Annotated in this window: 59 protein-coding genes (2 of these 59 only partly in view); 25 read left to right on the plus strand and 34 right to left on the minus strand. The window is 64.5% G+C overall.

Annotation, left to right across the window (positions count from 1 at the left end; genetic code table 11):
• Window positions 1-167: the end of an ATP-binding cassette domain-containing protein gene (locus tag ACSQ3O_RS23450; protein ID WP_436140656.1), read on the plus strand. It extends 1,744 nt beyond the left edge of the window; only the last 167 of its 1,911 coding nucleotides appear in the window; its start codon lies beyond the left edge, outside the window; the stop codon is at window positions 165-167.
• 131 nt (window positions 168-298) lie between these two features.
• On the opposite strand, the gene ACSQ3O_RS23455 is transcribed toward ACSQ3O_RS23450, so the two are convergent.
• The 7 genes from ACSQ3O_RS23455 to ACSQ3O_RS23485 form a co-directional block, all read right to left on the minus strand.
• A complete protein-coding gene (locus tag ACSQ3O_RS23455) occupies window positions 299-1,393 on the minus strand; it encodes a protein-glutamate methylesterase/protein-glutamine glutaminase (RefSeq protein WP_436140657.1) in 1,095 nt (364 codons plus the stop codon).
• 15 nt (window positions 1,394-1,408) lie between these two features.
• The gene (gene cheD / locus ACSQ3O_RS23460) at window positions 1,409-2,119 is read right to left on the minus strand and encodes a chemoreceptor glutamine deamidase CheD (RefSeq protein WP_137747685.1); all 711 of its coding nucleotides are present in this window, start codon (window positions 2,117-2,119) and stop codon (window positions 1,409-1,411) included.
• Between the two features lie 63 nt (window positions 2,120-2,182).
• On the minus strand, window positions 2,183-3,088 hold the full coding sequence (locus ACSQ3O_RS23465; RefSeq protein ID WP_436140658.1) for a CheR family methyltransferase: 906 nt from the start codon (window positions 3,086-3,088) through the stop codon (window positions 2,183-2,185).
• Window positions 3,089-3,194: 106 nt separating this feature from the next.
• Entirely contained in the window at window positions 3,195-3,683 is a 489-nt protein-coding gene (locus ACSQ3O_RS23470; protein ID WP_137747683.1) for a chemotaxis protein CheW, read from the minus strand.
• Window positions 3,684-3,738: 55 nt separating this feature from the next.
• Window positions 3,739-5,880: a chemotaxis protein CheA gene (locus ACSQ3O_RS23475; RefSeq protein WP_298453052.1), complete on the minus strand. Its 2,142-nt coding sequence runs from the start codon at window positions 5,878-5,880 to the stop codon at window positions 3,739-3,741.
• Window positions 5,881-5,920: 40 nt separating this feature from the next.
• Complete coding sequence (locus ACSQ3O_RS23480) at window positions 5,921-6,283, minus strand: response regulator (protein WP_015015796.1); 363 nt, start codon at window positions 6,281-6,283, stop codon at window positions 5,921-5,923.
• Window positions 6,284-6,332: 49 nt separating this feature from the next.
• A complete protein-coding gene (locus ACSQ3O_RS23485) occupies window positions 6,333-6,779 on the minus strand; it encodes a hypothetical protein (RefSeq protein ID WP_063461672.1) in 447 nt (148 codons plus the stop codon).
• 185 nt (window positions 6,780-6,964) lie between these two features.
• Here ACSQ3O_RS23485 and ACSQ3O_RS23490 point away from each other — a divergent pair, with 185 nt between their 5' ends.
• Window positions 6,965-8,074: an ATP-binding protein gene (locus ACSQ3O_RS23490; protein WP_436140659.1), complete on the plus strand. Its 1,110-nt coding sequence runs from the start codon at window positions 6,965-6,967 to the stop codon at window positions 8,072-8,074.
• The gene (locus ACSQ3O_RS23495) at window positions 8,071-8,700 is read left to right on the plus strand and encodes a response regulator (protein WP_137747680.1); all 630 of its coding nucleotides are present in this window, start codon (window positions 8,071-8,073) and stop codon (window positions 8,698-8,700) included. Before ACSQ3O_RS23490 ends, ACSQ3O_RS23495 begins: the two co-directional genes overlap by 4 nt.
• Before the next feature lie 35 nt (window positions 8,701-8,735).
• Here the strand turns inward: ACSQ3O_RS23495 and fliR are convergent, their stop codons facing one another.
• The 13 genes from fliR to fliF form a co-directional block, all read right to left on the minus strand.
• Window positions 8,736-9,506: a flagellar biosynthetic protein FliR gene (gene fliR, locus ACSQ3O_RS23500; protein ID WP_137747679.1), complete on the minus strand. Its 771-nt coding sequence runs from the start codon at window positions 9,504-9,506 to the stop codon at window positions 8,736-8,738.
• A gap of 77 nt (window positions 9,507-9,583) precedes the next feature.
• Complete coding sequence (gene fliQ, locus ACSQ3O_RS23505) at window positions 9,584-9,853, minus strand: flagellar biosynthesis protein FliQ (protein WP_137747678.1); 270 nt, start codon at window positions 9,851-9,853, stop codon at window positions 9,584-9,586.
• 14 nt (window positions 9,854-9,867) lie between these two features.
• Window positions 9,868-10,665, minus strand: coding sequence for a flagellar type III secretion system pore protein FliP (fliP, locus tag ACSQ3O_RS23510; protein WP_436140660.1), 798 nt, complete (start codon window positions 10,663-10,665; stop codon window positions 9,868-9,870).
• Window positions 10,658-11,035, minus strand: coding sequence for a FliO/MopB family protein (locus tag ACSQ3O_RS23515; RefSeq protein ID WP_436140661.1), 378 nt, complete (start codon window positions 11,033-11,035; stop codon window positions 10,658-10,660). Before ACSQ3O_RS23515 ends, fliP begins: the two co-directional genes overlap by 8 nt.
• 7 nt (window positions 11,036-11,042) lie before the next feature.
• Window positions 11,043-11,486, minus strand: a complete 444-nt coding sequence (gene fliN, locus ACSQ3O_RS23520) for a flagellar motor switch protein FliN (RefSeq protein WP_137747676.1) — start codon at window positions 11,484-11,486, stop codon at window positions 11,043-11,045.
• Window positions 11,476-12,480, minus strand: a complete 1,005-nt coding sequence (gene fliM, locus ACSQ3O_RS23525; RefSeq protein WP_137747675.1) for a flagellar motor switch protein FliM — start codon at window positions 12,478-12,480, stop codon at window positions 11,476-11,478. The genes fliN and fliM overlap by 11 nt, the downstream gene beginning before the upstream one ends.
• A gap of 18 nt (window positions 12,481-12,498) precedes the next feature.
• Window positions 12,499-13,077 carry a flagellar basal body-associated FliL family protein gene (locus tag ACSQ3O_RS23530; protein ID WP_436140662.1) on the minus strand — a complete coding sequence of 193 codons (579 nt, stop codon included), beginning with the start codon at window positions 13,075-13,077 and terminating at the stop codon, window positions 12,499-12,501.
• 208 nt (window positions 13,078-13,285) lie between these two features.
• Window positions 13,286-14,659 carry a flagellar hook-length control protein FliK gene (locus ACSQ3O_RS23535; RefSeq protein WP_436140663.1) on the minus strand — a complete coding sequence of 458 codons (1,374 nt, stop codon included), beginning with the start codon at window positions 14,657-14,659 and terminating at the stop codon, window positions 13,286-13,288.
• Window positions 14,660-14,661: 2 nt separating this feature from the next.
• Window positions 14,662-15,126: a flagellar export protein FliJ gene (gene fliJ / locus ACSQ3O_RS23540; RefSeq protein WP_298453080.1), complete on the minus strand. Its 465-nt coding sequence runs from the start codon at window positions 15,124-15,126 to the stop codon at window positions 14,662-14,664.
• A gap of 19 nt (window positions 15,127-15,145) precedes the next feature.
• Window positions 15,146-16,540: a flagellar protein export ATPase FliI gene (gene fliI, locus ACSQ3O_RS23545; protein ID WP_436140664.1), complete on the minus strand. Its 1,395-nt coding sequence runs from the start codon at window positions 16,538-16,540 to the stop codon at window positions 15,146-15,148.
• Window positions 16,530-17,264 carry a FliH/SctL family protein gene (locus ACSQ3O_RS23550; RefSeq protein ID WP_436140665.1) on the minus strand — a complete coding sequence of 245 codons (735 nt, stop codon included), beginning with the start codon at window positions 17,262-17,264 and terminating at the stop codon, window positions 16,530-16,532. The genes fliI and ACSQ3O_RS23550 overlap by 11 nt, the downstream gene beginning before the upstream one ends.
• Entirely contained in the window at window positions 17,248-18,243 is a 996-nt protein-coding gene (gene fliG, locus ACSQ3O_RS23555; protein WP_094290251.1) for a flagellar motor switch protein FliG, read from the minus strand. Before fliG ends, ACSQ3O_RS23550 begins: the two co-directional genes overlap by 17 nt.
• A gap of 24 nt (window positions 18,244-18,267) precedes the next feature.
• Window positions 18,268-19,962: a flagellar basal-body MS-ring/collar protein FliF gene (gene fliF, locus ACSQ3O_RS23560; protein ID WP_137747671.1), complete on the minus strand. Its 1,695-nt coding sequence runs from the start codon at window positions 19,960-19,962 to the stop codon at window positions 18,268-18,270.
• Window positions 19,963-20,137: 175 nt separating this feature from the next.
• Here fliF and fliE point away from each other — a divergent pair, with 175 nt between their 5' ends.
• On the plus strand, window positions 20,138-20,449 hold the full coding sequence (gene fliE / locus ACSQ3O_RS23565; protein ID WP_137747670.1) for a flagellar hook-basal body complex protein FliE: 312 nt from the start codon (window positions 20,138-20,140) through the stop codon (window positions 20,447-20,449).
• 281 nt (window positions 20,450-20,730) lie between these two features.
• Here fliE and ACSQ3O_RS23570 read toward each other — a convergent pair whose 3' ends face one another.
• From ACSQ3O_RS23570 to ACSQ3O_RS23585, 4 genes are all read right to left on the minus strand, one after another.
• Window positions 20,731-21,030, minus strand: coding sequence for a flagellar protein FliT (locus ACSQ3O_RS23570; RefSeq protein ID WP_137747669.1), 300 nt, complete (start codon window positions 21,028-21,030; stop codon window positions 20,731-20,733).
• A gap of 3 nt (window positions 21,031-21,033) precedes the next feature.
• Window positions 21,034-21,492 (minus strand): flagellar export chaperone FliS, encoded by a 459-nt coding sequence (gene fliS, locus ACSQ3O_RS23575; RefSeq protein ID WP_137747668.1) that lies wholly within the window; start codon window positions 21,490-21,492, stop codon window positions 21,034-21,036.
• Between the two features lie 65 nt (window positions 21,493-21,557).
• Complete coding sequence (fliD, locus tag ACSQ3O_RS23580) at window positions 21,558-22,991, minus strand: flagellar filament capping protein FliD (RefSeq protein WP_137747667.1); 1,434 nt, start codon at window positions 22,989-22,991, stop codon at window positions 21,558-21,560.
• A gap of 201 nt (window positions 22,992-23,192) precedes the next feature.
• Entirely contained in the window at window positions 23,193-24,689 is a 1,497-nt protein-coding gene (locus ACSQ3O_RS23585; protein WP_137747666.1) for a flagellin, read from the minus strand.
• A 320-nt stretch (window positions 24,690-25,009) separates the two neighbouring features.
• Between ACSQ3O_RS23585 and ACSQ3O_RS23590 the strand changes: the two genes are divergently transcribed.
• The gene (locus ACSQ3O_RS23590) at window positions 25,010-26,506 is read left to right on the plus strand and encodes a flagellin (RefSeq protein WP_436140666.1); all 1,497 of its coding nucleotides are present in this window, start codon (window positions 25,010-25,012) and stop codon (window positions 26,504-26,506) included.
• A gap of 123 nt (window positions 26,507-26,629) precedes the next feature.
• A complete protein-coding gene (locus ACSQ3O_RS23595; protein WP_137747664.1) occupies window positions 26,630-28,828 on the plus strand; it encodes an O-linked N-acetylglucosamine transferase family protein in 2,199 nt (732 codons plus the stop codon).
• A 24-nt stretch (window positions 28,829-28,852) separates the two neighbouring features.
• On the opposite strand, the gene ACSQ3O_RS23600 is transcribed toward ACSQ3O_RS23595, so the two are convergent.
• The 7 genes from ACSQ3O_RS23600 to rfbF are packed head-to-tail and all read right to left on the minus strand — an operon-like array spanning window position 28,853 to window position 35,016.
• Entirely contained in the window at window positions 28,853-29,500 is a 648-nt protein-coding gene (locus ACSQ3O_RS23600; protein WP_137747663.1) for a hypothetical protein, read from the minus strand.
• A gap of 37 nt (window positions 29,501-29,537) precedes the next feature.
• Entirely contained in the window at window positions 29,538-30,188 is a 651-nt protein-coding gene (locus ACSQ3O_RS23605; protein ID WP_137747662.1) for a GNAT family N-acetyltransferase, read from the minus strand.
• Window positions 30,189-30,198: 10 nt separating this feature from the next.
• Window positions 30,199-31,323 (minus strand): DegT/DnrJ/EryC1/StrS family aminotransferase, encoded by a 1,125-nt coding sequence (locus ACSQ3O_RS23610; RefSeq protein WP_137747661.1) that lies wholly within the window; start codon window positions 31,321-31,323, stop codon window positions 30,199-30,201.
• 54 nt (window positions 31,324-31,377) lie between these two features.
• A complete protein-coding gene (locus ACSQ3O_RS23615; protein WP_436140667.1) occupies window positions 31,378-32,619 on the minus strand; it encodes a class I SAM-dependent methyltransferase in 1,242 nt (413 codons plus the stop codon).
• Window positions 32,616-33,176, minus strand: coding sequence for a dTDP-4-dehydrorhamnose 3,5-epimerase family protein (locus tag ACSQ3O_RS23620; protein ID WP_436140668.1), 561 nt, complete (start codon window positions 33,174-33,176; stop codon window positions 32,616-32,618). Before ACSQ3O_RS23620 ends, ACSQ3O_RS23615 begins: the two co-directional genes overlap by 4 nt.
• The gene (gene rfbG, locus ACSQ3O_RS23625; protein WP_436141168.1) at window positions 33,173-34,240 is read right to left on the minus strand and encodes a CDP-glucose 4,6-dehydratase; all 1,068 of its coding nucleotides are present in this window, start codon (window positions 34,238-34,240) and stop codon (window positions 33,173-33,175) included. The genes ACSQ3O_RS23620 and rfbG overlap by 4 nt, the downstream gene beginning before the upstream one ends.
• Window positions 34,241-34,245: 5 nt before the next feature.
• Complete coding sequence (rfbF, locus tag ACSQ3O_RS23630) at window positions 34,246-35,016, minus strand: glucose-1-phosphate cytidylyltransferase (RefSeq protein WP_137747658.1); 771 nt, start codon at window positions 35,014-35,016, stop codon at window positions 34,246-34,248.
• A gap of 399 nt (window positions 35,017-35,415) precedes the next feature.
• On the opposite strand from rfbF, the gene motA reads away from it, so the two are divergent.
• The 9 genes from motA to ACSQ3O_RS23675 all read left to right on the plus strand — a co-directional run bounded on the left by motA (window position 35,416) and on the right by ACSQ3O_RS23675 (window position 44,889).
• The gene (gene motA, locus ACSQ3O_RS23635; protein ID WP_137747657.1) at window positions 35,416-36,276 is read left to right on the plus strand and encodes a flagellar motor stator protein MotA; all 861 of its coding nucleotides are present in this window, start codon (window positions 35,416-35,418) and stop codon (window positions 36,274-36,276) included.
• 75 nt (window positions 36,277-36,351) lie between these two features.
• A complete protein-coding gene (motB, locus tag ACSQ3O_RS23640; protein ID WP_137747656.1) occupies window positions 36,352-37,284 on the plus strand; it encodes a flagellar motor protein MotB in 933 nt (310 codons plus the stop codon).
• Window positions 37,285-37,356: 72 nt separating this feature from the next.
• On the plus strand, window positions 37,357-37,743 hold the full coding sequence (gene cheY / locus ACSQ3O_RS23645; RefSeq protein ID WP_137747655.1) for a chemotaxis response regulator CheY: 387 nt from the start codon (window positions 37,357-37,359) through the stop codon (window positions 37,741-37,743).
• A gap of 4 nt (window positions 37,744-37,747) precedes the next feature.
• A complete protein-coding gene (locus ACSQ3O_RS23650; protein ID WP_137747654.1) occupies window positions 37,748-38,368 on the plus strand; it encodes a protein phosphatase CheZ in 621 nt (206 codons plus the stop codon).
• Window positions 38,369-38,599: 231 nt separating this feature from the next.
• A complete protein-coding gene (locus ACSQ3O_RS23655) occupies window positions 38,600-39,754 on the plus strand; it encodes an EscU/YscU/HrcU family type III secretion system export apparatus switch protein (protein WP_298453134.1) in 1,155 nt (384 codons plus the stop codon).
• Window positions 39,751-41,829 (plus strand): flagellar biosynthesis protein FlhA, encoded by a 2,079-nt coding sequence (gene flhA, locus ACSQ3O_RS23660; protein WP_137747652.1) that lies wholly within the window; start codon window positions 39,751-39,753, stop codon window positions 41,827-41,829. The genes ACSQ3O_RS23655 and flhA overlap by 4 nt, the downstream gene beginning before the upstream one ends.
• Complete coding sequence (flhF, locus tag ACSQ3O_RS23665; RefSeq protein WP_436140669.1) at window positions 41,826-43,355, plus strand: flagellar biosynthesis protein FlhF; 1,530 nt, start codon at window positions 41,826-41,828, stop codon at window positions 43,353-43,355. Before flhA ends, flhF begins: the two co-directional genes overlap by 4 nt.
• Complete coding sequence (locus ACSQ3O_RS23670; protein ID WP_298453143.1) at window positions 43,348-44,145, plus strand: hypothetical protein; 798 nt, start codon at window positions 43,348-43,350, stop codon at window positions 44,143-44,145. Before flhF ends, ACSQ3O_RS23670 begins: the two co-directional genes overlap by 8 nt.
• Window positions 44,146-44,172: 27 nt before the next feature.
• A complete protein-coding gene (locus ACSQ3O_RS23675; protein WP_298453146.1) occupies window positions 44,173-44,889 on the plus strand; it encodes an RNA polymerase sigma factor FliA in 717 nt (238 codons plus the stop codon).
• A gap of 73 nt (window positions 44,890-44,962) precedes the next feature.
• Here ACSQ3O_RS23675 and ACSQ3O_RS23680 read toward each other — a convergent pair whose 3' ends face one another.
• From ACSQ3O_RS23680 to flgA, 3 genes are all read right to left on the minus strand, one after another.
• Window positions 44,963-45,361, minus strand: coding sequence for a hypothetical protein (locus tag ACSQ3O_RS23680; RefSeq protein WP_436140670.1), 399 nt, complete (start codon window positions 45,359-45,361; stop codon window positions 44,963-44,965).
• A gap of 18 nt (window positions 45,362-45,379) precedes the next feature.
• A complete protein-coding gene (gene flgM / locus ACSQ3O_RS23685; protein ID WP_436140671.1) occupies window positions 45,380-45,703 on the minus strand; it encodes a flagellar biosynthesis anti-sigma factor FlgM in 324 nt (107 codons plus the stop codon).
• A 93-nt stretch (window positions 45,704-45,796) separates the two neighbouring features.
• Window positions 45,797-46,594, minus strand: a complete 798-nt coding sequence (gene flgA, locus ACSQ3O_RS23690; RefSeq protein ID WP_436140672.1) for a flagellar basal body P-ring formation chaperone FlgA — start codon at window positions 46,592-46,594, stop codon at window positions 45,797-45,799.
• Between the two features lie 222 nt (window positions 46,595-46,816).
• Here flgA and ACSQ3O_RS23695 point away from each other — a divergent pair, with 222 nt between their 5' ends.
• The 10 genes from ACSQ3O_RS23695 to flgK form a co-directional block, all read left to right on the plus strand.
• A complete protein-coding gene (locus tag ACSQ3O_RS23695) occupies window positions 46,817-47,296 on the plus strand; it encodes a flagellar basal body rod protein FlgB (RefSeq protein WP_436140673.1) in 480 nt (159 codons plus the stop codon).
• Window positions 47,297-47,329: 33 nt separating this feature from the next.
• Window positions 47,330-47,734, plus strand: a complete 405-nt coding sequence (flgC, locus tag ACSQ3O_RS23700) for a flagellar basal body rod protein FlgC (RefSeq protein WP_137747645.1) — start codon at window positions 47,330-47,332, stop codon at window positions 47,732-47,734.
• 18 nt (window positions 47,735-47,752) lie between these two features.
• A complete protein-coding gene (locus ACSQ3O_RS23705) occupies window positions 47,753-48,403 on the plus strand; it encodes a flagellar hook assembly protein FlgD (RefSeq protein ID WP_137747644.1) in 651 nt (216 codons plus the stop codon).
• A 38-nt stretch (window positions 48,404-48,441) separates the two neighbouring features.
• The gene (gene flgE / locus ACSQ3O_RS23710; RefSeq protein ID WP_137747643.1) at window positions 48,442-49,722 is read left to right on the plus strand and encodes a flagellar hook protein FlgE; all 1,281 of its coding nucleotides are present in this window, start codon (window positions 48,442-48,444) and stop codon (window positions 49,720-49,722) included.
• Between the two features lie 49 nt (window positions 49,723-49,771).
• Window positions 49,772-50,512 carry a flagellar basal-body rod protein FlgF gene (flgF, locus tag ACSQ3O_RS23715; RefSeq protein WP_436140674.1) on the plus strand — a complete coding sequence of 247 codons (741 nt, stop codon included), beginning with the start codon at window positions 49,772-49,774 and terminating at the stop codon, window positions 50,510-50,512.
• Window positions 50,513-50,549: 37 nt separating this feature from the next.
• Window positions 50,550-51,332, plus strand: coding sequence for a flagellar basal-body rod protein FlgG (gene flgG, locus ACSQ3O_RS23720; protein ID WP_063461631.1), 783 nt, complete (start codon window positions 50,550-50,552; stop codon window positions 51,330-51,332).
• Window positions 51,333-51,352: 20 nt separating this feature from the next.
• Window positions 51,353-52,030, plus strand: coding sequence for a flagellar basal body L-ring protein FlgH (locus ACSQ3O_RS23725; RefSeq protein WP_137747641.1), 678 nt, complete (start codon window positions 51,353-51,355; stop codon window positions 52,028-52,030).
• 392 nt (window positions 52,031-52,422) lie between these two features.
• Window positions 52,423-53,565 (plus strand): flagellar basal body P-ring protein FlgI, encoded by a 1,143-nt coding sequence (locus ACSQ3O_RS23730; protein WP_436140675.1) that lies wholly within the window; start codon window positions 52,423-52,425, stop codon window positions 53,563-53,565.
• A gap of 15 nt (window positions 53,566-53,580) precedes the next feature.
• Window positions 53,581-54,507 (plus strand): flagellar assembly peptidoglycan hydrolase FlgJ, encoded by a 927-nt coding sequence (flgJ, locus tag ACSQ3O_RS23735; RefSeq protein ID WP_298453171.1) that lies wholly within the window; start codon window positions 53,581-53,583, stop codon window positions 54,505-54,507.
• A gap of 16 nt (window positions 54,508-54,523) precedes the next feature.
• Window positions 54,524-54,705, plus strand: partial view of a flagellar hook-associated protein FlgK gene (gene flgK, locus ACSQ3O_RS23740; RefSeq protein WP_436140676.1) — the 5' end (the start) only. Its footprint extends 1,795 nt past the window's final position; 182 of the gene's 1,977 nt are visible here — the first part of the coding sequence; its start codon is at window positions 54,524-54,526; its stop codon lies beyond the right edge, outside the window.

Here is a 54,705-nt window from a genome sequence, read left to right on the forward strand (position 1 = left end):
AGATCACCGCACTGGAAACGGAACAGAAGGTGCTGCAGGACGCGCTGGCAGACGGAACCCTGTACGGCAAAGACCCGGCGCGCGCCGCCGAGATGGCGGCCCGGGCCGCCACCATCGATGACGAACTCATGGCGGCCCTGGAGCGATGGACGGAGTTGTCCGCCTGAAGAGAACGCGCCCCGCCGCTCGCATGGATGTCGAGCAAGCCGCGGCGCCAATGGCACTGGGCCGCATGTGGGCCACAGCTCCTGGCAGCACACACGGCCACCCGCGCTGCATGCACCGTGGATGCTGAATCTCAGATGCGGTGGTGCAGCCGGTCTGTCGCGCCGCGCAAGCGTGTGATCAGCGCTGGAGCAATCTGGCCGAGCGGCAACACCTCATCGGCCGCCCCGTGGGCGATGGCCTCGCGCGGCATGCCGAAGACGATGCAGGTCGCCTCGTCCTGCACATAGTTGTAGCTCCCGGCGTCCTTCATCTCGCGCATGGCAGCAGCACCATCGTTGCCCATGCCGGTGAGCATGATGCCGAAGGCATTGCGCCCCACCACGGCAGCCGCGGATTTGAAGAGCACCTCCACCGAGGGCTTGTGGCGGTTGACCGGGGGGCCATCATCGACCACGGCCACGTAGTTGGCGCCACTGCGTGCCACATGGAACTGCGTGCCACCCGGCGCAATGTAAGCATGGCCCGGCAAGATGCGCTCGCCATTGACCGCCTCTTTCACCGTGATCTGGCACAGCCCATTCAGCCGGGCCGCAAAGCTGGTGGTAAAACCCGGGGGCATGTGCTGGGTGATCACGATGGCGGGTGAGTCGGCCGGCATCTGGACCAGCACTTCCTTGATCGCCTCCGTTCCCCCTGTAGAGGCGCCGATGCAAATCAGCTTTTCCGTGGACAGCCGACCCAACAGGGCAGACGCCGGTGCGGGCGCGTGGGCGGCCCCACCACCCGCAGGTACCGCTTCGCGCGCCGGGGCGCGGCGAACCTGCGCCACGGCTGCCACGCGAATCTTGTCCACGATCTGGGCCGCCAGGTCATTGAGCCCGCTGGCCAGGCCCACACGCGGCTTGGCAACAAAATCGATGGCACCAAGCTCCAGGGCTTTCATCGTGACCTCAGCCCCGCGTTCGGTCAGTGTGGAAATCATCACCACCGGCATGGGGCGCAGCCGCATCAGGCGGCCGAGAAAATCAATGCCATCCATGCGTGGCATCTCGACATCCAGCGTGATGACATCCGGATTCAGCTCACGGATCATCTCGCGCGCCACCAAAGGGTCATTGGCCGTGCCAATGCACTCCATGTCGCGCTGCCGGTTGATGATCTCGGACAGCAGACTGCGGACCAGCGCCGAATCGTCCACCACGATCACCCGGATTTTCCTGCTCATTAACGCAAACCTTCCTCAAAACAGATCAACAGAACCACCGGCAGTGGACTTGGCCACCGTAGCGGCATTGCCGCGTGCGTCCTGGGCCAGGGCCTCGGGATGGGCATGGGCCAGGCGCTTGACCATGGCCTTCCCCGTCACCGGGAAGAAAACCACCTTGCGCGGGTAAATATCGAGCACATCCTCCGAGACGATGGGAATGCGCTCTGTATGCAGGTAGTTGAGCACAAAATTGGTGTTCCGCTCGCCCACGTTCATCGTGGTGAAGTTGTGCATCACCTGTGCGCCACCAAAAATCTTGGCCTGCATGGTTTCGCGGCGCGCCCCCATCTTCAGCATCTCGTTGATGAGCAACTCCATGGCGTAGGAACCGTATCGCCCCGACGCGTCGGCCAGGTCACCATCGGGCAGCATGAAGTGGTTCATCCCCCCCACACGCGCACGGCTGTCCCACAGGCAGGCCGCGATACAGGAGCCGAGCACGGTCATGATGACCATGCTTTCATCTGCTACGAAGTATTCCCCTGGCAGCACCTTCACAGCGTTGTGCTGGAAGTGGTGGTCCAGGTAGAAAAACGATGCCTCCCCCGGCTTGCGGCTGTGCGCCTTGAGCTCCTGCAACGAGGACTCGCGCGCAGGCGCAGCACCCGCAGCGTAGATATCCGCGCTCAGGGGCGCTATGCGCGGTGCGCGGCGCCGTTCAGATGAGCCTGGGGTGGTGGTCATGGGGGAAGATGTGCCTGCTTGGATGCTGGTCATGGGTGCTGGTTGCAAGACAACATGGACAGGTCAACGGCGCTCGTACACCGTCTTGCCACGCAGGGTAAACAGATCGCGGGATTCGCTGAAGTTTTCGGCATGGCCGACAAACAACATCCCCCCCGGCTTGAGCACCCGGTGGATACGCTCCAGCACCTTCCGCTGCGTGGGCGCATCGAAGTAGATCATCACGTTGCGGCAGAAGACCACGTCAAAGGGCTCTTTGAAAGGCCAGTCATCGCGGATGAGGTTCACGCTCATGAAGTCAATAACCCGGCGCAATTCGGGCTTGGCGCGCACCATGCCTGCGTTGCCGCCCTTGCCCCGCAAAAAGAACTTTTGCAGGCGCTCCGGGCTCACCCCTTTGAGACCATCCAGCCGGTACACCCCCTGCGCGGCTGTGGCCAGCACTCGCGAGTCGATATCGCTGGCCGTGAGCTTGAATGAGGCATTGGCACCCAGCGCTTCGAAGGCCGTCATGACGATTGAATACGGCTCCTCACCGGTAGACGCCGCGTTGCACCACACCTTCCAATTGGCCGAGGGCTTGGAGCGCAGATGCGATGCAAAGATCTCGAAGTGGTGCTGCTCGCGGAAAAAGGCCGTCAGGTTGGTGGTGAGCGCATTGACGAACTCTTGCCACTCCGGCCCATCGTGGTTCTCAAGCCAGCTGAGGTACTCGTGAAAGCTGGTGTGCCCTGTGTCCCGCAGCCGGCGCGACAGCCGGCTGTAGACCATGGCGTGTTTGCCGTCGTGCAGGCTGATGCCGGCGCGCTGGTAAATCAGCGCCTGGACGCGGGCGAAGTCTGCGTTGGTCCAGACAAACTCGCGGCCCTGGGCCAAGGGCCCCGAGGGGGCCTCCGCTGCAGCGTAGGCCGGATCCACCCGCGAAGGGGCAGACCGGGCTGAAACGGGGGCACTGGTGGTGTGGGCCATATTGATCGTCCGAAGGGAAATCCTGTTCGCTCCAAGAGGTTCGCAAGCACGGCCTGCGACCCGACATGTGCCTGGGCCACCAATGGTTGTTGACCGTCGTTGCGCCCTATTCGTTGGCGGTTACCAATCCCATATCCACGCTCGACATGAGTTTTTCGATGTCAAGCAGGATCAGCATGCGCTCACCCACCGACCCCAGCCCCAGGATGCAGCTGTTGTCGATGGCGCTCTCGATGTCAGGCGCCGAGCGGATGCTCTCGGGCGTCAGCTCCATCACATCGCTGACGGAGTCCACCACGATCCCGACCACCCGGTTGCGCAGGTTGAGGATGATGACCACGGTGAAACTGTTGTAGTCGGCCTGCGCGCAGTTGAACTTCAGGCGCATGTCCACAATGGGAACAATTGTCCCGCGCAGGTTGGTCACGCCCTTGATGAAATCGGGCGCATTGGCGATGCGCGTCGGAGGCTCGTAGCCCCTGATTTCCTGCACCTTCAGGATGTCGATGCCGTACTCTTCCTGATCGAGGCGGAATGTCAGATATTCACGAGCACCTGTCGGCGCTGCGTCTGCCGTCTTACCAATCACACTCATGGTGCATTCTCCTTTCATGACAGCGCCGGGCCCAATAGGCCAGACGCTTGAATCCTCAGTGGCGAGCCCGGCGCACCAGGCCACCCGTGTCCAGAATCAGCGCCACCGTGCCATCTCCCAGGATGGTGGCGCCTGACACATTGGGCACCTTGCGGTAGTTCGACTCCAGGTTCTTGACCACCACCTGGTGCTGCCCCAGCAGCTCATCGACCAGCAGCGCCACACGGCTGCCATCGGCCTCGACCACCACCATGATGTTGCTGGATTTGTTGAGATCGAATCGAGGAACCTGGAAGATCTTCTCCAGCGCGATCACGGGCATGTACTCGTCGCGCACCTTCACCAGCTGCGAGCCTTGTGCCACCGTGCTCACGTCGTCGGCATTGACCTGGAACGACTCGACCACGGAAGACAGTGGGAGGATGTACACCTCTTCGCCAACCCCGACCGACATGCCGTCCATGATCGCCAGTGTCAACGGCAGGCGCACAGACACCTTCATGCCGTAGCCCTCGGCCGAGTCGATCTCCACCGAGCCATTGAGCGCAGCGATGTTGCGCTTGACCACGTCCATGCCCACACCGCGCCCGGACACGTCGGTGACCTCATCCGCCGTGGAGAAGCCTGGGGCAAAGATCAGCTGCCATACCTCGGCATCGCTCATCTGTTCGGACACTTCAATGCCCCGCTCCTGCGCCTTGCTCAGGATCTTTTCGCGGGAAAGGCCCCGGCCATCGTCGCGCACTTCGATCACGATCGAGCCGCCCTGATGGGAAGCCGACAGCGTGATGGTGCCGTGCTCGGACTTGCCCTTGGCCAGGCGGTCTGCGGGCATTTCGATGCCATGGTCGCAGCTGTTGCGCACGAGGTGGGTCAGCGGGTCGGTGATCTTTTCGACCAAGCCCTTGTCCAGCTCGGTCGCTTCACCCAGAGTGACCAGTTCCACCTTCTTGCCCAGCTTGTTGGCCAGGTCGCGCAGCATGCGCGGGAAGCGGCTGAACACGATGGACATGGGAATCATGCGGATCGACATCACCGACTCTTGCAGGTCCCGGGTATTGCGATCCAGGTCGGCCAGGCCGGCCAGCAGTTGCTGGTAGAGCCCGGCATCCAGCCCGCGGCTGTTCTGCGCCAGCATGGCCTGTGTGATCACCAGCTCGCCCACCAAGTTGATGAGCTGATCGACCTTCTTGACATCGACCCGAATGGTCGTGGACTCCATTTGCGCCTGCATGGCCGCCTTGGGCTCGGCTTTGGGAGCTGCGGCCTTGGGGGCGGCCTGGGCTGGGGCTTGGGTGGCTGCCTGCGAGGCCTCAGAGGGCGCGCCGGGCGCGCCGTTGAAGAAGCCATACGGCGTCTCGCCACCGGATGTATCCACCGCCAGCGCGGCATCCTCGTCTACCGGCTCTGCAGCAGGCTCACCTGCGGCAGCCCCAGCGTCACGGATCAACACCTGCTCCTTGGACACGTGGAAAGCAAACAGATCCAGGAGATCGTCGTTGGTGGAGCTGGTCTCTACCGCAAAAAGGCGCGTGTTGGCCTCGGTGGCGGGCAGATCACGAATGGCGCCCAGACCAGGAATGTCGCGGAACAGCTCCTTGATGGCGTCTGCCTGCGCTGGCCGCTCAAGGGGGCCGATCTGGATTTCGAGTTGACGGGCTTGTCCAGCCACGGCGGGGGTGGCCGCCTTGGGCGCGGGAGCTGGCGCAGCAACCGCCGGTGGAGGCGGCGGTGGGGGGGGCGCGGCGACAGCGGGAGCATCGCTGGGCACAAGGCCCGCTGCAAGGTCGCTGATGCGGCGCACGAGGGAGGTGGTGGAAACCGCTTCGCCCTGGCCACCGGCCTGGTGCCGGGCAAGAAGGCTGCGCGACGCATCGGCAGACTCCAGCAACACATCCACCATCTGGGGAATCGGCTGCAGTTCATGGCGGCGCAGGCGGTCCAGCAGCGACTCCATCTGGTGGGTCAGCTCCGCAACGTCGGAAAACCCGAAGGTGGCAGAGCCGCCCTTAATCGAATGTGCACAGCGAAAAATGCCGTTGAGTTCTTCATCGTTGGCACTGCTCAGATCCAGATCCAGCAGCATCTGCTCCATCTGGTCGAGGTTCTCGCCCGCTTCCTCGAAAAATATCTGATAGAACTGGCTCAGGTCGAAGTCAGCGCCTGCACCCGATCCTTCTTGGTAGCTTTCCGCCATGGTGGGCTCCTGTGTACTTGATGGTCTCAGTCAACCCGGCTCAGCGGATCACCTTCTGGATGACTTCGATCAGACGATTGGGATCGAAAGGCTTCACCAGCCAGCCCGTCGCACCGGCAGTGCGGCCAGCCTGCTTCATCTGGTCGCTCGACTCCGTCGTCAGGATCAGGATGGGAATTGTTTTGAATTTGGGGTGCTCGCGCAGCTTGCGGGTCAGGCCAATACCATCGAGCCGGGGCATGTTCTGGTCTGCCAGCACCAGATCGATGTTGTGCGTCTCGGCTTTTTCAAGGGCGTCTTGCCCATCCACTGCCTCCACGACGTGATAGCCGGCGCCCGTGAGGGTGAACGACACCATTTTCCGCATGGAAGGTGAATCATCTACGGCAAGGATCGATTGCATGTATGGCTCCAACTGACTTGAATATATAGGCTAACCAATGATGTGAAGGTCAAAACAGGTCCACCGAACCCGCATCCATCTCGCTCTGGGTGACAGGATTCGGCCTGTCTGGCGCCATCTCTGCAAAAGGCGCCGCGTCTTCGCCATCTTCATGGCCCATGGCTTCCGAGGCCAGGCGAAAAGCGCAACCCTGCAGCACCTTGGTGGTATGCCAGATCAGTTGGGAGGCCATGTCCTGGAACTGCAACTCCGTCACCGCGCTGCGCAGCGCAGCCCGCGCCGCCACCAGTTCGGGAGAGTCCGAGACCACCGCGTCGGTCAGCATCGCATTGGCCTCGCCGAAACGCTCGAGCAGATTGTCCGTGGCGTGGTTCAGCAGCCCCTCCAGGCGGTGCAGGTCGTGCATCACCACCAGCAAGGAGTCCTGCAGTTCCGCCGCCACCATGACGGGAACCTGGACTGCAGGCCCTCCAGGCGTTGTTAGCGTAGATTGCATCGTTTCTCCATCGCAGCACGTAGCAGCAAAGCACGCAAAAACACGGGACTACGATACATGCGTCAAAGACTTCCAGGCTTTGTGCACACCGTAGCATCCGCGCCCATTGGACGCCGACGCCGAAACCACCCCAACGGGACAAACACCCTTGTTTGTTCCAATTTGTATCCTATGATAGCGCTCCTATGGTCACTGCAACATCAGACCAGACCCTTGAAATCCTGCATCTCGAAGATTCACTGGCTGATCACGAACTTGCGGGACGAACGCTACGGCGGTCCGGGCTCCAGTGCCAGTTGCGCCAGGTAGACACCCTCTCCGAATTCCAGCGGCTCACCGACTCCGGATCGTTCGACATCATCTTGGCAGATTACCGCCTGCCAGGGTTCACGGCACTGGATGCGTGGGCACATGTGGCGCAAAAGCCTCAACACCCGCCCTTCATCCTGTTGTCGGGCGCCATCGGCGAGGCGGCGGCCGTAGACGCCATGCGTCTGGGCGTGGCCGACTACCTGCTCAAGGACGATATTCAGCGCCTGCCCCACGTGATCGCACGCGCACTGGAAGTGCATGAGGCCCGGCGCATGCGCGAGCAGGCGGTTGCCGAGTTGGCCATGTCCCAGCGCCGGCTGGCGGAGCTGGCGGAGCACCTGCAAACCTCGATCGAACAGGAACGCGCGTCCATCGCGCGAGAAATCCACGATGACATCGGCGGCGCACTGACTGCCGTGCGCTTTGACGTGGCCTGGATCGGCCGCCACAGCACGGACGCCGCCATGCAAGAACATGCCAGCTCGGCGGCCGACATGCTGCAGCATGCCATCGGCGCCAGCCAGCGCATCATGATGAACCTGCGCCCCCCCATTCTGGAGCAGGGGCTGGTGGCGGCCGTGCAGTGGCTGGCCGCCGGTTTCGAACGCCGCACCGGTGTCCCCACCCGCCTGCAGAGCAGCAGCGACACCATCAACACCCCGGCAGACATCCAGCTGGTGGCCTACCGCACTGCGCAAGAAGCCCTGACCAACATCTCCAAACACGCCCAGCCTGGCAAGGTCGACATCGACCTCTCCGACAAGGAGGGTGTGCTGACCCTGGAAGTGGCCGACAACGGGCGGGGCATTGCCCCTGAGATGCTCGACAAGCCCAAGGCCTTCGGGCTCAAGGGCCTGCAGGAGAGGGCGCGCACCGTTGGCGGCTGGCTGGACATCAGCAGTCGGCCAGGGCAAGGGACGTCGGTCATCCTGTCCATCCCGCTACCATCGCCCCCACCAACAGCCCCGGGAGATGCGATGTGATTCATGTGGTCCTTTGCGACGACCATGCCGTTCTGCGGCGCGGGATACGCGACACGCTGGCCGAAGCGACCGATATCCAGGTCACGGGGGAGGCGGGCGGCTACTCCGAGCTGCGCGAGGTTCTGCGCACCGCCGCCTGTGATGTCCTGCTGCTGGACCTGAACATGCCGGGCCGCAGCGGCCTGGAAGTGCTCACCAGCCTGCGGGAGACCCATTCCGCCATCAAGGTGCTGGTGGTGTCCATGTACCCGGAAGACCAGTACGCGCTGCGCTGCCTCAAGGCGGGCGCGCAGGGCTACGCCAACAAGGCGGGGGACCCGGTCGAGCTGATCGCGGCCGTGCGCACGGTGATGCAGGGTCGCAAATACCTCACCGCAGAAGTGGCCCAGATGCTGGCGGACAGCCTCGCCCAGCCCACCCCCGAGGCTCTGCATACCACGCTGTCCGAGCGGGAGCTGCAGACGCTGATCAAGATCGCCTCCGGGCGGCGGCTGTCGGACATTGCCGAAGAACTGATGCTGAGCCCCAAGACCGTGAGCGTGTACCGCTCGCGCGTGCTGGAAAAGCTCAAGCTGTCCAACAACGCCGAACTCACCGTCTACGCCATCCGCAACCAGCTGGTCTGAGCAAACGGGGCGCCTCCCACGCCTTGGTGCAACCCCTATCGCTGCGCGGCAAACAGGTCTACCGCCTGCTGCATCAGCGCCAGCACGGGCTGCTCCAGCATGGGCAGCGTGGCGGCAATGCCCAGCATGCCCACGGTGAGCGTGACGGGAAAGCCCACCGCATAGATGTTCATCTGCGGCGCCACCCGGGAGATGACGCCCATCGTCAGATTGACGAACAGCAGCAGCGCAATCATGGGCAAGGCAATCCAGAGTGCACTCGAAAAGAGCGACGCCCCCAGCTCGTGCAGCCGCATTTGCGCCAGCGCCTGCAGGAAGTTGCCGTTGACCGGGAAACGGTCAAAGCTTTTGACTACCGCCATCAGGATCAGCAGGTGGCCGTTGATCACAACAAACAGCAGCGTGGCCATGTGCCCAAAAAAGCGCGCCACCGCACTGATTTGCGCGTTGGAGGAAGGATCGAAGAAAGAGGCGAAATTCAGCCCCATCTGCAATCCAATGATTTCCCCCGCGAGTTCCACGGCAGCGAACACGAGCCGCACAGAGAACCCAATGGCCAGGCCCACTGCCACCTGCTGCGCCACGGCCCCCAGGGCCTCGCGGCCGTTGACGCTGATGACCGGCTGCTCCCCGAGCACCCCCTGGGCACACAGCGCCACCAGAAATGCCAGCCCGATCTTCACGCGCATGGGGATCACCCGCATCGAGAACACCGGCGCCACCGAAAACAGGGCCAGAACCCGCAGAAACGGCCACAGGATGGGCGACAGCCAGGCCATGATCTGCGCTTCGCTGAAGGTGATCATGGCGCTAGAAAACTATAAAAATGATAGCTACAAGCGCTTGATGGACAGGCGCAGAAGGCATATTTTGATCAAAAAACCTAGCCAATCATCGACGGAATGGACTCGATGGTTCGCCGGATGAAGTCCACCAGCGTGCTAAGCATCCAGGGCCCGGCGATGGCAAACACCACCATCGCAGCGATCAGCTTGGGGACAAACGCCAAGGTGGCCTCATGGATCTGGGTGACGGCCTGGAAAATGCTCACGAGCAGACCCACAGCCATGACCACCCCCAGCACCGGCATGGAGATCATCAGCAGCAGGGTCAGGGCATCACGCCCGATGGTCAGTACCACTTGCGGAGTCATCGTGTGCTCCTCCTTCAGGTTACAAAGCTGGCAGCCAGGGAGCCAATCAGCAGATTCCAGCCATCCGCCAGCACAAACAGCATGAGCTTGAACGGCAAGGCCACCAGCACCGGCGACAGCATCATCATGCCCAGGGACATCAGGATGCTCGACACCACCATGTCGATCACCAGGAAGGGGATGAAGATCATGAAGCCGATCTGGAACGCCGACTTCAGCTCGCTGGTGACAAACGCCGGGACCAGCACCCGCATAGGGGCAGTCTCTGCCGTCACGTTCGGGTCCAGGCGGGCCAGCCGCGAGAACAGCGCAAAGTCAGACTGCCGCGTCTGCTTGAGCATGAAGCCACGCATGGGCGCCTCGGCTTTGTCCAGCGCCTGTTCGAAGGTGATGGTGTTGTTGGTGTAGGGCACGTAGGCCTCCTGGTACACGCGGTCCAGGGTGGGGCCCATCACAAAAAAGGTCAGGAACAGCGACAACCCGATGATGACCTGGTTGGGCGGCGCAGACTGCGTGCCCAGCGCCTGCCGCAGCAGAGACAACACAATCACGATGCGGGTGAAGCCCGTCATCATGAGCAGCACGGCAGGCAAGAAGGACAGCGCGGTAAAAAACAGCAGCGTCTGGATCGGCACCGAGTAGCTGGTGCCAGTGGGGCCGCTGCCCACCACCAGGGGCAGACTTCCGGCCGCCTGCGCAAACGCCGGGCTTTGCCCCCCCAGCCCCGCTATCCCCGCCAGGGCGGCCAGCAGCCAGAACTCCCAGGCCCTCCCCTTGCAGCCCGGTGCGCGCGTTGGCAATCGGTCAACCATGGCTCGCCTTTTCAGGGGCCGTGGCTGCGGCAGCCGCTGCCATCTGTTGGGCGAACGAAGGCGCCTCAACCACCCCGGCGCCCACACCGGCCATGGCCGACACAGGCACGGGCGATACGGGCAACACATGCAGACAACTCACCTGCTGCGCCGTCACCCCCAGCACCAGCCAGGTGCGTGCATGCTCGGGCCCGACCTCGACAGTCACCACCCGTTGCTGCGGCCCCACCGCCACGGCAGACACCACACGCGATGCAGCCCCTGCAGCCACGCCGCCAGCAGCATGGCGCTGCTGCACGCGGCGCACCAGCCAAGGCAGCGCGGCCATGGCGCCCACAAAGAGCACCACCACAAGCAGGGTCTGGGTCATGCTCCCACTATCCACGGCTGACCCGGCGCAGGCGTTCGGACGGAGTCACCACGTCGGTGAGGCGGATACCGAACTTGTCGTTCACCACCACCACCTCGCCCTGGGCGATGAGGTAGCCGTTGACCAGCACGTCCATGGGTTCGCCTGCCAAAGCATCCAGCTCCACCACCGAGCCTTGCGCCAGTTGGAGGATGTACTTGATCGGCACCTTGGTGCGCCCCAGCTCCACCGACAGCTGGACCGGGATGTCCAGCACCATGTTGATGTCGTTGACGGTTCCGTCCGAACCTGCAGAGCCGGAAAACGGCCGCACGGGCTCGCCGGACAGCGGGCCACCCTGCTCGGCGTCCGCAGGCTTGTCGTCGGTGCGTTTTTGCTCTTCCAGCGCCTCGGCCCAGCCCGCAAACGGGTCTTCTGCGCCTGCGTCCTTGTTGTCTTCTTCAGTTGCCATTTTTCTCTCCCAGCCAGCTCATGTCCGAATTACGCAAGCATTCTTCAATGCGGATGGCGTACTTGGAGTTGTGGGTTCCATACTGGCATTCAAAAATAGGAACCCCTCCGATGGATGCCCGGATGCGGGGCTCTCGGTCCAGCTCGATGAAGTCACCTGGCTTCATGGCCAGCAACTGCTCCACCGTGGCGTCGGCCTTGGCCAGCTCCGCCACCAGCGTGACTTCTGCAGACTGGATTTCGCGCTTGAGCACGTTCACCCACCGGCGGTCCACCTCGATGGAATCGCCCTGCGTGGACGAATACAGCACATCGCGGATCGGCTCCAGCGTGGCATACGGCATGCAGACATGGATGGCACCGGAGAGGTCGCCGATTTCCAGCTGGAAGGCCGTGGACACCACAATTTCGCTGGGCGTGGCGATGTTGGCGAATTGGGGCTGCATTTCCGAGCGCTGGTACTCCAGCTCCAGCGGGTAGATGCCCTGCCAGGCTTTCTTGTACTCGGTGCAGATCACATCCACCAGCCGGTTGATGACGCGCTGCTCGGTGGGCGAAAAATCGCGCCCCTCGATCCGGGTCTGGAACTTGCCAACCCCGCCATACAGCGTATCGATGATGCCGAACACCAGCGAGGGCTCGCACACGATGAGCCCGCTCCCGCGCAGGGGGCGGATCGCCACGATGTTGAAGTTGGTCGGCACTGCCAGCTCGCGCAGAAAGGCGCTGTAGCGCTGTACGGACACTGTGCCCACCGAAATTTCCGGGCTGCGCCGGATGAAATTGAACAGCCCGATGCGGAAGTTGCGCGCAAACCGCTCGTTGACGATTTCCATCGTCGGCATGCGGCCACGGACGATGCGTTCCTGGCTGGAAATGTCGTAGTTGCGTACGGACCCCGCTTCGGCCACTTCCTCGACCGACTTCTGGCTTTCGCCAGTGACCCCTTCGAGAAGGGCATCAACCTCTTCCTGCGAAAGAAATGAATCACTCATGGCTGGTCCTTGCCCGTGTCACTGAATGATGAAGTTGGAGAAGAGCACCCGCAGCACGGGATTGCGCTCGGTGCGCTTGCGCGCCGGGCGGTCTTCAGCCTCTCCATCCTGGTCGGCCTCAGCTGCACGCGCACGTTCACGCTCGGTGGGCACCGAATACCCCAGGGGCCGGGAGACTTCACGGCGAATGTCGGCGGCCAGCTTCTCCTTGCCCTCGCGCATCAGCAGCTCGGACGACGTGCGCTGGGACACCAGCATCAGGATGCCACTGCGAATGGTCGGCAGGTACAGCTTGACCTGATCGGCGGTTTTGGCGTCTTCCAGCTCCAGGGTGATGCCTATCTGGGCAAACCGATCCCCGCCAGGATCGGCCAGGTTGACCACCATGTTTTCCATGGGCAGGAAAGTAGGGGCCACCTTGGGCGCCTCCTTGCGGGCAGCGGGTGCACCACCACCCTCCTCTTCATCCCCGTGCGAGCGGGTCATGAACCAAGCCGCAGCACCCCCACCAATCACCAGCACCGCCACAACGACGCCGATGATGATGAGCATCTTCTTGCTTTTCGCGGGGGCCGCTGCGGGGGGATTGGCTGACACGATGGTGTTCCTTGCGGTAGGGAGCAGGCCACACTTGCGCTATCAAAGTGCAAGCAAAGCCGGATGGCCCATTATTGGACGGGGGTGTAACCAATAATAGCCAGAATAAAAGCCCAAAACCATGGCATTCACCGCGCTCGCCCCCTTGCACTCGGGGGTGCGCTGGTGGTGGCAGCCTGCGCTGCCCTCCCCACCTGGCGTGAAAAGATCACACAAAAATATCCACGCTGCGGTCGGGCCCACTGCCGTCACGCGCCAGCGATGCGGTGCCGACCGGCGCACTCGACAGCACCTGGGCCTGGCGGGCGCCGTCGCGGCCACGGGACTGCCCCGCGTCACCGCCCTGCGGGCCTGCGCCATCCCGTGCCGATGTCCCCACCGACATACCCGACAGCACCAGCCCTTCACTGCGCAACAGATCCCGCAGCTGGGCCATGCTCTGATCAAGCATCTCGCGTGTCTGCGCCTGGTCGCTGCGGAAGGTGACATGCGCTTCATTGCCGGACAGGGACACGGAAACCTCTACAGGCTGGCCGTCCCGGTTGAGCGTCAGCTCAGCGTTCTGCGTCTTCTGGTTGACCCAGTAGGCCACCTGATCGGCCACCTGCTCCTCGGCTCCGGCTGCAGCAGGGTCCACAAACACGGCAGTGTTGTCGGTGTTCCCATGCTCCAGGGGAGACATACCCGCTGCGCCATCGGACCAGCCGCCGCCTCCGGCATTCCCCTCGCCAGGGCGCCCGCCAGGCGCAGCCTCCGCCCCTCTGGCGGCCACCACACCCGCCAGCAAACTGTCGGCCCCAGCGAAGACCATGTCACGCCCCTCTGGAGATGCGGGCGTACCAACGCCGCGCTCCGCTACGGCGCTCGCGACCAGCGCTCCCACGGTCGCACGTTCGCCAGTGGCCTGGGCGAGCGCCGCCGCAGCGCCCTGAGACGCGGAATGGCGCTGCGCAGCGTCCGCGCCCAGGGCTGCACCCGTGGCAACTTCCGCCCCTCCAGCCCCCCCCACCCGCTGGGCCTGGGTGCCCAGCATGCGCGAGAAGCTGCGGCCAAATCCAGCCACCGTGCTTTGGGCTGGCGTCTCCTTGAGGTCCTTGAAATCCGCCGAAGTGTCGAGTTTTGCCGTTTCAGCCACCAGGCCCTGGGGCAGCCCTCCGTTGGCCAACGGGTCGTTCATCGCCATTTCGCCCGCAGCCCCGGCGGCAGCCCCCGTGCCTGCCAGCACCCCGTTCACCAAGGACTCCGGGCGCAGCGTCCCGTCGGCCTGCCGCACCAATCCCATGTTGGAAAGGTCATTCTGGGTGGGCGCAAACAGCCCTTGCCAGGCCGCCATGGCCGCAGCATCCATGTCCCCCTTCACGGTATCCGCAGCAAGGTCCACCGGAGCAGCATCCGCAGCTGCCAGTTCAGGCGCACCACTGTCAGCAGACATGTCTTCGAGCGCAGCCAGCAACGCAAGAAACCCTCCTGCCGAGGCTGCATCCGCAGCGTCCGTTCCTTGCTGTTGCGCAGGCGTTTTCGCCCGCGTGGCGTGGGCTGCGTGTGTGCCGCCCTGCCCTGAGGAAATTTTTGTCTGTTCCATGGTCAATGCTCCTGGCCCTGGGCCCCTTGGCCTGCGCTGCGGTACTGCAGCGCGGCCCGTTCATCGGTCTGTTTCTGGTCTCTGCGCATTTGCTGCAGCTCCAGGTCGTGGCGCCGCTTGTCCACCACCTTGCGCAGGCTGGTGAGGCGCAACTCCGCCTCAAGCAACGCGCGCTGGGCACTCTCCACCCGCCCCGCCTGGTCGCTGACCACCCCCGTCTGAATGCTGGCCGCATGGCCCAGGCGGTTCATGAACTGGTAGTGGTGGTACATCACTTCGGGTTGCATGGCGGTGTCGGCCTTCACCCCCCAGCGGGACTCGGTTTCGCGGGCGTAGTCTTCCAGCTGGTCGAGTTGCGCACGCGCCGCCTGCTGCGCAGCCAGTGCGTCCTGCAGCACCTTGCGTGCGGCATCCCGTTTGCGGGAAGCCACATCCACGGCAACGGCGAGGGAGTTCAGGCTGGACATGGCGGGTTACCCGTGGCGGTCAGCGGTCCAGCACCGAGGCCATGGCCGTCACGCTCTGGTCCATGGAGGCCGCCTCGAACATGTCCTGCTGCAAAAAGCCCGCCATCTGCGGCTGCAGGCGGATGGCCTCGTCCAGCGCAGGGTCCGAGCCACTCATGTAGGCACCCACCTGCACCAGGTCCCGGCTCTTCTGGTAGCGCGAGTACACGGCGCGGAAGTTGCGTGCCAGGTCAAAGTGCCCGCGCGACACCACGTTATGCATCACCCGGGAGGCCGATTGCTCAATATCGATGGCCGGGAAGTGCCCCGTCTCGGCCAGTGCCCGCGACAGCACGATGTGCCCATCCAGGATGGCGCGCGCCGCATCGGCAATGGGGTCCTGCTGGTCGTCACCTTCCGACAGCACGGTGTAGAAAGCGGTGATGGACCCCACGCCGTGCAGGCCATTGCCGCTGCGCTCCACCAGAGCGGGCAGCTTGGCAAAACACGACGGGGGGTAGCCCTTGGTGGCGGGCGGCTCGCCAATGGCCAGAGCGATTTCGCGCTGGGCCATGGCATAGCGGGTGAGCGAATCCATGAGCAGCAGCACATGCTGCCCCTTGTCGCGGAAATGTTCGGCCACGGCCGTGGCATAAGCCGCGCCCTGCATGCGCAGCAGCGGCGGTGCGTCCGCAGGTGCAGCCACCACCACCGAGCGCGCGCGGCCCTCGGCGCCCAGGATGTCTTCCACGAACTCCTTGACCTCGCGGCCCCGTTCGCCAATGAGACCGACCACGATGACGTCGGCCCGGGTGTAGCGGGCCATCATGCCCAGCAGCACGCTCTTGCCCACCCCGGAGCCTGCAAACAGGCCCAGACGCTGGCCACGCCCCACGGTCAAGAGGGCGTTGATGGCTCGCACGCCCGTGTCCAGCGGCTCGCGCACCGGGTCACGGTCCATGGCATTGATCTGTCGGCGCCCCATGGGCTCGGCCACCACGTCCTGCACCGGGCCGCCATGGTCCAGGGGCAGGCCCTGGGCATCCACCACGCGCCCCAGCAACCCGTCGCCCATGGGCAGGCGCAGCACGCCCGCACGCTGCACAGGCCGGGGCGGCTCGCCCAGGCGGGGGATAGGAATGTAGGGCGCGGCCGGAAACACACGGGCACCACTCGACAGGCCGTGGATGTCACCCGCTGGCATCAAAAACGCACGGTCGGCGGAAAAACCCACCACCTCGGCCAGCACCGGCTCCCGGCCCGGCATCTGCACCATGCACTGGGATCCCACCGGCACCTTGATGCCCACGGCCTCTAGTACCAGGCCCGTCAGGCGGGTAAGCGTGCCACGCGTTTCCAGCGGCGCCCCTTCGGCTACGCGCTCACGCGCGTCGTCCATGAAGCGCGTCCAGGCAGAGGGAGCCTCAGCGCTCATCGCCTTCTCCCTCGTCCCAGGGCGACTGCAGGCCCAGGGCAGCAATGGCACGCTGCCAGCGTTTGTCCAGGCTGCCATCCACCACCGTGCCTGCAGACTCCACCAGGCAACCGCCTGCGGGCACGGCCCCATCCGCAATCCACTGCACCCCCGGCCCATCCAGCTCCTCGCGCAGCGGTTGTGCCACGGCTCCCATGTCGAGCGGATTGAGACGCACCGTGGCTGGCCGCCCCTCGGTCACCAGCATGCCCACGGCTTCGCGCACCACAGGTTGCAAGGCGTTGGGGTTGACGGACAGCTCCTGGCGCACCACCTGACGCGCAATGTCGCACGCCAGTTCCAGCAGCTGCTGGGCCATCTGTTGCTGCATGTCGATCAGGCTGGCGTCCAATGTCTGCAACACCCCCTGCAGACGCTGCGCGGCCTCCTGCCCCTGCTGGGCGATGTAGTCGTCCATGCGGCGCTGCCACTCCAGCGCGGTCTGCGCCTGGCCCTGGGCAAAACCCTCGGCATAGGCGTCGTCGCTGGCTTGCTGCAGCAGTTCCTGCTGCGCCTGCAGCGCGACTTCATCAACCTCGACCGGGATTTCCGCCACCGGCTCCGGCACGGGCTCCACGAGGTCCGAGCCGTCCACCGCGCTGAACTTCCACGCCTTGAAGTCGCCCACTTCCTCGCTGGGAATGAAGCGCGAGTACGACCGCTGGTTGTTAGACGAAGGCATCATCACCGCCGCCTCCGATCACGATCTGGCCTTCATCGGACAGGCGCCGGATCGTCTTGAGAATTTCCTTCTGCTGCGCTTCCACTTCGGACAGCCGCATCGGGCCACGGGATTCCAGGTCTTCGCGCAGCGCTTCGGCGGCACGCGAGGACATGTTGGACAGGAACTTCTCGCGCAGCTCGGGCACAGCACCCTTGAGCGCCACGATGAGGGTCTCGGACGCCACTTCCTTGAGCACCGACTGGATGGCGGCGTTGTCGAGCTTGAGCACATCCTCGAACACGAACATCTTGTCCATGATCTTCTGGGCCAGGTCCGGGTCGTAGCCCCGGATGGATTCGAGCACCACGGCGTCCATGTTGCCGCCCAGCAGGTTGATGATTTCGGCGGCGGCCTTGACGCCCCCGAGCGAGCTTTTGCGGATCTTGTCGCCGCCCGCCAGCACCTTGAAGAGCACCTCGTTGAGGTCCTTGAGGGCCGTGGGCTGGATGCCTTCCAGCGTGGCAACGCGCAGCAGGATTTCACTGCGCTGGCGGTCTGTCAGATGCATCAGGATGCCCGAGGCCTGGTCGCTGTCCAGGTGCACCAGGATGGCGGCCACGATCTGCGGATGCTCGTTGCGCAGCAGCTCAGCCACCGACAGAGGGTCCATCCACTTGAGGCTCTCGATACCCGAAACATCGCCCCCTTGCAGGATGCGGTCGATCAGCAACCCTGCCTTGTCGTCCCCCAGGGCGCGCTTGAGCACAGCCCGCACATAGTTGCCCGTGTCGGACACCAGCAGGCTTTGTGCGGCTGCAGCGTTCGAGAACTTGTTGATGACCTCGTCCACCTTCTCGCGCGAGACCGAGCGCATGCGCGCAATGGTTTCGCCCAGCTTCTGCACTTCCTTGGGCGAGAAATGCTTGAATACTTCGGCCGCCTCCTCTTCGCCGAGGGACATCAGCATGATGGCGGCATCGTGAAGGCCTTGGTCGTCCATGGTGGGAGTCCGTGCAATCGGTGGCTAGGCGGCGGCGTCGCCGTTGAGCCAGGTCTTGAGAATGTTCGCCACAGCGACCGGATTCTCCTTGGCAAGCACGCGCGCGTCTTCCAGGCGCAGTTGCTCGGGGGTCGCGGGCACCGCTTCGTCCTTCCTGGACGGTGCGGGCAGCGCGGGGCGCTCGGGCGTGTCGGCCTCCAGGGCATCGAGCTGGCCACCGGGCACCGGTGCGGCGCTGGCCTTGGCTGGTGCAGGCGCCTTGAGTGCGGGCCGCACCAGGCCCAGCAGCACCAGCGCAGCAAACAGCACCGCACCCACCGGCCACGCAAAGGTCTTGGCCAGATCGACGACCTCAGGCTGCTTCCACAGCGGAACGTCAGTGGAAGGCACCGCAGCCACCTGGAACGGCGTGTTCATGAGGTTGACCGAGTCCCCCCGATCCTTGTTGAAGCCAATGGTCTCGCGCACCAGGGCCGTCATCTGCTCGATCTGTTCGGGCGTGAGCGCCTTGGTGATCGGCTTGCCCTTGTCCTCGCCAGACTGGTAGTTCACCACCACGGCCGCGCTCAGGCGCTTGACGGCGCCTGTGCTGCCGCGCGTGACGCGAACGGTCTTGTCCACTTCGTAGTTGGTGGTGGACTCGCGCTTGTTCGTCTGCTCTTCCGTGCCCTGCTGGCCGCCGGCATTGGGGGCGGGGTTCGCGCCATTGATGGGGGCGGTCGAAGGTGCGGGTGGCTGGTTGGCCACCGCGCCGGGCACACCCGTGGCGGTCTTGCTGGAGCTGCCCCGGCTCTCCAGCACCTGCTGGCTGCGCACCGCGCTGGAGTCGGGCGTCTGGTTGGGGCGGAACTGCTCGGAGGTGGACTCTGTCTGCGTGAAATCCACTTCGGCCGTGACCTGGGCCTTGACGTTGTCCCGGCCCACCACGGGCTCAAGGATGTCCATGATGCGGCGGGTGTACTGCTGCTCGATCTGCTGCACATACAGCAGCTGCTGCGCATTCACTTCGGCCCCGGCGGCGGTATCGGGCGTCTGCGACAGCAGCTTGCCCGTGTCGTCCAGCACGCTGACGGCCGAGGGAGACAACTCTGGCACGCTGGAAGCCACCAAATGCACGATGCCAGCCAGCTGGGCACGGTCCAGGATGCGGCCGGGGTGCAGGCTCACCAGCACCGATGCCGAGGGCTTTTGCTGCTCGCGGAAGAACCCGTTCTGGTTGGGCAGCGCCAAGTGCACGCGCGCACCTTGTACCGACGACAGCGCCTGGATGGAGCGGGTCAGCTCGCCCTCCAGGCCACGCTGGAAGTTCAGGCGCTCCTGAAACTGCGTCATCCCGAACTTGCTGGATTCCATCAGTTCGAAACCAGCCACCGAGCCCTTGGGCAGTCCCTGGGTGGCCAGGCGCAGGCGCACGTCGTGCACCCGGTCTGCCGGAATCAGGATGGCACCGCCCCCTTCGGAGTGTTTGTAGGGCACATTCATCTGCGACAGCTGGGCCACGATGGCGCCGCCATCCTTGTCGTTCAGGTTGGCGAACAGCACCCGGTAGTCGGGCTGGCGCCCCATGACAATGGCAGCCACGGCAGCAGCGACCAGCAGCGCCACGCCCACGCCCAGCCGCATGCGCTGCGCCCGGTCGAGGGCGGACAGCCGCTGCAGCCAGTTGGGACTGGCGGGCGGCGGGAGCGGATTGAGAGGGACTTCAGCAACAGCAGACATCTTGCTTTTCCAGTAAAGCAGGTCCGGCAACAGACCTAGCGTGGTGTCGATTATTCGGTCACGCCTCCACCATGTTCGCTGGATAAGCCGCCCGTTTGACCATCATTTCAGGGGGATGGACGCCAGGGCGGTGGCTAGGATACGCAGCATACCGCCATTCCCTACGGATACCGCCATGGACCTTCGCATCTCCAGCTCTACCGCCCCCCTGACGGGCGCAGGCGTGGCGCGCCGTGCCGCGGCACCCCAGGAAACCGGCAACGAAGTGGGATTTTCCGGCGCCCTCAAAGGCGCCCTGCAGTCGGTGAGCGCGGCACAGAACCGCTCATCCGAACTGCAACGGGAGGTTCAGCTGGAGAACCCCTCGGTGAGCCTGGAAGAAACCATGGTGGCCATCCAGAAGGCCCAGATCGGCTTTCAGGCCACGCTGCATGTGCGCAACCGCATGGTGCAGGCCTATACCGACATCATGAACATGCAGGTATAGCAGCGGCACCCCACGCAGCAGCACCCCACTGAGCGGCTGCGCCGCCGCCCCTCGCTCTCACAGCCCTGCGCGCTGGGGACAAGGGGACGATGCCCTCGCTGCGGGGCGGCCCTTGCTCGGCATCCCTGACATGGGCGCGCGCTCGCATCCAGTGATAGCGCCCACACTGAATTCCTAATTTGATAGCAAAAAACGCTTGATGGGAGCGCGGAGAAGCCCATTTTCCCCAATAAAAAAGCCGACCTTTCCAGGCCGGCTTTTTTTGGGGCTCAGCGCACGCCTCAGTGCATCATCTGCGGCTGGCCGTCGAACAGGTGTTCGAACTGCGCCAGCCAGGGCTCAGCCAGGCAGCGGATCTGGGCATCGTTGCGCAGGATGCGCTGCATGATGCGGGTCTTCTCGCGGCGGTGCTCGGGCAGCAACTCGTGCTCCTGCGACTTGAAGCGCAGCTGCTCGATCAGCACGGCACAGGCGCCCTCGTAGCGCACCACACCGTCCCAGTCCTTCAGCCGGGCAGCCTCCAGCATCTTGGCGCTGCTGTCTTCAATCGCCTTGTAATAGTCAATCAACATGTGGGACATGGTTTACGCCTCCACAAGCATGGGCTGGCCAGTGGCGGAGGGCGGGTTGGCTGAAGCAGCTGCAGCACCGGTTTTCTTGATGTCGTTCCAGCCTTGGGCCACGGGCTCGATCAGGCGCATGACTTCCTGCATGATCGCATCGTCATTGCGGGCATTGGCCAGGATCAGGCGTCGCATGCAGTAGTCGTACAGCGCGCCCAGATTTTCGGCCAACTCGCCACCGTCCACCCTGTCGAGCGAGGTGCTCAGGCCCTCCTCAAGAATGCGGACCGCCTTGGCAATGGCGTTGACCTTCCCCAGCACGTCGCCCCGTGCCATGGAACCACGCGCCGTGGCGATGGAATTCAGAACCCCCTCATACAACAGGCTGACCAGCTGGTGCTGGTCGATCGTGTGCATGCTGGTCTCTACATTGATGCGCTGATAAGCGTTGGCTGCACGGGGGCTGTAGGCGCTGAACATGCTGACAATCCTTCCGAGGTATTACTTGAGTTATCGGCTAGCGCCAGAAAAACTGAAGCCTCTGTTTAGCCCGTCGATTTGTTCCAGGCCGCCACCTGCTGCGAGATGTAGGCATTCAACCCATTCAGGCTGCTCAACTGCTTGTCCAGCGAGTTATAGCGCTGCGTGATGCGTTTTTCAAATGCGTCAACCTTTTCGTTCACGCGGGTTTGGTCCTGGGCATTGCGCTTGAGGCTCAACTGCAGGGTGGCATCCTTGGACTTGAAGAAGCCGTCATTGGCCAGCAGGTTGGTGGTCAGCGCCTTCAGCTGCACCGCGATCCCGTCGGCCGCGCCACCGCCCGTGTTGCGGAACAGGTTCTTCACGTCGTCCGGTTTCTCGGCCAACGCCTTGTTGAGCTTGGTGGTGTCCACAGCCAGATTCCCGCCCAACTGCTGCGTGATGCCGACATCGGCCAGGCGCTGGAACCCGCCGCCACCAGAGGTGACCGACTGGATCGCGCTGCGCAGCGAGTTCTGCAGCGCCACTGTGGTCGAGTCACCCTGCAGCAAGCCTGCCGAGTTGGTCTTCGCGTCGTATTTGGTCGCCTCCTGCAGCAGTTCGTTGATGGCGTTGTAGGCCTTCACGAAACCGTCGATGTTGGACTGGATGGCCGTGTTGTCCTTTCCCACGGTGATTTCGATCGGGGCCGTGGTGATTTGCTCCGCCTTGAAGGTCACGCCCGAGATCGTAGAGGCAAAGGTGTTGGTGGCCGAAGACACGGCAATCCCGTTGACCGTGGCCTTGGCATCGGCAGCCGCCTGTGTGACGGTGGAGCCATTGACCAGACGCGACAGGCCCGTGGCATCGGTGTTGCCTGCGCTCTGAGGGTCGGTGTCGCCGCCTTCCATCACGCTCAACCGGAAGCCGAACTCCTCACCGGTGCTCTTGCTGCGCAGCAACAAACGCTCGCCGGATGCATCCGACAGGATCGAGGCCGTCACCCCGGCGTTGGAGCCATTGATCTTGCTGGCCACGTCAGAAAGCTTGTCGCTCGCGCTGATCGCGATATCCACCGGCTGGCCGCTGCCCGGCGTGAACGACGAAGGCGCTACGCTCCACTTGCCCAGCTCCAGCCGCAGCGTACCCGCACCCAGCGCCCCTCCCACGGGCAAAAGGGCTGCCGACGCAGTGGCCTGCGCCTTGGCCAGGCTTTGCACCTCAACACTGAAGGTGGTGGGCAGGGTTCCCCCCACGGCAGAGGCAGAGACGTATTTGGAGTCCGACGAGGTGGTGGATACACCGTTCCAGCCCGTCACGCTGGTGAGCTTGCTCGCCGCGTCCTGCAGCGTGGACACCAGCGACTTGATCTGGCCGAAGGCAGAAATCTTGGTGTTGACTGTTGCTGCCTGCAGCTTCAGCGTATCCAGGGGCTTTTTTTCCAGCGCGACCAACTGGGAAATGATGTTCTTGACATCCAATCCGTTCGTACCAACGCCTGGGGATGAAATCGTGGCCATACCAACCTCCTGAACTGGTTCAACGGAAATTATGGCGCCGAACGGCGATCAAGAACGTCCGTAAACACGCCAGGAAACCCGTCTTATCCAGCGGTCCTGGCACCCGCTGTCCCAAAAAGCCAAAGGGCGGCGACAGAAATCTGCCGCCGCCTGGGCCACTTCAGGGCGCTGCAACGCCCTGACTGCCATGCCCGCTGCCTATTAACGCAGCAGGGCCAACACACCTTGCGGCAGCTGGTTGGCCTGGGCCACCATCGCCGTACCGGCCTGTTGCAGGATCTGGGCGCGCGACAGGTTGGCCGTTTCGGCGGCGAAGTCGGCGTCAAGAATACGGCTGCGCGAGGCAGACAGGTTTTCGGATGTCACCTGCAGGTTGCTGATCGACGTTTCAAAGCGCGATTGCAAAGCACCGAGCTTGGCGCGTTCACCGTTGATGAAGGCCAGGGCAGAGTCCACCGTCTTGAGCGCGTTGGTAGCGTTGCTGAAGGTGGTCACATCCAGATTGGCCACAGCTTGCAGTGCAGAGCCACCGTCATCCAGCTGGGTTGCTGTAGTGGAGTCCACAGCAAACGACTTCTCCGAGTCCAGGACGATGTAGCCGCCTGTATTCACCATTTCTGCAGCAGTATTGGCCGTCAGCGTCCGGGCTGTGCCATTGCTGGCGCCCGCAGCATCGTAGCCGGTGACGGTCACATCGGCAGCACTGGCAGTGGCGGTATCACCCACCACAATGTCATTGCCGGTAGCGTTGGTCAGAATCACTTGCGTACCGTCCGAGCTCAGCGAAGCATTGATACCCGTCTTGGCAGACTGATCATTGATGGCAGACACCGCTGCCGACAGGCGGTCGGTGCCCGTAGCGGAGGTCAACGTGAACGACACGGTCACGGCTGCAGCAGACCCGACATTGTCGCCCTGCAAGGTCAGCGAATAGGAACCGGCCGAGGCCATGCCACCCAAGCGCACTTCGGTGCGGGCAGTAGCCGTCACACCGGTGGTGGCCTTGATACCATTGATCTGGTCGGCCGTTGCCTTGGCCGTGGCATTCGAGCCCGCTGCAATGCTGTTGGTGCCCAGGTAGCCGCTGATGGCAATGGTGCCGGCCGCTACGCCATTGGACGTTGCGCCCGCTGCCACCGTGGCTTGCGCGCCAATGCCCGAGCCGTTGGATGCCACGTTCTGGTTGTTGCCGTACACGCCAGTGCGCAGGTTGGCCGTGGCCGCCACGATGGTCTGGTTGGCGTTGGCGCCCACCTGGAACTGCTGCGTACCAAAGGTGCCGTCCAGCAGCTTCTGGCCGTTGAATTCCGTGGTTTGGGAGATACGGTCCAGTTCGGAAACCAGCTGACCCACTTCCTGTTGCAGGGCTTGGCGGTCGCCTGCACTGTTGGAGGCGTTGGCCGATTGAACGGCCAGCTCACGCACACGCTGCAGGATGTCGCCGGACGCCTTGAGCGCGCCTTCAGCGGTTTGAGCCAGGGAGATACCGTCGTTGGCGTTACGAACCGCTTGGTTCAGACCCCGGATCTGGCTGGAAAAGCGCTCGGAGATGGCCAAGCCCGCAGCGTCGTCCTTGGCGCTGTTGATGCGCAGGCCCGACGACAGGCGTTGGATGGACGTGTTCAGCGAAGTCTGGCTCATGCCCAGGTTGCGCTGGGCGGTCAGCGAAGCCACGTTGGTATTGATGGTGGATGCCATTGCAAATCTCCTGAAAGAACTGACTGAATATGGCGTTGCCGCCAGCCGGGGCGCCAGCACCACGCTGGCCTCCTGGGTTCCCAGAGCTGCAGGCCATCTGGTGAACGGCGGGCCACTCACGGTCCGTTGAGAGTGTTTTCGGGCAGCCGCCGGAAAACTTGAGGGTCAAACGCACAAGTTGTGGGACTTTTTGGCCGCTTATCGGGCTAACACACAAAAGTGGCATCCCCACAATTCACCCATCGTTCCCTCATTGACAGCCGGACGGGTGCGCTTGAACCGGCAAACAGATCCGTCTTGCGACGTTAAGGAGTTTCGCCATGGCAGCAACCATCAATACCAACATCAGCTCGCTGACCGCGCAGCGCAATCTCGGCACCAGCCAGATGTCGCTCAACTCAGCCATCCAGCGCCTGTCGTCGGGCCTGCGCATCAACAGCGCCAAAGACGACGCCGCCGGCCTGGCGATTTCCGAGCGCTTCACCAGCCAGATCCGGGGTTTGAACCAGGCTGTTCGCAATGCGAACGACGGTATCTCGCTGGCCCAAGTGGCAGAAGGCGCCATGGGGTCGGCCGGTAACATCCTGCAGCGGGTGCGTGAACTGGCAGTGCAATCGGCCAACGCCTCCAACAGCGCTGGCGACCGCCAAGCCCTGCAACAGGAAGTCGGCCAATTGGTGGCAGAACTTGACCGGATTTCGCAAACCACCGAGTTCAATGGCCAGAAATTGCTGGACGGCACCTTTGGTACGCAGCAGTTCCAGGTGGGCGCCAACGCCAACCAGACCATCGTGGCGGCAACGGCCAACCTGCGCACTAGCGTATACGGCAACAACCAGAACGTGGCATCGAACGGCTCGGGCGTCGGCGCGCAAGCCACTGTGGCAGCAGGCGCAACGTCCAATGGCGTAGCGGCCGGCACCATTGCCATCAGCGGCTACCTGGGCACCAACAGCATTGCAGCGGGCTCAAACGCTACGGCCAAGGCAACGGCCGACCAGATCAATGGTATGAAGGCCACCACCGGTGTGACAGCTACTGCCCGCACCGAAGTGCGCTTGAGCGGCATGTCTGCCGCTGGTTCCTATTCGTTGACTTTGCAGGGCGACAATGCCGGGTCTGCTGCAGCCGTGACCGTATCGTTCACGTTGACCTCCGCTACGGGCACTGACCGCCTGTCGGCAGCGGTGTCTGCCATCAACGACCAGGCTGCCAAGACGGGCATCAATGCTTCGCTGAGCCCAGACAGTACGCAAATCGTCCTGACCAATGCCACCGGCAATGACATCGTCATCGGCGACACCACCATTCAAAACGCCGCCGATGTAACGATCACGGGCTACGATGCGGCAGGAGCCTCCAACGGTACGGCCAGGACGCTCGGTACCAACACGGTTGCGGAAATGGTGAATACAGGCGGCTACATCGTCCTGGACTCGGAGAAGTCGTTTGCTGTTGACTCCACTACAGCAACCCAGCTGGATGACGGTGGCTCTGCACTGCAAGCTGTGGCCAATCTGGATGTGACCACCTTCAGCAACGCTACCAACGCGCTCAAGACGGTGGACTCGGCCCTGGCCTTCATCAACGGCGAACGCGCCAAGCTGGGCGCCCTGCAATCGCGCTTTGAAACCAGCATTGCCAGCCTGCAGATCACGTCCGAAAACCTGTCTGCATCGCGCTCGCGCATCCAGGACGCCGACTTTGCGGCAGAAACGGCCAACCTGTCGCGCGCCCAGATCCTGCAGCAAGCCGGTACGGCCATGGTGGCCCAGGCCAACCAGATCCCGCAGGGCGTGCTGTCGCTGCTCAAGTGATGGACCCGGCCCGCATGCTGCGCAGTGGGCCAGCAACGCAACAAAAGGGGCCCCACCGGGCCCCTTTTTCACATGGCACACTGTGCAGCGCCCCCGCTCCTTAGCTTGTAGATCGGCAGTCACGTGCAATCCAAACACACCGCCCAGGACGATCCCCGCCTCCATGCGGCACTCACCGCCGCAGACTGGCCTTTGCTGACGCGGCTGTGCCGCCAAATTCTGCGCAAAAATGGCCGCCACCTCGGTGCACACCGGCTGTTGGGCTTCTCGCTCCACAAGCAGCGTGCATTCGACGAGGCCCTCAAGGCCTACCGGCAAGCCTATGTGTACTGGCCCGGAGATGCCGAGCTGCTCATCAACTACGCCAATGTCTTGATTGAGCAAGCACGCAACTACGACGCGCTTCCGCACCTTGAGAAAGTCTGCGAACTGCGCCCCGAGCAGGCCGTCACCTGGATCAAGCTGGCCGAGTGTTGCTATCTGATCAACTTGCACAGCAAGGGATTTGAGGCCAGCCAAAAGGCACTCGCGCTGTCTGACTCCGTGCCACTGACGGTCGGTGCGTTGATGCAAAGCGCCATTCACCGCCGAGAGCTGGGCCAGGTGCGCGAGGCGGTGCAGGATTGCGAACGGGCTATCGCACTCAACCCGAGCGACCCTGGCAACTACACCAACAGGCTGCTGTTCATGCTGGCGGACCCGCAGGTAAGCGCGACGCAGCTGTCGGAGGCCGCCCGTCAGTTTGGCAACGTGTTTGAGCCCCCGCTGCGCCCCGATTGGCCCAGCTTTGAGGGCCACCGCGGCGCCCCCTGGCGCCGCTTGAAGATCGGGTTTCTGTCACCCGACTTCCGCATGCATGCCGTCATGTACTCGGTCGAGGGGCTGCTGGCGCAGCTGGACCGGCGGCAGTTCGAGGTGTATGCCTTCTACCTGTTCCCCAAAGGCGACCATGTCACCGATCGGGTGGAGTGCCATGTTGACCACTTCGTACGCCTGTCCGGCTTCAGCCCCCAGGAACAGGCAGAGGCCATCCGCGCCCAGAACATCGACATTCTGGTGGACTTGGCGGGCCACACGGGCAACAACGGCCTGCTCATCCTCGCGCACAAGGCTGCGCCGCTGCAGGTGTCCTGGCTGGGCTTCCCGGCAACGACTGGCCTGCAAGCCGTGGACTACAAGTTCACGGACGAAATCACCGACCCCCCCAACGCCGACGACCAATACACAGAGCAGCTGTACCGACTGCCCACGCTGTTTGCCTGTTACCGGCCCATGAGCCGCAACCCTCTGTGGCGTTACCAGCCCCGCTACCAGGTGCGCCCCTCGCCGGTGATGGACAACGGGTTCATTACCTTCGGCTCCTGCAACAACCTGGGCAAACTGACCGATGAGGTGCTGGCGCTGTGGGGGCGGGTTCTGGACGCCGTGCCCCATTCGCGCCTGCTGATCGAGGGGAAAAACTTCGACAAACCCGAGTTTGCACAGGCCTACCGCGATCGGTGCGAGGGTCTGGGACTCCCGCCTTCGCGGCTGGAGCTGGTGCCGCTCAACCAGGACAACCAGTACCTGACCTACCACCGCATCGATATCGCGCTGGACCCATTCCCACTGACCGGCGGCACCACCACCTTCGATGTGCTGTGGATGGCCGTGCCCATCGTTTCCATGATGGGCGATAGTTTCAAGAGCCGCATGGGCGTGGGCATGCTCAACTACCTGGGGCGCACTGAGTGGCTGGCAGAAGGGCCTGACGACTATGTGCGCATCGCCTCGGGCCTGGCAGCGGATGCCCAGGCGCTCAATGCGCTCCGGCTGAGCCTGCGCAGCGAGGTGGAGAACTCGGCGCTCATGCGTGAAGACCTTTACTGCAGGCACTTTGGCGAAGGCCTGCGGGTCATGTGGCTGAAGTGGCTGGCGCAGGCGGAGCATCCCTCTGACCCGCAGGCGCAAGAGCAGGCCCTCCAGGAATGGATATCCCAGTTCCCGCCAGAGTGGGAACAGCCCCCGGTCCCGGGCGTCGGCTTGAAACCCGGCCAGCGGGTCAGCCTGCAAGCGGCGCACCAAAGCCTGCAGAACCTGGTGGAAAAAGCACGGTCGGCCGCACCGCCCCGGCCGACGGGCGAATCCGCCCCCCGGATCACAGACCGCCACTGGGTGGCAGTGACCGAGCTGGCAGAGAAAGTGCTCAACGCCGTGCCACACGATCCCGTGGCCCTGGCATGCCTTGCCGAAGTGGAGCACGCGCATGGGCACACCGAGTTCGCGGTCACCTACCTTCAATATGCAACGCAGGCCATGGGAATGGGCCTTGAAGGCGCCTGACGCAAAGGTCAGAAAGTCAGAGAGTCAGAGACGGAAGATGTCGTGCAGGGCGTTGTGCCGGGTGGGCTTGAAGACCGCCCGGCCAGCGTCGCCACGGTACACGGTGCAATGCCCCGGTGAGTCCGTATTGACCAGGCTGGCCCCCTGCGCCAGCACCGTGCCATCGCCCACCTGGCACCGCCCGATGATGGCCGTGCCCGGGTACATGATGACCCCCTCTCCCAGCACCGGGGCCACCCCATGGTTCTTGCCGACGGTGGAATTCTGGTAGATCACCAGAAAGTTGCCATAGGTGGCCTTGGCGAAGACGATGCCGACGGAATGTCCGATGAAAAACACCGGCGGCATCTCGATTTCGTAGAAGAGATCGATGCCGTTCAAGGCCTTGTTCAGCAAAAACAGGCGCGTGGGTGTGTCGGTGCTGGCCGTGCGGCGCCAGATGGTGTTGGCCAGAAAGTAGAGAAAGCTGCAGTACTGCGTGGAATGCAGCGGGTCAAAGCAATCTTGCCGCCAGGGCCGCACGGCATTGATGCATCCGTGCAGGCGAGCCAGGGCTTCGTCCAGGTGTGCGTCGATGTCCGCACGGGGGTCAAAGTCGTCAGGCAGCGTGTGGTGTAGCTGCTGCGCCACGTAGCGCACCAGCTGCGCACGGTCCATTCGCAAGATTTCCATGCAGAGCCTCCTCTCCTCCCCAGCGCCCTCGGCCAGCTCAGGCCTGGGGCAGATGCAATTGCATGTACACCAGGCTGGCCGGTGCATCGACGGCCTGCGGGTCCTCCGTCCAGTCCACCCCGCCAGGGACGGTGCTGGCCACAATCGGCACCCGCTGGTATTCCTGGAAGCCCACCTTGCGGTAGAACTCGACCGCCGGGTTGTCTGACCGCACCCGCACGGCCAGCGTCTGCAGCCCGAGCGCGTCGCGCGCCCAGCGCATCAGCACCAGCAACGACGCCTTCATCACCCCCGGAGGGGAAGCCCCGCCGCTGACGATGGCATCCGCCTCGCCATAGCCGCGCTGCCAGTCGATAAAGCCAAGCCCCACGTGCCCCACGCGCTCGCCGTCCAGCGTTTCCACCATGAACAGCATCTTGCCCGGGTTCTGGTGCACCGCGCCTGCCAGCCAGGCGGCAGTGCGCTCAGGGGTCGAGACAAATTCGGTCAGGAAGGATTTGACATGGCGATTGCGCCAGTCGGTGAGCAGTTGCGCATCGACGGCATCAATGTGGCCGGGAACGGTGGCGATCGGCCGGACCACCGCCGCGAGCGGCTGCCCCACGGGCAGCACCAGCCCGGTCTCGCCCGCACGGGCCGTCTGCTTGATGGCAGCCAGAAGCTGCTGTCCAGGCGTTGGCGAAGTCATGGCAACCTCTTCACACCTGGGCAAAGTAGCGGCGCACCTGCTCGGCCACGGTGTCCACGTTTTCCAGCGGCATGCGCGAGTGCAACGGCAGCGAAAGAATGCCTTTGCCCACCTCATCGGTCACGGACAGGTCTCCGGCCCGGCAGTCCTTCCACAGCGAGAACCAGTGCCCTGGCTGCCAGTGGATGCCCGTGTCCACGCCGTTGGCCTTCAGAAAGTCGCGCAGCGCATCACGGTGCTCTGCGGGCACCCGGATGTAGTACAGGAACGGGTTGACGTCCGCAAAGTCCGTGGGAGGCGTGCGAACCTGGGCAATGCCCTGCAGCTTCTCGTTGTATCTGCGCGATGCCGCCTGGCGGCTCGACTTGATCACATCCAGCTTGCCCAGCTGCGCGAGGCCAATGGCAGCGTGCATATTGAGCATGTGGTAGCGAAAGCCCACGCGCTCCACATCGAAAGTCCAGGCGCGCTTGTTCTGGTACATCACCTCGGCGGGCTGCTGCATGCCCAGCAGGCGCAGCTCGTGCACGCGGCGCAGCTCCTCTTCGGTGCGCACAACGATAGTGCCGCCGTCCAGGCAGGTCACGGTCTTGACCGGGTCGTGGCTGAACACGCAGATGTCCGAGAAGCTGCCCACCATCCGCCCCTTGTAGCTGGAGCCAAACGAGTGCGCGGCGTCGTGAATCACGCGCAGCTTGTGGCGCTCGGCAAAGGCGGCAATGGCGTCGTGGTCGCTGATGATGCAGTCGTAGTCCATCACGATGATGGCCTTGGTGCGCGGCCCCACCAGGGACTCGGCCTTGGCAAGATCCAACTCCAGCGTATCGTCAGCGCAGTCGCAGAACACGATGTCGGCCCCCACCCAAGTGATGGCCTGGTAGTCGGCCGAGCAGTTGAAGGCCGATACGATCACCTCGTCGCCCGGCCCCACGCCCGCCAGCAGCAGCGCGATGTGCAGGCCCGCCGTGCCGGTGCTGACCGCCGCCACATGCCTGTCGGGCGCCTGCAGGATCTCCTTCACCTTCTTTTCAAAGCCGGACACGTAGCTGCCCATGCCGAGCCAGCCCAGCTCCAGCGATTCGCGGCTGGCATCGATTTCTTCCTGCTCGATCAAGGGTTTGAACATTGGGATCATGGTGGTCTCCTTCGTGGGTGTCTGATGGAAATTGGGGTGGCGACAGGGGGGCGGCTACCAGACATCCAGACGGGGAACAGCGGTGACGAACCGCCCTCCCCAATCACGGATGTCGCTGAGCTGGGCGCTGACTTCGTGCCGCAGGTTCCACGGCAGGATCAGGATGCGCTGGGGCTGGTGGGCGCGCAGGCGCGCCTCGCTCACCACCGGGATGCGGCTGCCGGGCAGGTACTGGCCTTGTTTGGCCGGGTTCTTGTCCACCACATAGGGCAGCAGGTCGGGCCGCACGCCCGCAAAGTTGAGCAGGGTGTTGCCCTTGGCGGCCGCGCCGTAGGCGCCCACGGTGGTGCCGTCGGCCTGGCATTGCAATAAAAAGGTGAGCAGCTCGCGCTTGACCCGTATGGCCTGGGCCTGAAAATCGCTGTAAAAACCAGCCCCCAGCATGCCCGCCGCCGCCTCGGTGGCCAGCAGTTGCTCCACGCGCGCGGCGCCCCCGGCGCTGGCCTGCGGGTGGCCCACCGCATCGGCGCGGGCGGCCAACACGCGCAGGCTGCCGCCGTGGGTGGGCAGCTCCTGCACGTCGATCACGACCAGGCCGTTGGCCGCAAAGATGCGCTGCACGGCGGTGAGCGACAGATAGGAATAGTGTTCGTGGTACGCCGTGTCGAACTGGCAACCCTGCACCATGCGGAGCAGGTGCGGAAACTCGAAGGTGGCCACGCCGTGGGGCTTGAGCAGCCGCGCGAAGCCGCCGACAAAGTCGTTGATGTCGGGCACATGGGCCAGCACGTTGTTGGCGGCGATCAGGTCGGCCTGGCGGTCGGCGGCTGCCAGCTCGTCGGCCAGGGCCACGCCAAAGAAGCGCTCCACCACCTCAATGCCCTTGGCGCGGGCCGCCGCTGCGGTGCTGGCGGTGGGCTCCACGCCATAGCAGGGGATGCCGGCGGCCTGCACGTACTGCAGCAGGTAGCCGTCGTTGGACGCGACCTCGACCACGCGGCTGGCGGCGGTCAGGCCCAGGCGTTCGCGCATCGCCTCGACATAGGCCTGGGCATGGGCGAGCCAGGACGACGAAAACGAGCTGAAGTACGCGTAGTCGTCAGTGAACAGCGCCTCGCGCCCCGCGTGGTCTTCGGTCTGCACCAGCCAGCAGGTTTCGCAGACCAAGACGCGCAGCGGGAACCAGGTCTCGGGCGCGCGCAGCGCGGCCTCGGCCAGGTAGGCGTTGGACGGGGGCGCGCTGCCCAGGTCCAGGAACGTGAGTTGCAGCGGGCTGCCGCAGTGTCGGCACTTCACAGGCGCACTCCTTCGAATTCTTCGGTCAGCGCACGCTGGCCAGCGTCGCGCGGCGAGATCGGGCCCAGCGGCAGCGGCCAGGCAATGGCCAAACGCGGATCGGCCGGGTGCAGCCCGGCCTCGGCGGCGGGCGCGTAGGCGGCCGAGTGGCAATACAGCAGCTCGGCATGGTCGCTCAGCGCCTGAAAGCCGTGCGCAAACCCGGGCGGGATGAGCAGTGCGTTGCCGTTATCGGCTGAGAGGTGCTCGGCGTGCCAGTGCAAAAAGGTAGGGGAGCCCTGGCGCAGGTCCACGGCCACGTCCCAGACCTCGCCGCGCAGGCAGCTCACCAGCTTCATCTCGGCGTGCGGCGGCTTTTGGTAGTGCATGCCGCGCACCGTGCCTTTCAATGCGGTGTAGCTCTGGTTGATCTGGGCGATAGCGCCCATCCAGCCCGCGCCCGCCAGTTCATCGGCGCAGAACAGGCGCGCAAAAAAGCCGCGCTCGTCCACCAGCGGCTGGCGTTGCACACGAAAAAGCCCCGCCAGGGGCAAGGGCGCCAGGGCGAGGCGGCTCATGGGCGGGCCTCCCAAGCGTCGATGTCGGCCAGACACAGCGCGCGGGCATCGGCGCCGCCATGTTGCTGGCGGTACCAGTTCATGGTGCGGGCCACGGCGGTGTTCAGCGACCAGTGGGGGGCCACGCCCAGCACCTGGCGGGCGTGGGCGGTTTCCAGCGCCAGCCAGCCGGCTTCGTGCGGGCCTTCGCTATTATTTTCATAGCTGGTAGCGCTTGATGGATAGGCGGCAGAGGCCAATTCAATGACGTTTTTGACCGTGGTCGCCTCGTGCGGGAGCGGGCCGAAGTTGTAGGCACCGGCCAGCGCGGGCGATTCCCACAGGTGCTGGGCCAGGCGCAGGTAAGCGGCCAGCGGCTCCAGCACATGCTGCCAGGGGCGCGTGGCCTGGGGGCGGCGGATGTGCAGGGTCTCGCCCTTTTCCCAGGCGCGCACGGCGTCGGGCAGCAGGCGGTCTTGCGCCCAGTCGCCACCGCCAATCACATTGCCTGCGCGGGCGGTGGCCACGGCCACGCCCTGCGCAGCCAGGAAGGCATCGCGGTAGCTTGCTGTGACCAGTTCAGCGGCGGCCTTGCTGGCGCTGTAAGGGTCGTGCCCGCCCAGCGGGTCGTCTTCGCGGTAGGGGTAGGCCCATTCGCGGTTGCGGTAGACCTTGTCGGTGGTCACCACCAGCGCCACACGCGCCTCGGGCAGGCCGCGCAGCGCATCGAGCACATGGGCAGTGCCCATGACGTTGGTGGCAAAGGTGTCGAGAGGCGCCGCGTAGCCGGGCCGCACCAGCGCCTGCGCGGCCAGGTGCAGCACCACCTCGGGCCGGGCGGCGCGCACGCGCATGGCCAGGGCCTGGGGGCTGCGGATGTCGCAAAAATGGCTCTCGATGCCCGCGCCCGCCTGGCCCAACTGGGCCAGGGTGAACAGATTGGGCCCGGTGGCGGGCGGCAGCGCCACACCGGTGACCTGGGCGCCCAGGCGCTGCAGCCACAGGGCGAGCCACGCGCCCTTGAATCCGGTGTGGCCGGTAAGCAACACGCGCTTGCCGCGCCAGAAGTCGGAATCAGGGCGCATCGTGGTCACCAGCATTTCCAGGGCGCACGGCCCGATTGCCACAGGTCTTCGAGCTGGTTTTTCTCGCGCAGCGTGTCCATGGGCTGCCAGAAGCCGGTGTGCTCAAACGCGCGCAACTGGCCGCTGCTGGCCAGGCGGGCCATGGGCTCCAGCTCCCAGCTGGTGGCATCGCCATCGATGAGGTCTATCACCTCGGGCTGCAGCACAAAGAAGCCGCCGTTGATCCAGCCGCCATCGCCACGGGGCTTTTCCTCGAACCCGGCCACGGTCTCGCCATCGCGCATCAGGGCGCCATAGCGGCCCGGGGGCAGCACCGCCGTCACCGTGGCCTGCCGGCCGTGGGCGCGGTGGAAAGCGAACTGCGCGGTCATATCGAGATCGGCCACGCCGTCGCCATAGGTAAAGCAGAAGGGTTCGTCGTTCGGCAGGTACTCCTGCACCCGGCGCAGGCGCCCTCCGGTCATGGTGCTTTCGCCCGTGTCCACCAGCGTCACGCGCCAGGGCTCGGCGTGGCGGTGGTGCACTTCCATGCGGTTGTTGGCCATGTCAAAGGTCACGTCCGACATGTGCAGGAAGTAGTTGGCGAAGTATTCCTTGATGACATAGCCCTTGTAGCCCAGGCAGATGATGAAGTCGTTGACGCCATGGGCGGCATACATCTTCATGATGTGCCACAGGATGGGCCGCCCACCGATCTCGATCATGGGCTTGGGACGCAGGTGCGACTCTTCCGAGATGCGGGTGCCCAGGCCCCCCGCGAGCAGTACGGCTTTCATGCCCTCAGCATAGTGCAGCCCCTGCACCGCCAAAAGGTGTTGTGGCTGCGGAAAAACGGGCCAAATGCAGGGATTGGCCGGGGTGGTCCCGGCAGCACCACGGGGCCAGGGGCCTTCTCAGGCGCCATATTGCTACTCTTTATATAGCAACAATTTGTTGACCATCAGGCGCAAACGGCCTTTTTTATGCAGATTCTGGTGGTGTGCGGCGCTTATCCCCGACCGGAGACAGCGCCCGCGCCATTCCGCCAAGAAGCCCCGTTTTGGCAGTTCTCTTGCGGCATTTCGTGCTCAGCAATCCGATACATTTGCAGTAACCTTCGGTAAACCCTTGGCGGGCAGCCCTGACACCACGGCTGTGACCGCCCTCGCTGCGAAGCCGCCCAACACGTCTAAAGCATGTTCGTCATCATTGGTTACGTCGTCTGTCTCGGCTGCATCTTCGGCGTGTACATCGTGCACGGCGGGAACATCAGCGTGATCCTCAAGGCCCTGCCCTTCGAGATCATCACCATCCTGGGTGGCGCCCTGGGCGCGTTTGTGGTGAACAACCAGCCCAAGGTGATCAAGGCCACCATGGCCGCGCTGCCGATGGCGCTCAAGGGGTCCAAATACACCAAGGCGCGCTACATGGAGCTGATGGCCATGCTCTATGACATCCTGCAGAAGGCCCGCAAGGAAGGGCTGATGGCGATCGAAAAAGATGTCGAGGCGCCCCACGAGTCCGAAATCTTCAAGAAATACCCCACGGTGGGCAGCGACCACCATGTGATCGAGTTCACCACCGACTACCTGCGCATGATGGTGTCGGGCAACCTGAACTCCCACGAGATCGAGGCGCTGATGGACAGCGAAATCGATACCCACCACCAGGAGGCCCATGCCCCTGTGGCCGCGCTGGCCCGGCTGGCCGGCGCCCTGCCCGCCTTCGGGATCGTGGCCGCCGTGCTGGGGGTGGTGAACACCATGGGCTCGGTGGGCCAGCCGCCTTCCGTGCTGGGCGGCATGATCGGCTCGGCGCTGGTGGGCACCTTTCTTGGGATTCTGCTGGCCTACGGTGTGGTGGAGCCCCTGGGCGGCCTGGTCGAACAAAAGACAGAAGACGCCGCCAAGGAACTGCAGTGCATCAAGTCCACCCTGCTGGCCAGCATGCAGGGCTACAACCCAGCCACAGCCATCGAATTCGGCCGCAAGGTACTCTTCTCTGATGTCCGCCCCAGCTTCACCGAGCTGGAGGGGCATGTGAAGGGGAAGAAGTAGTCACCAGAACAGATAACCACTGCAACCCCGTCCCTCACCAGGAGCAGCGAACACCCCACCTGATCCCTGAGCGCCATGGCAGAAAAGAAACTACAGCCCATCATCATCAAGCGCGTCAAGAAAGGCGGCCACGCCGTGCACGGCGGCGCCTGGAAGATCGCGTATGCCGACTTCGTGACGGCCATGATGGCGTTCTTCCTGCTGATGTGGCTGCTGGGCTCCACGGCCAAGGGCGAGCTGCAGGGGATTGCGGCGTATTTCGCGTCGCCGCTCAAGGTGGCGATGACCGGTGGGGACGGCTCGGGCAACAGCTCCAGCGTGATTCCGGGCGGCGGCAACGACCTGGCCAAAGTGCACGGACAGGTGCGGCGCGCCGAGATGGAAGAGGCCAAGCAGCGCCGCATGAGCATCGACGCTGCGCGGGCCGAGCGCGCCAAGCAGGACCTGGACCGCATCAAGGCCCTGGAAGCCAAGATCGACGCGCTCATCACCGAAAACCCGCGCCTGAATGAATACAAGTCGCAGATCCGCATCGACATCACCCCCGACGGCCTGCAGATCCAGATCATCGACGACCAGAACCGCCCCATGTTTGACAGCGGCAGTGCGTTGGTAAAACCCTACATGCGCGACATCCTGCGCGAGATCGGCTCTGCGCTTGGGGGCGTGGAAAACCGCATCAGCCTGGCGGGCCACACCGATGCCGTGCCCTATGGCAACAGCGAGCGCGGCTACAGCAACTGGGAGCTGTCGGCCGACCGCGCCAACGCCACGCGGCGCGAACTGGTCTCGGCCGGCATGCCAGACGCTAAACTGGGCCGTGTGGTGGGCTTGGCGGCCAGCGACCTGCTGGAGCCAAACAACCCGCGCGCACCCGCCAACCGGCGCATCACCATCACGGTGTTGACCCGCGAAGCCGAAGAACGTCTCATGGGCAAAGGGATCCCCGAAATCACTTCGACAGAACTGCTGAATGAAAAGCGGGAAAATCCCCCCCCACGCAGGTAACAGTTACGACTTGTCACCTAACCTGCCACCCATGACAATGCCTACAGTAATTCTCGACCGAAAGGGTCCCAAGTGACCACAGCCCTTCGTTTTCTGATCGTTGACGACTTCTCCACCATGCGACGCATCGTGCGCAACCTGCTCAAAGAAAGCGGATTTGCCGATGCCGACGAGGCCGAGGATGGCGTGGCAGCCCTGAACAAGCTGCGCAACGGCAAGTTCGACTTCGTGGTGACCGACATCAACATGCCCAACATGAACGGGTTCCAGTTGCTGGCCGAGATCAAGAAGGACGACAAACTCAAACACCTGCCCGTGCTGATGGTGACCGCCGAGGCCCGCAAGGAAGACATCGTTGCCGCCGCCCAAGGGGGTGCCGCAGGCTACATCGTCAAGCCCTTTACCAAGGCAACCCTCGAAGAAAAGGTGACCTTGATTCTGAAGAAGATGGGGTTATGACATCATGGATGCCACACCGGACCACAGCCAGCCGCCTGCCGATGTACACCACAAGATTGGCCTGCTGACCCGCCAGCTGCACGATTCGCTCAACGAGCTCGGCTACGCCGACAAGCTGCGCGGTTCGATGGGCCAACTGCCAGATGCGCAGAGCCGCCTGTCCTACATCGCCCGCCTGACCGGCGAAGCAGCCGAAAAAGTGCTCAGTCGCGTGGAACAGGCCAAGGCCCAGCACGACTTCATCGCCGCCGAGACGCGGCGGGTCGTCGGCTCGCTGGTCGCCGACCCGGTGGCTGCCGTGGCCAAGGGTGAAATTTTCAACTTCCTGACCGACGTGGAGCGTGTGACCAAGGAAGCCGACACGCACCTCACCGAGATCATGATGGCGCAGGACTTCCACGACCTCACCGGCCAGGTGATTGCGCGTGTGGTGAACCTGGCGGCCACCATCGAAGAGCAGCTGGTGCAGTTGCTTATCCAGACCGCACCGCCCACCGCCCAGGTGCCTGCGGCTGAGGCCAAGCCCGTTCACCTGCAAGGCCCGGTGGTGGACCCGGAGAACACCCCCGACGTGGTCACCGACCAGTCGCAGGTGGACGACCTGCTGGCCAGCCTGGGATTCTGATCAACGCCAGGTTTTGCCATTAAAAATGGCTGCCTGCGCGTGTCCATCAAGCGTTTGTAGCTATCATTTTTAGCATTACCCTCCTGGCTTGAGCGCCCCCTGGCGGGCTCCCGGGCGCCGCTCGCACCACCGGCGGCAGCACGGAAAAGAGGGGGCCGCAGCCCCCTTATCCAGCTTTAGATTTCCAGGTCGCTCACGACAATGGCATGACACCAGCGCCGTCATGCCACCATGGAATCCAGCCAAGAAAAAAGCCTCCCCGCGTCAGAGCGCAAGCTGCAGAAAGCGCGCGAAGACGGCCAAGGGGCACGCTCGCGCGATCTGTCGCACCTGGCCATCCTGGGCGCTGGCGCGGCCTGCATGCTGCTGATGGCCCCCCAGCTCATGGACCACCTGCAAAAGGCCATGAGCCAGCAGCTGGCTTTCAACGCAGCCACCGTCATGGCGCCGGGCACCATGCTCCAGCGCCTGCAGGACATGGTGATCGTGGGTGCGGCGGCCAGCATGGCGTTTGCGCTGCTCACCAGCGCAGCCGCCGTCATCAGCGCCATCGGCGCAGGCGGCTGGATCCTCAGCACCAAGCCCATCGCCCCCCAGTTCAACCGCCTGAACCCCATCTCGGGCCTGGCCAACCTGTTTTCCAAGCAGCAGATGGCCAACGTGGCCAAGATGGTGCTCATGAGCGCGATCCTGACCTGGGTGGCCTGGAAGTTCATCGGCAACAGCATCGAGGCCGTGGCCATGCTGGTGCTGCAACCCTCGCCCCTGGCCATCCGGCAAGTGGCCGACTGGCTGACCTCGGGCATGAGCCTGCTTCTGCTGGTCGTGTTCCTGGCCGCGCTGGTGGACGTGCCCCTGCAGGCGTTCTTCTTCAAGGACCGCCTCAAGATGTCGCACGAAGAGGTCAAGCAGGAACACAAGGAATCCGACGGCAACCCGCACACCAAGGGCCGCATCCGCCAGAAGCAGCGCGAGATCGCCGACCGCGCCAGCGTGGCCGCCGTGCCCAAGGCCGACTTCGTGGTCATGAACCCCACCCACTATGCGGTGGCGCTCAAGTACGACGACAAGACCATGAGTGCTCCCCAGGTCATCTCGCGCGGCACCGACCTCGTCGCCATGAAGATCCGTGACGTGGCCCGCGAGCACAACGTGCCCGTGCTGCAGTCGCCCATGCTGGCCCGTGCGCTGTATGCCCACGCCGAACTGGACCAGGCCATCCCCGCCACGCTCTACACCGCCGTGGCCCAGGTGCTGGCCTATGTGTACCGCCTCAAGGCAGCCCTGCGCGGCGAAGGCCGCATGCCCGACAGCTTGGTGGAGCCCTATGTGCCGCCTGAACTCGATCCGCTGAACCGCACTCCCGTGCAAGGTGCTGCCGTATGAACACCTCCGTAAAGTCTTTACAGCAATGGGCGGGCTCCAATGCCGGCGCCCTCCAGGGGCTGTCGGCCCCGTTGCTGGTGGTGGCCATCCTGGCGCTGATGGTGCTGCCCATCCCTCCCTGGATGCTGGACGCGTTCTTTACGCTCAACATCGCCGTGGCGCTGATGGTGATGATGGTGGCGGCCTACATGCTGCGCCCGCTGGATTTCGCTGCGTTTCCTTCGGTGCTGCTGCTCACCACGCTGATGCGCCTGTCGCTGAACGTGGCCTCCACCCGCGTGGTGCTGCTCGAGGGCCATACCGGCCCAGGCGCCGCAGGCGCGGTGATCGAGGCCTTTGGCCACTTCCTGATCGGCGGCAACTTTGCGGTGGGCCTGATCGTGTTCGCCATCCTGGTGGTGATCAACTTCGTGGTGATTACCAAGGGCGCCGAGCGCATTGCCGAGGTGTCGGCGCGCTTCACCCTGGACGCCATGCCCGGCAAGCAGATGGCGGTGGATGCCGACCTGAACGCAGGCCTGATCGACGAAAAAGAAGCCAAGCGCCGCCGCGCCGAGGTGGCCGAAGAAGCCAACTTCTTTGGGTCGATGGACGGTGCCTCCAAGTTCGTGCGCGGCGACGCCGTCGCCGGCATCTTGATCCTGCTGATCAACATCGTGGGCGGTTTTGCGATTGGCATGCTGCAGCACGGCCTGTCGGCGGGCAAGGCAGCCGACAGCTACATCCTGCTGGCGGTTGGCGATGCGCTGGTGGCACAGATCCCCGGCCTGCTGATCTCGGTGGCAGCCGCCATGGTGATCTCGCGTGTGGGCAAGGACCACGACATGGGCCGCCAGATCGTGCAGCAGCTGTTCATGTCGCCCCGCGTGCTGGGCGTCACAGCGGCCATCCTGGTGCTGCTGGGCCTGATCCCCGGCATGCCCCACGTGGTGTTCCTGACCATGGGCGGCCTGCTGGGCTACGGCGCCTGGCTGCTGCACGAACGCCAGAAGGTACCGCCGGAAGTCGAAGCGCCCCCGGCCCCTGTGGGCGACGGCGAAGCAACCTGGGACGACCTGCAGCCCGTGGACCTGCTGGGCCTGGAGCTGGGCTACCGCCTGATCAGTCTGGTGGACAAGAGCCGCCAAGGCGACCTGCTGACCCGCATCAAGGGCGTGCGCCGCAAGTTTGCGCAGGAGGTCGGCTTCCTGCCCCCCGCCGTGCATGTGCGCGACAACCTCGAACTGAAACCCAGCGGCTACCGCATCACGCTGCGCGGCGTGGTGGTGGGCGAAGGCGAGGCCTTCCCCGGCATGTTCCTGGCCATCAACCCCGGCGGCATCACCACGCCGCTCATCGGCACGCCCACCACCGACCCAGCCTTTGGCCTGCCAGCACACTGGATCGACGACCGGCAGAAGGAAGCCGCACAAATGGCGGGTTTTACGGTCGTTGATTCCGAAACCGTGATGGCCACCCATTTGTCACACTTGATGCAAGTGCAGGCAGCCAAGCTCCTCAGTCGCACGGAAACGCAGCAACTGGTGGAACACGTGGCCAAGCTGGCTCCGAAGCTCATCGAAGAAGTGGTCCCGAAAATGGTCTCCATCGCAACGTTCCAGAAAGTCCTCCAGCTGCTGCTGGAGGAGTCTGTGCACATCCGCGATATCCGCACCATCATCGAGACGCTGGCCGAACATGCCGGTGCGGTCTCCGACCCGGTCGAGCTGGCCCGCCGCGTGCGCATTGCGCTGTCGCCCGCCATCGTCCAGCAAATCTACGGCCCCACACGCGAACTCAACGTCATCGCCATCGAACCCGGGCTGGAGCGCCTTCTGGTGCAGGCCCTGGGCAACACGGCAGGCCCTGCGCTCGACCCCGGCGTGGCCGACATCCTCACGCAGAAGGCGGCCGAAGTGGCCCTCAAGCAGGAAGAGATGGGCCTGCCCGCCTGCCTGCTGGTTCCCGACCAGATCCGCAATGCCATCTCCCGCCTGGTGCGCCGCGTGGCGCCCCGCCTGCAGGTGCTTGCGCACAGTGAAATTCCAGAGACCCACACCATCCGTATTGGGCCGATCCTTAAAGGTGCATCATGAACATCAAACGCTTTACCGCCCCCACCTCCCGGGAGGCTCTGGCCAAGGCGCGCATGGCCTTTGGCGACGGCACACTGATCCTGTCCAACCGCCCGACCGCCAATGGCGTCGAAGTGGTGGCCACGGCCGAAGACACGCTCTCCGCCCTGGACGGCGGTGGTAGTGCAGGCAATACCTCCAGTGCGCCGCTGCTGGCCCCCAGCAGCCCCCGCAACGCGCAACCTGCTCGCGCCAGCAGCCTGGCCAGCCAGGCAGCATTGGCAGGCCTGGGCCGCAACCCGGTGGAAGAAGACACCGAACAGCTGGCGATGAGCACGCTGTCCTTCCAGGACTACGTGCGCGAACGCATGCTGCGCCGCCGCCACGAAGCCCTGCATGGCGCTGCGGAAGCACCGACGCTGTCGGAGCGCAGCCGCGACCAGGAGCCAGAACGCGAACGTGACCGCGAGCGCATGCCCGCCCCGGCGGCTGCCGTGGCGCGCCACAACCCGCTGCGCACCATCCCCATGGACATCCCGCCAGAGCCGCCCCGCCGTCGGCAGGAAGCGGCCAGCGCCCACCTGATCCAGTCGAACAACCAGCAGAGCCTGATGAACGAACTGCACTCCATGAAGGAGTTGATCGAAGACCGTTTCAACACGCTGGCCTGGCTGGGTCAGGCGCGCCAGAACCCGATCCAGTCCAACCTCATGCTCAAGATGATCCGCGCGGGCTACTCGCCTTCGCTGGCGCGCGCCGTGCTGGAGCGCATGCCCGAAGAGCTGTCGGCCGCCGAGTCGGTGCGCTGGCTGATGGAGGTGCTGGAGCGCAACCTCAAGACCGACCAGGCCGAGCCCCCGCTGTACGAACAGGGCGGCATCTTTGCCATGGTGGGCTCCACCGGCGTGGGCAAGACCACCACCACCGCCAAGCTGGCCGCCATGTGCGCGCGCATCCACGGCCCCGGCAGCGTGGGCCTGATCACGCTCGATACCTACCGCGTGGGCGCGCATGAGCAGCTGCGCACCTATGGCCGCATGCTGGGCATCGTGGCCCACCTGGCGCACGACCGCGCCGCGCTGCAAGACCTGCTGGGCCTGCTGTCGGGCAAGAAGATGGTGCTCATTGACACCACCGGCGTCGCCCCGCGCGACCCGCGCAAGCGCGACATGCTGGACGTGCTGGACCTGCCCCATGTGAACCGCCTGCTGGTGCTCAACGCCGGCTGCCATGGCGATACGCTGGACGATGTGCTCACCGCCTTCAAGACCGACGGCTCGCAGCAGGCCATCCTGTCCAAGGTGGACGAGGCCGTGAAGCTGGGGCCCGCGATCGACGCGCTGATCCGCCACCAGATGGTGCTGCGCGGCGTGACCAATGGCCAGCGTGTGCCCGAAGACTGGGAGCGTGCCAACGCCCAACAGCTCATCAGCACCTCGATGCGCGCCCCGGCCAAGTCGGCGTTCGACCCCAAGGCCACCGACCTGAACTTCTTCTTCTCGCACTCGCCCGACACCATCACCGAGGGGGGACTCGTCGATGCTTGATCTGGGCTTTCACCAGGCCGCCGGGCTGCACAGCTTCACACCCCAGGCCGAGCTGCGGATGCTGGCCGTGGCCAGCCAAGGCAACACCGGCAGCGGCCTGGAAACACTTTGGCAGATCTGCGCCAGCCTGCAGCGGCTGGGCTACCCCGTGGTGGTGCTGGACGGCACGGCCTACGAGACCGACGACAGCCCAGGCCTGCTCCACCTGCTGCAACACGCTTCATGGAACGACGGCGCCCACCTGAACCTGGGGGCCACGGCATCCTCGCTTGCCGTGATCCCGGCGGCCAAGGGCTTGCAGCACCTCAGCCGCACAGCGGGTGATAGCACGCGTTCTCCCATGGAGGGCTTGCTGCCCTACTTCCGAACCTACGGCCTGATGGTGATCCACGCCCCCGCCGCCACCCTGGGGCCCCTGCTGACCCACACCGCCACGGTGCCGCTGGTGGTCATGGGCGGCGGTGCGGCGGGTGTGATGAACAGCTACAAGAGCCTCAAGCAGATCGCCCTGCACACCGGACTGCCCTGCATGGTGGCCGCTTTGCTGCACAGCAACACGGCGGCAGAGCGCCGCAAGGCCCAGTCACAGCTGATGACGCTGCAGGCCTGCGCGGAGCGCCACCTGGGCGGGCCCGTGCGGACCACCACCATCGCCACCCAGAGCCCCCAGGAGCTTCAGCGCCTGGCCTTGCAACTGCTGGAAAATGCGGGCACCATGAACGGATCGCTGACTGCGCTACCCACCAGCAACCTGACTGGCATGCCTGCGCATTTTGTCCGGAGCCATTGATCTGATTTGTCCGGAGAAGTTGATCTGATGTACACCGCCAAAGGCCAGCTCGATCGTGATGCGCTGATCCGCCAGCATGTCCCGCTGGTCCGGAGAATTGCGCACCACATGATCGCCAAGCTGCCGCCCAATGTCGAACTGGATGATCTGATCCAGGTCGGCATGATGGGCCTGGCCGAAGCACTTTCGCGCTACGAAGTCGCCCAGGGCGTGCAGTTCGAGACCTTTGCCACCCAGCGCATCCGGGGCGCAATGCTCGACGAACTGCGCGAGGGCGACTGGATGAGCCGCAGCTCGCGCAAGAGCCAGAAAGACATCGAGCACGCGGTGCACCGGCTGGAGCAGAAGCTGGGCCGCAGCCCGCTCGAATCAGAAATCGCCAGCGAAATGGGCATGAGCCTGCCCGACTACCAGAACCTGCTGGGCAAGGTCCGGGGCACCCAGTTGGTGTACCTGGAAGACATGACCCATGGCAACGACGATGACGACGGGTTTCTGGACCGTCATGCCGCCGATGCCGATGCCGACCCGGTCGAGTTGCTGCGCGACCAGCGGCTCAAGATGTCACTGGTCAACGCCATCAAGAGCCTGCCCGAACGCGAGCAGCACATCATGGGCATGTACTACGAGCACGACATGAATCTCAAGGAGATCGCGGCGGTGCTTGGCGTAACGGAATCCCGGGTGTGCCAGTTGCACAGCCAGTCCATCGCCCGCCTGCGCGCCAAGATGCGCGCGCATTGATACCCCGCACGGCCGCCCCACAACGCCCCGTGCACCTGCCAGGGCAGCGCTGGAGCGGAGCATCACAGCCCAGTCAGCCCGCAGAACGGTAGATACGCGCCACGCCTGGCTTGGCTGCGCGCGTTGACAGCCCGTCTCCATAGGTCGATGCGGCATTGGAGGGTGGCAACAGGCCCGCTACCTGGCGGTCCGTCACCCCAGACAGGCGTGCCAAGTTCTCGCGCTGCACCACCAGCATGTCGCCGATGGCCGCCACCCGCTTCTGCGCCGCCGCAGGCAAAGGCAGCCCCTGCGCAGCGGATTGCTCCAGCACCCGCGCAAACTGGGCCGCTGCGTCACGCAGGGCCACACTGTGTTGTTCCAGGGAGGAGGGATCTGCCGCGAGAAGAGCGGCGGAGACTTTATCGATCAGCTGTTCGACAGCCGAGAGGGATTCTTCCAGCGACATGGCGCATTGTGCGATGGATCGCACCAGCCTGCCAAGTGGGGCTCAACCCCGCGAACGGGTCAGGATCTCCTGGGCGTTGGACAACATCTTGTCGGCGATGGCCTCGGCATCGACGGAGAACGACCCTTTTTCAATGGCCGCGCGGACGGCCTTGACCTTGCCCGCATCAAAATCCCCTGCCACGCGGGAGGCGGGGTTCAGGCTTTGGGCGGCGATGGAGACCGTGACGGGCACACCGGCGGTGGACGCAGCGGCCAGGGCGTCTTTGGTTGCTCCTTCAGCAGCGCTGGCAGGACTTTTGGCTTGCTTGGCAAGCCCCGTCTGCGCCAATGCGCCCGGGAGTTCCGGTTTTTGACCTATCTTCATCGCTCTCTCCACCACCCCGCATGATGTGGGGCACAGTAGCAATGTTTTCGACCCGTTTGGCCCGGACTTTAGCCATTTATCACCGAGGCGTCATTAAAGAGTGACGTCCACCGTCCCACCTTCATTGACAATTCCGCTAACTATTCGACCATTATCCATGCGGATGCGCACAGTTTGCCCCACAGCACCTGCAGACAGCGCCTGACCTGCCGACGTGACTGCATAACCAAGCCCCTGGGCCACCACCTTCACCTGGGCCCCCGCGCGGAACAGCTGGGGGGCCCGCACCATGCTCTGGCGCAAGGCCTGGCCCGCCACCAACTGGCGCGCGGCCACCTGCCCCACCCAGTGATCCGGATTGGCCATCACCGGTGCGGTTTCGGCGGCCCAGTCCACCTCGGCCTCGGTGGCGTCGTTGGCAGTGAGGACCGCACCAGGCGCCACATTGCCGGTCAACACCCATGCCGGGCCAAACGCCTTGATAGTGACCGGCAGAAACACGTTCCAGGCGGTGGCGCCCTCCACACATCGCAGCCCCAGGCGGGTACGCCCCCACAGACGGGACCCGGCGGGCAGGTAGGGCTCCACGCGTGCGCAAGGCGCCAGCCGTAAACGCGAATCCAGTGAGCCAACGCTCACTTCCATGCGCAAGGGCAGACCGGTGGGTGCGCTGCGCGCCAGGGTGTCATCCAGCCAGCGCTGGGTCAGGGGCCCCAGGTCTGCCGGCGGATCCCCCGCCGCCTGGGCCTGCGCAGCACCGCCTGCGCCCAAGGCCCAGCCCCCCAGCATCACGAGGCACAGGGCCCACCAAGCCGCACCGGCACGGCGCCGCGCGGGGGCGCGAACAAATGCAGCGGAGCGGGACGACAAGAAACGGGGGCGGATGGACATGGGGCCTCCTGGGCATCGGGTGGCATTGCATGGCCGACCCACCGGGGGCAAGGGCCATTTCACACCAGGAACTATAGGCAGGCGACGCCCGCCCAAAACCCGGAACTGCCCATCCATTTCCACGCTCTTCGCGCTTTAGAAAGAAGCGGCGGTTTCCATAATCAGGCAACGCCAAAAAAGCCCCTGGGGCTGGCGACTTTGCAACCACGGTGTGAGGCAAACATGCTTGACAAGATGACCAACCAGCTGAGTTTTCACAGCAACGCCCTGGTGCTGCGTGCGGAACGCCAGCGCGCCATCGCCAGCAACATTGCCAACGCCGACACGCCCGGCTACGTAGCGCGCGACTTCAAGTTTGGAGATGCCCTGCGTGAAGCCACGGGCATCGGATCTTCTAGCTCGGGATCGGGCACGGGTTCGGGTTCGGGCGTGACCCGCCTGGCCGCCAGCGGATCGCATGGCACGGCGGGCACCACCGACCCGCGCCACATGCCTTTGCCCACCATGGCCACCACCGCCAGCATCGACCGACAGGGCGCGCTGGGCTATGCCGTGCAGACGCAGCCCAGCCTGGACAACAACTCTGTGGACCTGGACCGCGAACGCGCGAACTTCGTGGACAACTCCGTGCGGTACGAAGCCACGCTGCGCTTCATCAACGGCGGCGCCAAAACCATGCTCAGCGCCATCCAGGGCCAGTAAGCCAGCCGCGCAGCCCAGAAAGCGAGCCACACCATGTCCATGTTCTCCATCTTCAACGTCTCCGGCAGCGCCATCAGTGCGCAGTCGCAGCGGCTCAACGTGGTGGCCAGCAACCTGGCCAACGTCGATGCCGTGGCGGGCCCCGACGGCAAGGCGTACAAAGCGCGCCAGTTGGTGTTCCAGACCGCAACCATGGGCGCCGAAAGCGCCGCTGGCGTGCGCGTGAGCGGGATGAGCGAAAGCAATGTGCCCGGCCGCCGGGTGCACGACCCCAGCCACCCGTCGGCTGACGAGCAGGGCTATGTCACACATTCGAACGTGAACGCGGTGGAAGAGATGGTCAACATGATCTCGGCCTCGCGCTCTTACCAGAACAACGTCGAGGTCATGAACACGGCCAAGTCGCTGCTCCTCAAGACCCTGCAGATGGGTCAGTAATTCCAGGGAGACACCACCATGATTCTCGGCGCCACCAATGCCCCCACGGTCACGGATTCGACCAACACCAAGGCCAACGCCAACGACCCCGCCGCCGCGCAGGACCGATTCCTCAAGCTGCTGGTCGCGCAGCTGAACAACCAGGACCCGATGAACCCGCTGGACAACGCACAGATGACCTCGCAGATCGCGCAGATCAACACCGTGACCGGCATCCAGCAGCTCAATCAGACCATGCAGAGCATGGCCGAGCAGTTCAACTCGCTGCAGGTGATGCAGGGCACGGCACTCATCGGGCGCAACGTGATGACCGAGGGCTCCAGCCTCGCCGTGGCCGACAAGGCAGGCAAGGGCGGCTTCGAGCTGCCGTCGGCCGCCACCAACGTGAAGATCGAGGTCACCACCGCCGGTGGCCAGGTGGTGGACACCATCGACCTGGGCGCAAAGGCGGCGGGCCGCCACACCTTCGAGTGGGATGCAAGCAAGTACACCGGCTCCACCGACGCGCTGCAGTTCCGTGTCACGGCGGTCAACGGCTCCACCAAGCTGTCGAGCACGGCGCTGGCCCTGTCCAAAGTCACGGCCGCAGGCGCCGAAGACGGCCAGCTCAAGCTGACGCTGGCCAACGGCAAAACCATCAACTACAGCCAGATCAAGGCCCTGGTCTAACCCGGCCCGAACCCTTTCGCCCCCATCAGGAGAACACTATGAGTTTTCAGCAAGGCCTGTCGGGCTTGAATGCCGCCAGCAAAAACCTCGACGTCATCGGGCACAACATTGCCAACTCCAACACCGTCGGGTTCAAGGCCTCGCGGGCCGAGTTTGCCGAGATGGTGGCTTCCGCCATCGGCTCTGCAGGGGGCTCCAATGCAGGCATCGGCGTGGAAGTGGCCGCTGTGGCGCAGCAGTTCACTCAGGGCAACCTCACGATCACCGGCAACAGCCTGGACGTGGCCATCAACGGCAACGGTTTCTTCACGCTCACACTGCCCGATGGCACGCCTGCCTACACCCGCTCCGGCAACTTCAAGCTGGACAAGGAAGGCAACATGATCACCAACGACAACGCTTCGGTGATGGGCTACCCGGTGGATCCAGTCACCGGCCTGCGCACAGGCACAGACCCCATCCCCATGGTGTTCCCCACCGCTGAACCCATCCCTGCCAAGCAGACCACAAAAATCACTGCGGCTTTCAATCTGGACGCCCGCGCCACTGATGCAGCGGGAGACCCCGCGGCCACGCCCCCCATTCCGGCCACCCCCCGCGCCACCTACGGCACCTCGATCAATGTGTTCGACAGCCAGGGCGTGGCCAAACCGGTGAGCCTGTATTTCCAGAAGACTGCCACCGACAACACCTGGGACGTATACGACGCGCTGGACGACCCCACAGCCGTGCCGCCCGTGGTGGCCACGCCCATCGGCCAGATCACGTTTGACAACAACGGCGCCATCACCGGCCCGGTGGCCACACCGCCCGCCACAGGCTTCTCGCTGCCGCTCACCGTCAACCCGACACCGCCCAACCCCAACAACCTGCCCACCTACACGGTGGACGTGAGCCTGGACAAGGTGACGCAGTTCGGCACCAAGTTCGCCGTGTCCAACCTGAGCCAGGACGGCTACACCTCGGGCGAACTCACCGGCATCAACATCGAGAACAACGGGATGATCATGACCCGTTACTCCAACGGCGTGACCCGTGCCGAAGGCCAGCTCGCGCTGTCGAGCTTCCGCAACACGCAGGGCCTGGCCTCGGTGGGCAGCAACAACTGGGTGGCCACGTTCGAATCGGGCCAGCCCGTGGCGGGCACCGCCACCGATGGCAACTTCGGCTCGCTGCGCTCGGGGGCGCTGGAAGACTCCAACGTGGACCTCACGGCCGAGCTGGTCAACATGATGACCGCCCAGCGCGCCTACCAGGCCAACGCCCAGACCATCAAGACGCAAGACCAGGTGATGTCCACCCTGGTGAACCTGCGCTGATCTGCGCCTGAACCTTCACTGACCCCACCCTGGACCCCGGAGAGCCCCCATGGACCGCATCATCTACACCGCGATGACGGGCGCAAACGCTGCCGCCCACCGGCAGGCCGTGCTGTCCAACAACCTGGCCAACGCGTCCACGGGCGGGTTCCGCGCCGAGATGTCCACCTTCCGGTCCGTGCCGCTGCAGGGCGACGGCGCCAAGACCCGGGTGTTTGCGCTGGAGGCCACTTCGGGCTACGTCAACACCCCCGGCCCCGTGCAGCGCACAGGCCGCAACCTCGATGCGATGGCCGCAGGCAACGCCTGGTTCGCCGTGCAGGGCCTGGACGGCATCGAGGCCTACACCCGCGCGGGCAGCTTCGAGGTGTCGGCGGGCGGCCAGCTTCTCACCCCCACCGGGCTGCCGGTGCTGTCCGACGGCGGTGCGCCCATCGACGTGCCCCCGGGGGCCGAGGTTTCGCTGGGCTCTGACGGTACCATCACCGCCAAGACTGCTGGCCAGCCCGCGCAGGCGATTGGCCGCCTGAAGCTCGCCACCCCCACGGCCGAAGACCCGCTCAAGCGCGGCGACGACGGCCTGTTCCGCACCACGTCGGGCGACCCCATGCCCAACGATGCCAACGCCCGCATGCTGTCGGGTGCGCTGGAGGGTTCCAACGTGAACCCCGTGGAGAGCATGGTGGGGATGATTGCCGCAGCGCGCCAATTCGAGCAACAGATGCGCCTGCTGCAAACCGCCGAGACCAACGACAAGACCGCCAGCCAGTTGCTGAGCATGAACGGCTGAGGCGACGCCCCGCGCTGCCACGCCAAAAGGAAGCACCATGATCAACTCCCTCTGGATCGCCAAGACCGGCATGTCTGCCCAGCAGACCCAGCTCGACGTCATCTCGCACAACCTGGCCAACGTCTCCACCACCGGCTACAAGCGCAACAACGCGGTGTTCGAAGACCTGATCTACCAGAACCTGCGCCAGGTGGGCGCCAACACCACCGAGCAAAACCAGCTGCCCACCGGCCTGCACCTGGGCCTGGGCGTGCGCACCGTGGCCACCAGCCGCAACTTCGTGCAGGGCAGCCTGCAGGAGTCCAAAAACAACCTGGACGTGGCCATCAACGGCAACGGTTTCCTTGAAGTGACCATGCCCGACGGCACCATCGGCTACACGCGCGACGGCTCGTTCCAGGTCGATGCCCAGGGCCGCCTGGTCAACTCCAGCGGCCTGCCCGTGGCCAACGGCATCACCGTGCCCGCCAACGCCACCAGCGTGAGCATCAGCGCAGACGGTGTGGTGTCGGCCACCGTGCCAGGCAACACCCAGCCCCAGCCGCTGGGCAACCTCGCCATGTCCTCCTTCATCAACCCCGCAGGCCTGGAGCCCATCGGCCAGAACCTGTTCAAGGAATCGGCCGCCTCGGGCCAGCCCCAGCAGGGCACACCCGGCACCAACGGCCTGGGCATCCTGAAGCAGGGTTTTCTGGAAGCATCCAACGTGAACGTGGTGGAAGAACTGGTCACCATGATCCAGACCCAGCGCGCTTACGAGATGAATTCCAAGGCCATCCAGACCTCCGACCAGATGCTGGCCAAGCTGTCGCAGCTGTGATGGCCAGGAAGGACACCGCCATGAAGCACCTGATCGCATCCACCACCCTGGCCTTGCTGGCCACAGGCTGCGCCACCCTGTCGCCGCCGCCGCCCGTGGACATCCTGCCCACCACGCCGCCGCCCATTGCCACGACCACGCCGCGCACACCGCCGCCGGTCACTGGCAGCCTGTTCCACAACGCCAGCTACCGCCCCGCGTTCGAAGACCGCCGCGCGCGCATGGTGGGCGACAACGTGACGATCAATATCGTGGAGAACGTCACGGCCAGCCAGAAGTCCTCGTCCACGGTGGACCGCACTTCCGAAGCCAAGGCAGGCATCACCAACCTGCCCTTCGTGAAGAAGTCGCTCAGCGACGTCACCACGCTGGGCGCGGGCTCGGAAAACACCTTCTCTGGCAAGGGCGGCACCGAAAGCGCCAACACCTTCACCGGCTCCATCACCACCACGGTGGTGGACGTGTTGCCCAACGGCCACCTGGTCGTGACCGGCGAGAAGCAGATCGGCGTGAACCAGAACGTGGACGTGCTGCGCTTCTCGGGCACCATCGACCCGCGCGTGATGCAGCCGGGCAGCATCGTCAACTCCACCCAGGTTGCCAATGTGCGGGTCGAATCCCGGGGCCGAGGCGCCCAGAACGAAGCCCAGGTCATGGGCTGGATGAACCGGTTCTTCAATACCATCACGCCGTTCTAAGGTTTCACCCCCTGAGGCGCTGCGCGCCTTCCCCCTCTCTCCACGCGCTGCGCGCTAAGGGAGGGGGACGCCGCCAGCGCGGCGGAGCGGCCCTTGCGCGGCGGCCCGCGCTGGGGCCGCGCCAGTTTGACGGACACCGGGCTTTGGGACGGTGGTGACTGCAGTATCAGCCTGAGTTTATTGCTATATTATTTATAGCAATAAACGCTTACTGATAGCGCGGGGACGGCCATTCTTTCTCATATTTTCCGCAGCAGAACAGCCCTGGCACCTGCCCGGCGCGCTGTAGGCGCACCGACCGCTTTCCCCCGCCCCGAAACCCACGCAATAGACCGGTGAACCGGCTGCTTTTCGGGTTTTAGTTTCTGGCGGGGCCGCCCACAATCGGTGCCATGAAAGCCTTGTCCCACCTCCCCCTGCAGCGCATTGCGCGCGCACTGTGGCTGCTGCTGGCCCTGGTGGCGGCCTGCCTGGCCGGGCCCGCCCAGGCCCTGCGTATCAAGGAAGTGGCAGCCGTGCAAGGCGTGCGATCCAACCAGCTGACGGGCTATGGCCTGATCGTGGGCCTGGACGGCACGGGCGACCAGACCACGCAGATGCCCTACACCACGCAGGCCATGTCCAACTACCTGCAACAGATGGGCATCAGCCTGCCGCCTGGCTCGGCGAACCAGCTGCAGCTCAAGAACGTGGCGGCGGTGATCGTCACGGCCCAGTTGCCTGCCTTTGCCCAGCCCGGCCAGACGATCGACGTGAATGTGTCCTCCATGGGCAACGCCAAGTCGCTCAAGGGCGGCACGCTCATCGTCACCCCGCTGCGCGGCGCCGATGGCGAAATCTATGCGCTGGCCCAGGGCAATGTGGTGGTGGGCGGCGCAGGCGCATCCGCAGGTGGCAGCAAGGTGCAGATCAACCACCTGAGCGCAGGCCGCGTTCCGCAGGGCGCACAGGTCGAGCGCGCCGTGCCCACGCCACTCAATGAGGGCGACACCATCAGCCTGGGCCTGAACGCCTCGGACTTCCAGACCGCGCGCCGCGTGGTGCAGGCCATCAATGCCAAGCTGGGCAATGGCGTGGCCACCGCGCTGGACGGCCGCACCGTGCAGGTGCGTGCACCCATCGACCCCGGTGCCCGCGTGGGCTTCATCGCCGACCTGGAGGAACTGCAGCTCGACGCCATGACGCCCGCCGCCAAGGTGGTCATCAACGCCCGCACCGGCTCGGTGGTGCTGAACCAGGCGGTCACACTCGGCCCCTGCGCCATCGCGCACGGCAACCTGTCCATCACCATCAGTTCAACTCCCGTCATCAGCCAGCCCGCACCGTTCTCGCAGGGGCAGACGGTGGTGGAGCAAAAGAGCGACATCCGCATCAACCAGGAGCCGGGCAACATCATCCAGGTGCCCGCCTCGCCCCAGCTGGCCGACGTGGTCAAGGCGCTCAACGCGCTGGGCGCCACGCCGGGCGACCTGCTGGCCATCCTGCAGGCCATCAAGGCTGCCGGCGCGCTCAACGCCGAACTGGAAGTGATCTGACCCGGAGGCGCAACCATGGCCCTCACCCTGCCTTCATCCAACACCACCAGCAGCACCTCGAATGCGCTGGCGGTGGACATCCGCTCGCTCAATTCGCTCAAGTACGACGCGGGCACGGCCAACAACGCGCAGACCACGCGCGAGGTGGCCAAGCAGTTCGAGTCGCTCTTCATGCGCGAGCTGATCAAGAGCATGCGCGACGCCACGATGAAATCCGGCCTGATGGAAGGCGAGCAGGCCAACCTGGGCCAGGACATGCTGGACCAGCAACTGTCGGTGAACATGGCGGGCCAGCAGGGCGGTCTTTCTGAAGCCATTGCACGCCAGCTTTCGCGCCAGATGGGCGGTGCGGACACCACGTTCTCGGTGCCTTCCACCCTGAGCCTGCAGTCCTCCCTGCCCCGCGCCACGGCCCCGGCCGCCAGCGGCAGCACACCTGCCGAGGCGACCATCCAGGCGCCCAAAGGCCGCGACGGTTTTGTGCAGCACCTCTCCGGCACCGCCGAACGCGTGGCGCAAGAGAGCGGCATCCCCGCCAGCTTCATGCTGGGCCAGGCCGGGCACGAAACCGGCTGGGGCAAGAGCGAGATCAAGCACAAGGACGGCTCCAACTCGTTCAACCTGTTCGGCATCAAGGCGGGCAAGGGCTGGACGGGCAAGGTGGCCGAGATCACCACCACCGAATACATCAACGGCAAGGCCCAGAAGGTGACGGCGAAGTTCCGCGCCTACGACTCCTACGAAGATTCGTTCCGCGACTACGCCCGCCTCATCAAGGAAAGCCCGCGCTACGAGAAGGCCGAATCCGTCGCCCAGTCTGGCTCGGCCATGGCCTATGCCTCTGCGCTGCAAAAGGCGGGCTATGCCACCGACCCCGAATACGCCAAGAAGCTCAGCGGCGCTATTAACAGCGTGCTGCGTACACAACGCGCCCAGGCCTGAGAACGCGAGGTAAGCCATGAGTCTTCTCAACGTCGGCGCCCGCGCCCTGCTCGCCAACCAGGTGGCCCTGCAGACGGCGGGCCACAACATCGCCAATGTCAACACGCCCGGCTATTCGCGCCAGACCGTGGTGCTGCAAACCGTGCAGGGCCAGTTCACCGGCGGCGGCTACATCGGCCAGGGTGTGGATGTGCAAAC

Origin of the sequence: Acidovorax sp. LjRoot74 (genome assembly GCF_964254355.1) — a bacterium.
Classification (GTDB): Bacteria; Pseudomonadota; Gammaproteobacteria; order Burkholderiales; family Burkholderiaceae_C; genus Acidovorax.

Bases quoted from the DNA above. Each gene is read 5' to 3' on its own strand.
- ACSQ3O_RS23455 (WP_436140657.1), bottom strand. From the start codon at position 1,393: ATGAGCAGGAAAATCCGGGTGATCGTGGTGGACGATTCGGCGCTGGTC.
- cheD (WP_137747685.1), bottom strand. From the start codon at position 2,119: ATGACCACCACCCCAGGCTCATCTGAACGGCGCCGCGCACCGCGCATA.
- ACSQ3O_RS23465 (WP_436140658.1), bottom strand. From the start codon at position 3,088: ATGGCCCACACCACCAGTGCCCCCGTTTCAGCCCGGTCTGCCCCTTCG.
- ACSQ3O_RS23470 (WP_137747683.1), bottom strand. From the start codon at position 3,683: ATGAGTGTGATTGGTAAGACGGCAGACGCAGCGCCGACAGGTGCTCGT.
- ACSQ3O_RS23475 (WP_298453052.1), bottom strand. From the start codon at position 5,880: ATGGCGGAAAGCTACCAAGAAGGATCGGGTGCAGGCGCTGACTTCGAC.
- ACSQ3O_RS23480 (WP_015015796.1), bottom strand. From the start codon at position 6,283: ATGCAATCGATCCTTGCCGTAGATGATTCACCTTCCATGCGGAAAATG.
- ACSQ3O_RS23485 (WP_063461672.1), bottom strand. From the start codon at position 6,779: ATGCAATCTACGCTAACAACGCCTGGAGGGCCTGCAGTCCAGGTTCCC.
- ACSQ3O_RS23490 (WP_436140659.1), top strand. From the start codon at position 6,965: ATGGTCACTGCAACATCAGACCAGACCCTTGAAATCCTGCATCTCGAA.
- fliR (WP_137747679.1), bottom strand. From the start codon at position 9,506: ATGATCACCTTCAGCGAAGCGCAGATCATGGCCTGGCTGTCGCCCATC.
- fliQ (WP_137747678.1), bottom strand. From the start codon at position 9,853: ATGACTCCGCAAGTGGTACTGACCATCGGGCGTGATGCCCTGACCCTG.
- fliP (WP_436140660.1), bottom strand. From the start codon at position 10,665: ATGGTTGACCGATTGCCAACGCGCGCACCGGGCTGCAAGGGGAGGGCC.
- ACSQ3O_RS23515 (WP_436140661.1), bottom strand. From the start codon at position 11,035: ATGACCCAGACCCTGCTTGTGGTGGTGCTCTTTGTGGGCGCCATGGCC.
- fliN (WP_137747676.1), bottom strand. From the start codon at position 11,486: ATGGCAACTGAAGAAGACAACAAGGACGCAGGCGCAGAAGACCCGTTT.
- fliM (WP_137747675.1), bottom strand. From the start codon at position 12,480: ATGAGTGATTCATTTCTTTCGCAGGAAGAGGTTGATGCCCTTCTCGAA.
- ACSQ3O_RS23535 (WP_436140663.1), bottom strand. From the start codon at position 14,659: ATGGAACAGACAAAAATTTCCTCAGGGCAGGGCGGCACACACGCAGCC.
- fliJ (WP_298453080.1), bottom strand. From the start codon at position 15,126: ATGTCCAGCCTGAACTCCCTCGCCGTTGCCGTGGATGTGGCTTCCCGC.
- fliI (WP_436140664.1), bottom strand. From the start codon at position 16,540: ATGAGCGCTGAGGCTCCCTCTGCCTGGACGCGCTTCATGGACGACGCG.
- ACSQ3O_RS23550 (WP_436140665.1), bottom strand. From the start codon at position 17,264: ATGATGCCTTCGTCTAACAACCAGCGGTCGTACTCGCGCTTCATTCCC.
- fliG (WP_094290251.1), bottom strand. From the start codon at position 18,243: ATGGACGACCAAGGCCTTCACGATGCCGCCATCATGCTGATGTCCCTC.
- fliF (WP_137747671.1), bottom strand. From the start codon at position 19,962: ATGTCTGCTGTTGCTGAAGTCCCTCTCAATCCGCTCCCGCCGCCCGCC.
- fliE (WP_137747670.1), top strand. From the start codon at position 20,138: ATGGACCTTCGCATCTCCAGCTCTACCGCCCCCCTGACGGGCGCAGGC.
- ACSQ3O_RS23570 (WP_137747669.1), bottom strand. From the start codon at position 21,030: ATGTCCCACATGTTGATTGACTATTACAAGGCGATTGAAGACAGCAGC.
- fliS (WP_137747668.1), bottom strand. From the start codon at position 21,492: ATGTTCAGCGCCTACAGCCCCCGTGCAGCCAACGCTTATCAGCGCATC.
- fliD (WP_137747667.1), bottom strand. From the start codon at position 22,991: ATGGCCACGATTTCATCCCCAGGCGTTGGTACGAACGGATTGGATGTC.
- ACSQ3O_RS23585 (WP_137747666.1), bottom strand. From the start codon at position 24,689: ATGGCATCCACCATCAATACCAACGTGGCTTCGCTGACCGCCCAGCGC.
- ACSQ3O_RS23590 (WP_436140666.1), top strand. From the start codon at position 25,010: ATGGCAGCAACCATCAATACCAACATCAGCTCGCTGACCGCGCAGCGC.
- ACSQ3O_RS23600 (WP_137747663.1), bottom strand. From the start codon at position 29,500: ATGGAAATCTTGCGAATGGACCGTGCGCAGCTGGTGCGCTACGTGGCG.
- ACSQ3O_RS23605 (WP_137747662.1), bottom strand. From the start codon at position 30,188: ATGACTTCGCCAACGCCTGGACAGCAGCTTCTGGCTGCCATCAAGCAG.
- ACSQ3O_RS23610 (WP_137747661.1), bottom strand. From the start codon at position 31,323: ATGATCCCAATGTTCAAACCCTTGATCGAGCAGGAAGAAATCGATGCC.
- ACSQ3O_RS23620 (WP_436140668.1), bottom strand. From the start codon at position 33,176: ATGAGCCGCCTCGCCCTGGCGCCCTTGCCCCTGGCGGGGCTTTTTCGT.
- rfbG (WP_436141168.1), bottom strand. From the start codon at position 34,240: ATGCGCCCTGATTCCGACTTCTGGCGCGGCAAGCGCGTGTTGCTTACC.
- rfbF (WP_137747658.1), bottom strand. From the start codon at position 35,016: ATGAAAGCCGTACTGCTCGCGGGGGGCCTGGGCACCCGCATCTCGGAA.
- motA (WP_137747657.1), top strand. From the start codon at position 35,416: ATGTTCGTCATCATTGGTTACGTCGTCTGTCTCGGCTGCATCTTCGGC.
- motB (WP_137747656.1), top strand. From the start codon at position 36,352: ATGGCAGAAAAGAAACTACAGCCCATCATCATCAAGCGCGTCAAGAAA.
- ACSQ3O_RS23650 (WP_137747654.1), top strand. From the start codon at position 37,748: ATGGATGCCACACCGGACCACAGCCAGCCGCCTGCCGATGTACACCAC.
- ACSQ3O_RS23655 (WP_298453134.1), top strand. From the start codon at position 38,600: ATGGAATCCAGCCAAGAAAAAAGCCTCCCCGCGTCAGAGCGCAAGCTG.
- flhA (WP_137747652.1), top strand. From the start codon at position 39,751: ATGAACACCTCCGTAAAGTCTTTACAGCAATGGGCGGGCTCCAATGCC.
- flhF (WP_436140669.1), top strand. From the start codon at position 41,826: ATGAACATCAAACGCTTTACCGCCCCCACCTCCCGGGAGGCTCTGGCC.
- ACSQ3O_RS23670 (WP_298453143.1), top strand. From the start codon at position 43,348: ATGCTTGATCTGGGCTTTCACCAGGCCGCCGGGCTGCACAGCTTCACA.
- ACSQ3O_RS23675 (WP_298453146.1), top strand. From the start codon at position 44,173: ATGTACACCGCCAAAGGCCAGCTCGATCGTGATGCGCTGATCCGCCAG.
- flgM (WP_436140671.1), bottom strand. From the start codon at position 45,703: ATGAAGATAGGTCAAAAACCGGAACTCCCGGGCGCATTGGCGCAGACG.
- flgA (WP_436140672.1), bottom strand. From the start codon at position 46,594: ATGTCCATCCGCCCCCGTTTCTTGTCGTCCCGCTCCGCTGCATTTGTT.
- ACSQ3O_RS23695 (WP_436140673.1), top strand. From the start codon at position 46,817: ATGCTTGACAAGATGACCAACCAGCTGAGTTTTCACAGCAACGCCCTG.
- flgC (WP_137747645.1), top strand. From the start codon at position 47,330: ATGTCCATGTTCTCCATCTTCAACGTCTCCGGCAGCGCCATCAGTGCG.
- ACSQ3O_RS23705 (WP_137747644.1), top strand. From the start codon at position 47,753: ATGATTCTCGGCGCCACCAATGCCCCCACGGTCACGGATTCGACCAAC.
- flgE (WP_137747643.1), top strand. From the start codon at position 48,442: ATGAGTTTTCAGCAAGGCCTGTCGGGCTTGAATGCCGCCAGCAAAAAC.
- flgF (WP_436140674.1), top strand. From the start codon at position 49,772: ATGGACCGCATCATCTACACCGCGATGACGGGCGCAAACGCTGCCGCC.
- flgG (WP_063461631.1), top strand. From the start codon at position 50,550: ATGATCAACTCCCTCTGGATCGCCAAGACCGGCATGTCTGCCCAGCAG.
- ACSQ3O_RS23725 (WP_137747641.1), top strand. From the start codon at position 51,353: ATGAAGCACCTGATCGCATCCACCACCCTGGCCTTGCTGGCCACAGGC.
- ACSQ3O_RS23730 (WP_436140675.1), top strand. From the start codon at position 52,423: ATGAAAGCCTTGTCCCACCTCCCCCTGCAGCGCATTGCGCGCGCACTG.
- flgJ (WP_298453171.1), top strand. From the start codon at position 53,581: ATGGCCCTCACCCTGCCTTCATCCAACACCACCAGCAGCACCTCGAAT.